This window comes from Streptomyces sp. NPDC041968 (assembly GCF_055589025.1).
Map to the genome: position 1 here is coordinate 950,147 of NZ_JBVJCB010000001.1, position 56,801 is coordinate 1,006,947.

At 72.9% G+C, this 56,801-nt stretch carries 45 protein-coding genes and 2 pseudogenes (2 of these 47 running past the window's edge); 22 read left to right on the forward strand and 25 right to left on the reverse strand.

Going from position 1 to position 56,801, the window contains the following annotated elements; translation table 11 throughout:
• The 3 genes from ACZ6EG_RS04275 to ACZ6EG_RS04285 all read right to left on the reverse strand — a co-directional run.
• Nucleotides 1-169, reverse strand: partial view of an ABC transporter permease gene (locus ACZ6EG_RS04275; protein WP_391968061.1) — the 5' end (the start) only. Its footprint begins 713 nt before the window's first position; only the first 169 of its 882 coding nucleotides appear in the window; it begins with the start codon at nucleotides 167-169; its stop codon lies off the left edge, out of view.
• Entirely contained in the window at nucleotides 166-2,823 is a 2,658-nt protein-coding gene (locus ACZ6EG_RS04280; RefSeq protein ID WP_391968062.1) for an alpha/beta fold hydrolase, read from the reverse strand. Before ACZ6EG_RS04280 ends, ACZ6EG_RS04275 begins: the two co-directional genes overlap by 4 nt.
• Before the next feature lie 125 nt (nucleotides 2,824-2,948).
• Nucleotides 2,949-4,373: an APC family permease gene (locus ACZ6EG_RS04285; protein WP_469601381.1), complete on the reverse strand. Its 1,425-nt coding sequence runs from the start codon at nucleotides 4,371-4,373 to the stop codon at nucleotides 2,949-2,951.
• Nucleotides 4,374-4,717: 344 nt separating this feature from the next.
• Here ACZ6EG_RS04285 and ACZ6EG_RS04290 point away from each other — a divergent pair, with 344 nt between their 5' ends.
• A complete protein-coding gene (locus tag ACZ6EG_RS04290; protein ID WP_469601384.1) occupies nucleotides 4,718-5,581 on the forward strand; it encodes an SCO4651 family lipoprotein in 864 nt (287 codons plus the stop codon).
• A gap of 63 nt (nucleotides 5,582-5,644) precedes the next feature.
• Here the strand turns inward: ACZ6EG_RS04290 and mmsA are convergent, their stop codons facing one another.
• From mmsA to ACZ6EG_RS04305, 3 genes and pseudogenes are all read right to left on the reverse strand, one after another.
• Nucleotides 5,645-7,147, reverse strand: a complete 1,503-nt coding sequence (gene mmsA, locus ACZ6EG_RS04295; RefSeq protein WP_391968064.1) for a CoA-acylating methylmalonate-semialdehyde dehydrogenase — start codon at nucleotides 7,145-7,147, stop codon at nucleotides 5,645-5,647.
• A 14-nt stretch (nucleotides 7,148-7,161) separates the two neighbouring features.
• Nucleotides 7,162-7,359, reverse strand: a pseudogene (locus ACZ6EG_RS04300) (hypothetical protein); the annotation flags it as partial.
• Nucleotides 7,360-7,363: 4 nt separating this feature from the next.
• Nucleotides 7,364-7,537: pseudogene (locus ACZ6EG_RS04305) on the reverse strand (5-deoxy-glucuronate isomerase); the annotation flags it as partial.
• 517 nt (nucleotides 7,538-8,054) lie between these two features.
• Here ACZ6EG_RS04305 and ACZ6EG_RS04310 point away from each other — a divergent pair.
• On the forward strand, nucleotides 8,055-8,246 hold the full coding sequence (locus tag ACZ6EG_RS04310; RefSeq protein WP_366768979.1) for a helix-turn-helix transcriptional regulator: 192 nt from the start codon (nucleotides 8,055-8,057) through the stop codon (nucleotides 8,244-8,246).
• Between the two features lie 266 nt (nucleotides 8,247-8,512).
• On the opposite strand, the gene ACZ6EG_RS04315 is transcribed toward ACZ6EG_RS04310, so the two are convergent.
• Nucleotides 8,513-9,550, reverse strand: coding sequence for a zinc-dependent alcohol dehydrogenase family protein (locus ACZ6EG_RS04315; protein ID WP_391968065.1), 1,038 nt, complete (start codon nucleotides 9,548-9,550; stop codon nucleotides 8,513-8,515).
• A 156-nt stretch (nucleotides 9,551-9,706) separates the two neighbouring features.
• On the opposite strand from ACZ6EG_RS04315, the gene ACZ6EG_RS04320 reads away from it, so the two are divergent.
• Both ACZ6EG_RS04320 and ACZ6EG_RS04325 read left to right on the forward strand, forming a co-directional pair.
• The gene (locus ACZ6EG_RS04320) at nucleotides 9,707-9,946 is read left to right on the forward strand and encodes a heavy-metal-associated domain-containing protein (RefSeq protein WP_356603573.1); all 240 of its coding nucleotides are present in this window, start codon (nucleotides 9,707-9,709) and stop codon (nucleotides 9,944-9,946) included.
• 78 nt (nucleotides 9,947-10,024) lie between these two features.
• Nucleotides 10,025-12,337, forward strand: coding sequence for a heavy metal translocating P-type ATPase (locus tag ACZ6EG_RS04325; RefSeq protein ID WP_469601389.1), 2,313 nt, complete (start codon nucleotides 10,025-10,027; stop codon nucleotides 12,335-12,337).
• A gap of 609 nt (nucleotides 12,338-12,946) precedes the next feature.
• Here ACZ6EG_RS04325 and ACZ6EG_RS04330 read toward each other — a convergent pair.
• Both ACZ6EG_RS04330 and recD2 read right to left on the reverse strand, forming a co-directional pair.
• Nucleotides 12,947-14,236 carry a citrate synthase gene (locus ACZ6EG_RS04330; protein WP_053131172.1) on the reverse strand — a complete coding sequence of 430 codons (1,290 nt, stop codon included), beginning with the start codon at nucleotides 14,234-14,236 and terminating at the stop codon, nucleotides 12,947-12,949.
• A gap of 243 nt (nucleotides 14,237-14,479) precedes the next feature.
• The gene (recD2, locus tag ACZ6EG_RS04335; protein ID WP_391968067.1) at nucleotides 14,480-16,732 is read right to left on the reverse strand and encodes an SF1B family DNA helicase RecD2; all 2,253 of its coding nucleotides are present in this window, start codon (nucleotides 16,730-16,732) and stop codon (nucleotides 14,480-14,482) included.
• Nucleotides 16,733-16,798: 66 nt separating this feature from the next.
• Here recD2 and ACZ6EG_RS04340 point away from each other — a divergent pair, with 66 nt between their 5' ends.
• A complete protein-coding gene (locus tag ACZ6EG_RS04340) occupies nucleotides 16,799-17,371 on the forward strand; it encodes a Uma2 family endonuclease (RefSeq protein ID WP_469601394.1) in 573 nt (190 codons plus the stop codon).
• Here ACZ6EG_RS04340 and ACZ6EG_RS04345 read toward each other — a convergent pair.
• Complete coding sequence (locus tag ACZ6EG_RS04345) at nucleotides 17,368-17,559, reverse strand: DUF397 domain-containing protein (RefSeq protein WP_469601397.1); 192 nt, start codon at nucleotides 17,557-17,559, stop codon at nucleotides 17,368-17,370. The genes ACZ6EG_RS04340 and ACZ6EG_RS04345 overlap by 4 nt on opposite strands.
• A 6-nt stretch (nucleotides 17,560-17,565) precedes the next feature.
• Entirely contained in the window at nucleotides 17,566-18,417 is an 852-nt protein-coding gene (locus ACZ6EG_RS04350) for a helix-turn-helix domain-containing protein (protein WP_469601400.1), read from the reverse strand.
• Nucleotides 18,418-18,629: 212 nt separating this feature from the next.
• Between ACZ6EG_RS04350 and ACZ6EG_RS04355 the strand changes: the two genes are divergently transcribed.
• Nucleotides 18,630-19,040, forward strand: coding sequence for an ATP-binding protein (locus tag ACZ6EG_RS04355; protein ID WP_391968071.1), 411 nt, complete (start codon nucleotides 18,630-18,632; stop codon nucleotides 19,038-19,040).
• A 5-nt stretch (nucleotides 19,041-19,045) separates the two neighbouring features.
• On the opposite strand, the gene ACZ6EG_RS04360 is transcribed toward ACZ6EG_RS04355, so the two are convergent.
• Nucleotides 19,046-19,666, reverse strand: a complete 621-nt coding sequence (locus ACZ6EG_RS04360; RefSeq protein WP_469601403.1) for a TOPRIM nucleotidyl transferase/hydrolase domain-containing protein — start codon at nucleotides 19,664-19,666, stop codon at nucleotides 19,046-19,048.
• 74 nt (nucleotides 19,667-19,740) lie between these two features.
• Nucleotides 19,741-20,688, reverse strand: coding sequence for an RNA polymerase sigma-70 factor (locus tag ACZ6EG_RS04365; protein WP_391968073.1), 948 nt, complete (start codon nucleotides 20,686-20,688; stop codon nucleotides 19,741-19,743).
• A gap of 186 nt (nucleotides 20,689-20,874) precedes the next feature.
• On the opposite strand from ACZ6EG_RS04365, the gene ACZ6EG_RS04370 reads away from it, so the two are divergent.
• The 6 genes from ACZ6EG_RS04370 to rbsD all read left to right on the forward strand — a co-directional run bounded on the left by ACZ6EG_RS04370 (nucleotide 20,875) and on the right by rbsD (nucleotide 27,557).
• A complete protein-coding gene (locus ACZ6EG_RS04370) occupies nucleotides 20,875-21,363 on the forward strand; it encodes a carboxymuconolactone decarboxylase family protein (RefSeq protein ID WP_391968074.1) in 489 nt (162 codons plus the stop codon).
• 203 nt (nucleotides 21,364-21,566) lie between these two features.
• Entirely contained in the window at nucleotides 21,567-22,637 is a 1,071-nt protein-coding gene (locus ACZ6EG_RS04375; protein ID WP_391968075.1) for a LacI family DNA-binding transcriptional regulator, read from the forward strand.
• Nucleotides 22,634-24,208, forward strand: coding sequence for a sugar ABC transporter ATP-binding protein (locus ACZ6EG_RS04380; RefSeq protein WP_391968076.1), 1,575 nt, complete (start codon nucleotides 22,634-22,636; stop codon nucleotides 24,206-24,208). Before ACZ6EG_RS04375 ends, ACZ6EG_RS04380 begins: the two co-directional genes overlap by 4 nt.
• Nucleotides 24,198-26,153 (forward strand): ABC transporter permease/substrate-binding protein, encoded by a 1,956-nt coding sequence (locus ACZ6EG_RS04385; protein ID WP_391968077.1) that lies wholly within the window; start codon nucleotides 24,198-24,200, stop codon nucleotides 26,151-26,153. Before ACZ6EG_RS04380 ends, ACZ6EG_RS04385 begins: the two co-directional genes overlap by 11 nt.
• 112 nt (nucleotides 26,154-26,265) lie before the next feature.
• Nucleotides 26,266-27,171 carry a ribokinase gene (locus ACZ6EG_RS04390; RefSeq protein WP_469601408.1) on the forward strand — a complete coding sequence of 302 codons (906 nt, stop codon included), beginning with the start codon at nucleotides 26,266-26,268 and terminating at the stop codon, nucleotides 27,169-27,171.
• On the forward strand, nucleotides 27,168-27,557 hold the full coding sequence (gene rbsD / locus ACZ6EG_RS04395; RefSeq protein WP_356603594.1) for a D-ribose pyranase: 390 nt from the start codon (nucleotides 27,168-27,170) through the stop codon (nucleotides 27,555-27,557). Before ACZ6EG_RS04390 ends, rbsD begins: the two co-directional genes overlap by 4 nt.
• Before the next feature lie 250 nt (nucleotides 27,558-27,807).
• Here the strand turns inward: rbsD and ACZ6EG_RS04400 are convergent, their stop codons facing one another.
• The 3 genes from ACZ6EG_RS04400 to ACZ6EG_RS04410 are packed head-to-tail and all read right to left on the reverse strand — an operon-like array spanning nucleotide 27,808 to nucleotide 30,955.
• Nucleotides 27,808-28,623 (reverse strand): sugar phosphate isomerase/epimerase family protein, encoded by an 816-nt coding sequence (locus tag ACZ6EG_RS04400; RefSeq protein ID WP_391968292.1) that lies wholly within the window; start codon nucleotides 28,621-28,623, stop codon nucleotides 27,808-27,810.
• A 32-nt stretch (nucleotides 28,624-28,655) separates the two neighbouring features.
• Entirely contained in the window at nucleotides 28,656-29,807 is a 1,152-nt protein-coding gene (locus ACZ6EG_RS04405) for a dihydrodipicolinate synthase family protein (protein ID WP_391968079.1), read from the reverse strand.
• Nucleotides 29,804-30,955: a Gfo/Idh/MocA family protein gene (locus ACZ6EG_RS04410; protein ID WP_391968080.1), complete on the reverse strand. Its 1,152-nt coding sequence runs from the start codon at nucleotides 30,953-30,955 to the stop codon at nucleotides 29,804-29,806. Before ACZ6EG_RS04410 ends, ACZ6EG_RS04405 begins: the two co-directional genes overlap by 4 nt.
• A gap of 204 nt (nucleotides 30,956-31,159) precedes the next feature.
• Between ACZ6EG_RS04410 and ACZ6EG_RS04415 the strand changes: the two genes are divergently transcribed.
• Nucleotides 31,160-32,206: a LacI family DNA-binding transcriptional regulator gene (locus ACZ6EG_RS04415; protein WP_391968081.1), complete on the forward strand. Its 1,047-nt coding sequence runs from the start codon at nucleotides 31,160-31,162 to the stop codon at nucleotides 32,204-32,206.
• A 375-nt stretch (nucleotides 32,207-32,581) separates the two neighbouring features.
• Nucleotides 32,582-33,382, forward strand: coding sequence for a sugar phosphate isomerase/epimerase family protein (locus tag ACZ6EG_RS04420; protein ID WP_391968082.1), 801 nt, complete (start codon nucleotides 32,582-32,584; stop codon nucleotides 33,380-33,382).
• Here the strand turns inward: ACZ6EG_RS04420 and ACZ6EG_RS04425 are convergent.
• Nucleotides 33,366-34,307 carry an EamA family transporter gene (locus ACZ6EG_RS04425; RefSeq protein WP_391968083.1) on the reverse strand — a complete coding sequence of 314 codons (942 nt, stop codon included), beginning with the start codon at nucleotides 34,305-34,307 and terminating at the stop codon, nucleotides 33,366-33,368. The two genes, ACZ6EG_RS04420 and ACZ6EG_RS04425, sit on opposite strands and share 17 nt — an antisense overlap.
• A gap of 125 nt (nucleotides 34,308-34,432) precedes the next feature.
• Between ACZ6EG_RS04425 and ACZ6EG_RS04430 the strand changes: the two genes are divergently transcribed.
• The 3 genes from ACZ6EG_RS04430 (at nucleotide 34,433) to ACZ6EG_RS04440 (ending at nucleotide 38,508) form a co-directional block, all read left to right on the forward strand.
• Nucleotides 34,433-35,386, forward strand: coding sequence for a LysR family transcriptional regulator (locus ACZ6EG_RS04430; protein ID WP_391968084.1), 954 nt, complete (start codon nucleotides 34,433-34,435; stop codon nucleotides 35,384-35,386).
• A gap of 488 nt (nucleotides 35,387-35,874) precedes the next feature.
• Nucleotides 35,875-37,722, forward strand: coding sequence for a glycoside hydrolase family 3 protein (locus tag ACZ6EG_RS04435; protein ID WP_391968085.1), 1,848 nt, complete (start codon nucleotides 35,875-35,877; stop codon nucleotides 37,720-37,722).
• Between the two features lie 123 nt (nucleotides 37,723-37,845).
• Complete coding sequence (locus ACZ6EG_RS04440; RefSeq protein WP_391968086.1) at nucleotides 37,846-38,508, forward strand: hypothetical protein; 663 nt, start codon at nucleotides 37,846-37,848, stop codon at nucleotides 38,506-38,508.
• Between the two features lie 43 nt (nucleotides 38,509-38,551).
• Here the strand turns inward: ACZ6EG_RS04440 and ACZ6EG_RS04445 are convergent, their stop codons facing one another.
• The 4 genes from ACZ6EG_RS04445 to ACZ6EG_RS04460 all read right to left on the reverse strand — a co-directional run bounded on the left by ACZ6EG_RS04445 (nucleotide 38,552) and on the right by ACZ6EG_RS04460 (nucleotide 45,407).
• The gene (locus ACZ6EG_RS04445; RefSeq protein WP_469601416.1) at nucleotides 38,552-39,976 is read right to left on the reverse strand and encodes a S28 family serine protease; all 1,425 of its coding nucleotides are present in this window, start codon (nucleotides 39,974-39,976) and stop codon (nucleotides 38,552-38,554) included.
• Nucleotides 39,977-40,081: 105 nt separating this feature from the next.
• Complete coding sequence (locus ACZ6EG_RS04450) at nucleotides 40,082-40,474, reverse strand: hypothetical protein (RefSeq protein ID WP_469601419.1); 393 nt, start codon at nucleotides 40,472-40,474, stop codon at nucleotides 40,082-40,084.
• An 86-nt stretch (nucleotides 40,475-40,560) separates the two neighbouring features.
• Nucleotides 40,561-44,301, reverse strand: coding sequence for an ABC transporter ATP-binding protein (locus ACZ6EG_RS04455; protein WP_391968089.1), 3,741 nt, complete (start codon nucleotides 44,299-44,301; stop codon nucleotides 40,561-40,563).
• A 113-nt stretch (nucleotides 44,302-44,414) separates the two neighbouring features.
• The gene (locus tag ACZ6EG_RS04460; protein ID WP_469601423.1) at nucleotides 44,415-45,407 is read right to left on the reverse strand and encodes an esterase-like activity of phytase family protein; all 993 of its coding nucleotides are present in this window, start codon (nucleotides 45,405-45,407) and stop codon (nucleotides 44,415-44,417) included.
• 90 nt (nucleotides 45,408-45,497) lie between these two features.
• On the opposite strand from ACZ6EG_RS04460, the gene ACZ6EG_RS04465 reads away from it, so the two are divergent.
• The 3 genes from ACZ6EG_RS04465 (at nucleotide 45,498) to ACZ6EG_RS04475 (ending at nucleotide 49,073) form a co-directional block, all read left to right on the forward strand.
• Nucleotides 45,498-45,863 (forward strand): hypothetical protein, encoded by a 366-nt coding sequence (locus tag ACZ6EG_RS04465; protein ID WP_391968091.1) that lies wholly within the window; start codon nucleotides 45,498-45,500, stop codon nucleotides 45,861-45,863.
• A gap of 78 nt (nucleotides 45,864-45,941) precedes the next feature.
• On the forward strand, nucleotides 45,942-48,092 hold the full coding sequence (locus ACZ6EG_RS04470; RefSeq protein WP_469601426.1) for an ArnT family glycosyltransferase: 2,151 nt from the start codon (nucleotides 45,942-45,944) through the stop codon (nucleotides 48,090-48,092).
• A gap of 147 nt (nucleotides 48,093-48,239) precedes the next feature.
• Nucleotides 48,240-49,073, forward strand: coding sequence for an endonuclease I family protein (locus ACZ6EG_RS04475; RefSeq protein WP_469601429.1), 834 nt, complete (start codon nucleotides 48,240-48,242; stop codon nucleotides 49,071-49,073).
• Nucleotides 49,074-49,089: 16 nt separating this feature from the next.
• Here ACZ6EG_RS04475 and ACZ6EG_RS04480 read toward each other — a convergent pair whose 3' ends face one another.
• From ACZ6EG_RS04480 to ACZ6EG_RS04490, 3 genes are read right to left on the reverse strand one after another with little or no spacing between them, the layout of a single operon-like run.
• Nucleotides 49,090-50,775 (reverse strand): thiamine pyrophosphate-binding protein, encoded by a 1,686-nt coding sequence (locus tag ACZ6EG_RS04480; RefSeq protein ID WP_469601432.1) that lies wholly within the window; start codon nucleotides 50,773-50,775, stop codon nucleotides 49,090-49,092.
• On the reverse strand, nucleotides 50,772-51,743 hold the full coding sequence (gene speB, locus ACZ6EG_RS04485; protein WP_469601435.1) for an agmatinase: 972 nt from the start codon (nucleotides 51,741-51,743) through the stop codon (nucleotides 50,772-50,774). The genes ACZ6EG_RS04480 and speB overlap by 4 nt, the downstream gene beginning before the upstream one ends.
• 52 nt (nucleotides 51,744-51,795) lie before the next feature.
• Nucleotides 51,796-53,271 carry a sodium:solute symporter family protein gene (locus tag ACZ6EG_RS04490; RefSeq protein WP_391968096.1) on the reverse strand — a complete coding sequence of 492 codons (1,476 nt, stop codon included), beginning with the start codon at nucleotides 53,269-53,271 and terminating at the stop codon, nucleotides 51,796-51,798.
• A gap of 185 nt (nucleotides 53,272-53,456) precedes the next feature.
• Here ACZ6EG_RS04490 and ACZ6EG_RS04495 point away from each other — a divergent pair, with 185 nt between their 5' ends.
• Nucleotides 53,457-55,145, forward strand: a complete 1,689-nt coding sequence (locus tag ACZ6EG_RS04495; RefSeq protein ID WP_391968097.1) for a helix-turn-helix domain-containing protein — start codon at nucleotides 53,457-53,459, stop codon at nucleotides 55,143-55,145.
• A gap of 82 nt (nucleotides 55,146-55,227) precedes the next feature.
• Nucleotides 55,228-56,016: a phosphatase gene (locus tag ACZ6EG_RS04500; protein WP_391968098.1), complete on the forward strand. Its 789-nt coding sequence runs from the start codon at nucleotides 55,228-55,230 to the stop codon at nucleotides 56,014-56,016.
• A 24-nt stretch (nucleotides 56,017-56,040) separates the two neighbouring features.
• On the opposite strand, the gene ACZ6EG_RS04505 is transcribed toward ACZ6EG_RS04500, so the two are convergent.
• Nucleotides 56,041-56,801: the 3' portion of a cation diffusion facilitator family transporter gene (locus ACZ6EG_RS04505; RefSeq protein WP_469601440.1), read on the reverse strand. Its footprint extends 220 nt past the window's final position; only the last 761 of its 981 coding nucleotides appear in the window; its start codon lies beyond the right edge, outside the window — the gene reads right to left on this strand; the stop codon is at nucleotides 56,041-56,043.

Sequence of the window (56,801 nt, forward strand, 5' to 3'; positions counted from 1 at the left end):
CGAGCAGCACGAACGGGAGGGCGAACAGGATGCCGCCCATGACGAGCGTGCGCCGCCGCTTGAGCTGCCGGACCAGCTCCACCCGCACGGGCAGGGTGCGGCCCGCGCGGTAGCCCTCGGCGACCTCCCGGGGGCCGGCGGGCTCGGCGCGTTCGGCCAGCGTGCTCATGCCGGGTCTCCGATCAGGGTGAGGAACGCGTCCTCGAGGCGCCGGTGGGGGCCCACCGACTCCACGGGCACGTCCAGGCGTACGAGGTCGGCGACCAGGCGGCGGGCGGCGCCGTCGGCGGCGGCGTCGAGGCGGACCAGGAGGCCTTCGTCGGTGCGGACGGCCGAGGCCACGCCCGGCAGGGCGGCGACCTTCTCGACGAGGGGCGCGTCGACGGGCGCGGTGGTGCCGACCAGCAGCGTGTCGCCGGAGCCGACGATCTCGCCGACCGGGCCGGCCTGCACCAGCCGGCCGTGGTCCATGACCACCAGGTGGGTGCAGGTCTGCTCGACCTCGGCCAGCAGGTGGCTGGAGACGATCACGGTGCGGCCGGCCGCCGCGTAGCGGATCATCACCTCGCGCATCTCGCGGATCTGCGGCGGGTCCAGGCCGTTGGTCGGCTCGTCCAGGATCAGCAGGTCCGGCAGGCCGAGCATGGCCTGGGCGATGGCGAGGCGCTGGCGCATGCCCTGGGAGTAGGTGCGCACCGCGCGGGCGAGCGCCTCGCCGAGGCCGGCGATCTCCAGGGCCTCGTCGAGGTGGGCGTCCTCGGGCGGGCGGCCGGTGGCCCGCCAGTACAGCTCCAGGTTCTCGCGGCCGGACAGGTGCGGCAGGAAGCCCGCGCCCTCGACGAAGGCGCCGACGCGGGAGAGCACCGGGGCGCCGGGCGCGATGGCGTGGCCGAAGACGCGGATCTCGCCGCCGTCGGGCGTGATGAGGCCCATCAGCATGCGCAGGGTCGTCGTCTTGCCGGCGCCGTTCGGTCCGAGCAGGCCGAGTACCTGGCCCTTCTCCACCCGGAAGGACAGGTCCCGGACCGCGTACCGGTCGGTGGACTTGGCGTACCGCTTGGTCAGGTCGGTGATCTGGAGCGGCACGCCGGCCAGCGCGGGGTCGGGCGGCGGGGCCGTGGTGCGCCGGCGGGCCGTCAGCAGCAGGGCCGCGGCCACCGCCGCTCCGGCGAGGGGCGCCCACCAGACCCAGGCGGGCAGCCCGGCCACCTGGCCGGTCCCGCCGAGCGCCGTCGGTACCTTCAGGTCGCCCTTGAGGGAGACGGTGTAGGTGGCGGGGGCGGCCGGGGAGGCGTACCCGAGGTCGGTGGAGGAGAGGACCAGGCGCAGTCGGTGGCCGTCCTCGACCTCGTGGTCGACGGCCGGCAGGGTGATCGTCACGTCCTTGCCGGCCTTGGCGTTCTCCACCCTGAGGGGCGTGACGAGCTGGGCGGGGAGGACCTGCTGGGTGCCGCCGGGCCCCACGTCGTACACCTTGGCGAAGAGCACGGCGTCGTCGCGGGTGGACTTCACGTGCACGGTCGCGGTGGGCGAGCCGGTGATCTGGAGGTCCTCCTCCAGGGGCGCCGACTCGAAGGCGGCGAACTGGCCGGGGAACTCCAGGGAGATGCCGACGCCGAGCGAGGAGAGCCGGGAGAGGCCGCCGGAGCCGCCGATGCCGGGCACGGCGGAGACGGCGGGCGGACTGGCGCCGGCCGGGTTGTCGAAGCGCTGCTCGCGTCCGCGCAGGGCGATCGCCTGCGGCTCGCTCGTGAGGCCGGGGTAGGAGTCGGCGCTCACGCCCTCCAGGCGCGGTTCTCCGTCGCCGCTGCCGGCGCCGAGGGTGCGGGTGACGCGGAAGGCGGGGCCGGTGCCGGCGGACTCGTCGTCCTTCAGATAGCGGTCGAACCACGTCCCGATGCGGTCCTGGACGCGGTCCGTCTCCATGTCGCCGCCGTCGTGCCCGCCCGAGACCCAGTCGACCTGGACGGGGGCTCCGTTGGCCCGGATCGCCTTCGCGGCGGCGTCGGACTGGCCGAGCGGGAAGAGGGAGTCGGTCTGACCCTGTATCAGCAGCGTGGGCACGTCGATGCGGTCGCCGACAGCCTGCGGACTGCGCTCCTCCAGGAGCTTCACCGCCTCGGCGTCCGGCGCCCCCTGCTCGGCGACGCGCTGGTACATCCGGCAGAGCGTGGCGTCGAGCTCCTCGCAGCCGCCGCCCAGGTTGACGAAGAGGCCGGCCCACAGCTTCTTGAGGACGCCGTTCGGGAAGAGGGCGTCCGCGAGGTTCCAGTAGGTGATGGCGGGGGCGATGGCGTCGACCCGGTCGTCGTGCCCGGCGGCCAGCAGGGCCACGGCCCCGCCGTACGAACCGCCGGCCACGCCCACGCGCGGGTCGCCCTGCCGGTCCAGCCGGACCTCCGGCCGCTTCGCCAGCCAGTCGATCAGCCGGGACACGTCGGCGACCTCGCCGTCCGGCGCGTTCAACCCGATCCTGCCGGTGGACCTGCCGAAGCCGCGCGCCGACCAGGTCAGCACCGCGTACCCGTCGCGGGCGAGGGTCTTCGCCTGCTCGCGTGCGTCGTCCTTGCTGCCGCCGAAGCCGTGCGCGAGCAGGACGGCCGGGCGCCGGCCGCCGGAACCCGCCGTGAAGTACGAGGTGTCCAGGCGCACTCCGTCGCCCACGGCCAGGGTCCGGTCGGTGCGGTGCACCGGGGGCGGGTCGTCACCGGCGACGGCCGTCCAGGTCCCGGCTCCGGCGAGTACGACGACGGCGGCCGCGGCGCAGAGAATCCGCCGCGGCCCCCGTAGCAGCCCTCGCACGCGGGGCAGTCGAAGATCCATGTGTCAACGGTACGGGCCGCCGCCGACAACCGGGGCAGTCCCGGGACCGAACCTCCGCCCCTCCCAGGGAAGTACGCGGCCGGTCCCGCGTACCGCGGGTGCGGTAGGGCGGCTTGCGGGCGGCGTCACGGCCCGGCGGGCTCCCGGACGTCGTCGGGGACGGTCACCAGCCAGCGCGTGTCGCGGCGCGGGCGCAGGTACAGGGCCCAGTACAGGGTGGCCGCGGCGGTGATGCCGCCGGTCCACAGCAGGTGGCCGGTCTCCTGCTGGGTCAGGATGTAGGCGAGGACCACGATCAGCAGGACCGGCACGACGGGCCACAGGGGCATGCGCCACGCGTGCGCGTGCCGGTGGGAGCCGCGCCGGCAGAGCAGGGCGGCGACCGCGACGAGCAGGTACATGCCGGTGACGGAGACGCCCGTGACCCCGTACAGGGTGTCCAGGTCGACGAAGCACAGCAGGGCGCCCGGCACGCCGACGGCGAGGGTGGCGACCCAAGGGGACCCGAAGCGGCCGAGCTTGGAGAAGACGCCGTTCACCGGGGCGGGCCAGGCCTTGTCGCGGGCCGAGGCGAACAGGACGCGTGAGTTCTGGATGACCATGACGATGCCCGCGTTGATGATGGCGAGGGCGACGCAGAGGCTGACGAAGGTGCCGACGGCCGAGTTGGACCAGGCGGTGACCATGGCGCCGATGTCGCCGCCGGTCAGCTCCGCGAGGTCGGAGGCGCCGAGGGTGATGGCGACGACCGGGACCAGGATGATCACGGCGGAGATGGCGAGGGTGGCGAGCACCGTGCGGGCGACGTTGCGGCGCGGGTTCTCCAACTCCTCGGAGAGGTAGACGGCGGTGGAGAAGCCCTGGGTGACGAACAGGGCGATGGCGAGCCCGGAGACGACCAGCATCGCCGTCACGGGGTCCGCGCCGCCGTCCGCGCCGGCCACCTCCAGGGAGGCGAGGCTGCCGGGACCGCGCTCCGCGTGGGCGAAGCCCAGCACCGCGACGACGGCGGCGGCGATGACCTCCAGGACCAGGAAGACGCCGGTGATCCAGGCGTTGGCCCGCAGGTCGAGGAGGCCGGCCAGGGTGGCGAGCACCATGACGCCGGCGCCCGCCGCGGACGGGTCGAGGTGCACGATCGGTGCGAGGTAGTCGGCCGTGCCCATCGCGATCACCGGCGGCACGATCATGACGACCAGCAGCGACAGCACGAAGACCAGCCAGCCCGCCAGCCGCCCGGCCAATGTCGACACCATGGCGTACTCGCCGCCCGCGCTGGGGATGAGGGTGCCCAGTTCCGAGTAGCAGAACGCCACGGCGACGCAGAGGAGGGAGCCGATGGCGATGGTCAGGGCGGTGGCGGTGCCGAGCGAGCCGAACAGGTCGGGGACCACCACGAACAGCGTGGAGGCGGGGGTCACGCACGAGAGCGTCAGGAGAGTGCCGCCGACGACCCCGATGGAACGCTTGAGCGTCCGTGACTCCGGCGGTGCCGGAAGGTCGGGGGGCGCTGCGGTTGCGGTCTCGGCGGGGTGGAGCGTGTCGGTCATGGAGCGGTTCCGATCGACTCGGGCGGCGTGGTTCGGGCGGGAGCGCTATCGCCTCCGGCGGCTTGCTCGTACGTGGTTCTCGTCCGCTCCCGACGCCAGATGGAATCCCGACGAAAACCGCCGCGTCAATGGCTGTTTACCTACGGAAACCGTTGTTCCCAGGCGCTTGGACACCGGTAAACCGCACGATGCCCCTTGAATCAGAAGACCTTTGCGGCGTGCGGGAACCGTAGGGGGCGGGGCAAAAAAAGGTGCCGTCGTCCGGTATCCGGACGCTGTCGGTGGTGCCCGGTACAGTCCTCGGCACAGGTGAATCACAGGAACACGGCACTGGGTGGGGACTCATGAAGCTGAGGTACACCGCGGCCTGGGTGGGGCTGACCGCGGCGGCGATGGTCGCGGCGACGGCGTGCGGTTCGCAGGGCGCGAAGACGGCGGCGGAGACCGCCGACAAGGCGGCCGACACGGCCGTGAGCCAGACGGACACGATCATGGCGGCGCTCTCCCGTGCCACCGACCGGACCGAGGAGCTGGGCTCCGCGGAGGTCCGGATGTCGACCGACCTGGGCCCGGGCGAGCCGATCTCCATGGACGGCACGTACTCGTGGGGCGACGGCTACGCCTTCGACGTCGAGATGGACACCGAGGCCGCGCAGATGCAGGAGCTGACGGCCTCCCCGACGGTCCGCACGCTGTTCGTGGACGGCGCCTACTACTACGACATCGACCCGCAGCCGTCCGGCCCGCTCGCGGGCAAGGAGTGGATGCGGATCGACGGCTCGGCCGTGTTCGGCGACGCGGGCGCGGACGCGCTCAGCGGGTCGGCCGGCGGCAGCCCGTCCGCGTCCATGAAGGGGCTGAAGTACGCCAGCAATGTTGAGGACCTCGGCAAGGAGACGCTCAACGGCCGCTCCGCGACCCACTACCGGGCCGTCCTGGACCGGAGCGACATGGGCAGGCTCAAGGACGCCTACGGCGACGCGGGGAACCTCTTCGGCCAGATGACCGGCGGCTCCACCACCGTCACCATGGACGTCTGGGTGGGCGGCAAGGACCTCCCGGTGCGCATGACGCAGGAGTTCGGCGCCATGAAGGTCACCATGGACTTCGACAAGTTCGGCGCCACCAAGGAGATCGTGGCCCCGCCCGCCGCGCAGACCGGCGACCTCACCCAGGAGGTGAAGGACGCCGGGACGCAACAGGGCTGAGACGACGTGACGGTGCCCGTGTCCCCGGCCGGGACACGGGCACCGCGGTGGCTCGGTGGTGGCTCAGTGGTTGCGCGGGAAGCCCAGGTCGACGCCCGCCGGGGCGTCGGACGGGTCCGGCCAGCGGGTGGTGACGACCTTGCCGCGGGTGTAGAAGTGCGTGCCGTCGTTGCCGTAGATGTGGTGATCGCCGAAGAGCGAGTCCTTCCAGCCGCCGAAGGAGTGGTAGCCCACGGGGACCGGGATCGGCACGTTCACGCCGACCATGCCGGCCTCGACCTCCAGCTGGAAGCGGCGGGCCGCGCCGCCGTCCCGGGTGAAGATCGCGGTGCCGTTGCCGAACGGCGAGGCGTTGATGAGGGCCAGACCCTCCTCGTAGGTCTCGGCGCGCAGCACGCACAGGACGGGGCCGAAGATCTCGTCCTGGTAGGCCTTGGCGGTGGTCGGCACCCGGTCCAGCAGGGAGATGCCGATCCAGTGGCCGTCCTCGTGCCCGTCGACCGTGAGTCCGGTGCCGTCCAGGACGACCTCGCAGCCCTCGGCCGCCGCGCCCTCGACGTAGGACGCCACCTTGTCGCGGTGCGCCGCGGTGATGAGGGGGCCCATCTCCGAGGCCGGGTCGTCGCCCGGACCGATCTTGATCTTCTCGGCGCGCTCGCGGATCTTCCGCACCAGCTCGTCGCCGACGGCGCCGACCGCGACGACCGCGGAGATCGCCATGCAGCGCTCGCCGGCCGAGCCGTAGGCCGCCGACACGGCCGCGTCCGCCGCCGCGTCGAGGTCGGCGTCCGGCAGCACCAGCATGTGGTTCTTGGCGCCGCCGAGGGCCTGGACGCGCTTGCCGTTCGCGGAGGCGGTGGTGTGGATGTACCGGGCGATGGGCGTCGAGCCGACGAACGAGACCGCCTTGACGTCCGGGTGCTCCAGCAACCGGTCCACAGCCACCTTGTCGCCGTGCACGACGTTGAAGACGCCGTCCGGCAGACCGGCCTCGGAGAGCAGCTCGGCGATCTTCATCGCGGCCGACGGGTCCTTCTCGCTCGGCTTGAGCACGAAGGTGTTGCCGCAGGCGATGGCGAGGGGGAACATCCACATCGGCACCATCGCCGGGAAGTTGAACGGCGTGATGCCGGCGACCACGCCGAGCGGCTGGCGGATCGAGGCCACGTCGACGCGGGTGGCGACCTGCGTCGACAGCTCGCCCTTGAGCTGCACGGTGATGCCGCAGGCCAGGTCGACGATCTCCAGGCCGCGCGCGACCTCGCCGAGCGCGTCGGAGTGCACCTTGCCGTGCTCGGCGGTGATCAGGCCGGCGATCTCGTCGCGGTGGGCGTCCAGCAGCGCCCGGAACGCGAAGAGGATCGAGGTGCGCTGCGCCAGCGAGGACTGGCCCCAGGTCAGGTAGGCGTCCTTGGCCGCGGCCACCGCGGCGTCCACCTCGTCGACCGAGGCGAAGGCCACCTTCGTGGTGACCACGCCGGTCGCCGGGTTCGTCACCGGCCCGTACGTGCCCGAGGCGCCTTCGACGGTCTTGCCGCCGATCCAGTGGTTGACGATGTTCGTCATGACCGAGAACTCCTTCACAGATGGCGGCGACGGGTCGAGACGTGCCGTTGGTCCAGCTCACGGGCCGTGACCGGCGACGATCGGTTCGCGGTCCGCGGCGATCGGGCCATGGTCTCGGCCATGGGTCCATCCCAGCAGCCGGGCGCTCCGGACGCGCCCGACACTGTGTATGCGGTTCGGGTGTCCGCGTAGACACCTGGGGCAGTGCGGGCGGTCGGCACCCCGACGGGACGCGGGAACCTCCGGCGCGGGGCCGGTGCGAGCGGGGAGTCGGCGCTCGTGCCTCGCTCCTGCCAGGGCGAAGCGGCCTTCCCGCGCCGGAGGCGTTTCGTGGGGGAACCGGCGGGGGCGGATCCCGGCCCCGGCGGCCAGGTCGTGCGCGCCATCGCGTTCCCCTTCGTGCCCTTCGTGCCCGTCGTGCCCGTCGTGCCCGTCGTGCACGTCGTACCGGTCGTAGCGGTCCTGGCGGTCCTGGCGGTCCTGGCGGTCGTGCCCGCCCATCACCCGTCCGCCCGCCCGTCCGCCCGTCCGCCGTTGCGTCTCCCCCGGTTTCTAGCCCCGTGCGTGCGCCCTGTCAATGTTTTGTCCGGACATTCGGACGACAGAGCGAGCGGCATGCTCCGGGTGGCCGCCCGCCCGAGCGCGGGGAACACCGCCGACCGCCCAAGTCAACGCGCCACGCCCGGACTCCGGCGTACGCCTTTGCGGCATCCCTGTCACAAAGGCGCCCCTCCCGTCACGAATGTCACGCGCACGCGGGTCTTCCGTCACACCCGGGAACGGCCCCTGACCGCCCCCCACCCGACGTCGTTCTCCCCGCACAGGCTTGGTGATCGCCAGCGCAGCGCCCGGCTCCCCCCTGGCGGCCGTCCCCGGTCGCCGCCGCGGTGCGCGCGGGGAGGTGCACGTGACCGACCGAAGGCTCTGGTCCTACAAGGACATCGCGGCCCACATCCGGGTACAGCCGGACACCGTGCGGTCGTACCGCAAGCACGGGCTGCTGCCCCCGCCCGACCACGTGGAGAGCGGAAAGCCCTACTGGTACGCGGACACGATCCGGGCCTGGGTGGCATCCCGGCCCCGCAACCGGAAGCGATAGGCCGGCCGCCGCACCCCGCACGGCCGGAAGGGCGTTCCGCGCTCCACCGCCCGGTGGGGCGCGGTGCCGCCCGTGGACTGCCCGGTGGGACCCGTCCCGCACGGCCGCAGGACGGCCCTGCGGCCCTGCGGGTCGGTGGAGGGGGCGGGCCCGGCGGGCGGCGGAGCGGCAAGACGGCGCGCGGGTCGACGAGCTGCTGACGGCCGCCTTCGACGCCGAGTGGGGCGCCCACCGCGGGCCCGCCCGCGAGGACCCGGGGGCCGCCGTCACGGCAGGACGACCACCACGCCCGCCCCGGGTGCCGTGTCCATGACCGAGAGGGCCGTGGGGGCCGCGTCCAGCGGGATGGTGGCCGTCGCGAGCCGCTCGGGCCGCAGCACTCCCGTACGGACCAGCTCCATCATCGGCGGGTAGGTGTGCGCGGCCATGCCGTGGCTGCCGAGGAGGGCCAGCTCCAGGGCGATGACGCGGCCCATCGGGACCGGTGTGGTGCCGGTCGGCGAGGGCAGCAGGCCGATCTGCACGTGCCGGCCGCGGCGGCGCAGGCCGTTCACGGACGCGGCGCAGGTGACCGGTGAGCCGAGGGCGTCCAGCGAGAGGTGGGCACCCCCGCCGGTCAGCTCGCGCACCGCCTCCGCGGGGTCGGGCACGGCGGTCGCGTCCACGCACGCGGCCGCGCCGAACTCGCGCGCCCGCTCCAGCGCCCGGGCCGACACGTCCACGGCGACGACCCGCGCGCCCGAGGCGGCGGCGATCATCACCGCGGACAGGCCCACGCCGCCGCAGCCGTGCACCGCGACCCACTCCCCCGCCGCGACCCGCCCCTGCTGGACCACGGCCCGGAACGCCGTGGCGAACCGGCAGCCGAGCGAGGCCGCCGTCGCGAAGGACATGTCCTCGGGTACGGCGACGAGGTTGACGTCGGCGTGGTCGAGCGCCACGTACTCGGCGAAGGACCCCCAGTGGGTGAAGCCCGGCTGGGTCTGCCGCTCGCACACCTGGTGGTCGCCCGCCGCGCAGGCACCGCAGCTTCCGCAGGCACAGACGAAGGGCACCGTCACCCGGTCACCGGGCCGCCATCCCGTCACCCGGTCGCCCACCGCCTCGACGACACCGGCGAGTTCGTGCCCGGGTACGTGCGGCAGGGCGATGTCCGGGTCGTGGCCCTGCCATCCGTGCCAGTCGCTGCGGCACAGCCCGGTGGCCCCGACGCGGACCACGACGCCGTGCGCGGCGGGCTCCGGGTCGGGCACCTCACGCACCTCGGCCGGCTCCCCGAACCGCTCGAACACCACCGCGCGCATCCGCCACCCTCACTCCCGTACCGGCACTCCCGCTTCCCGTCCCCCATCACACGGCAGGCCCAGCGACGCCCATACCCCCTAGGGGTACAGTGGGGATACGTGGTCCACGCCGGATCACGGGTACCCGCCCGGCACGCCCCGACGAGGAGTAACGACATGACCGCCCAGACCGACACCCAGGGCTCCGTCACCACCGTCTACAAGGTGAGCGGAATGAGCTGCGGACACTGCGAGGGCGCCGTCTCCGGCGAGATCTCCGAGATCCCGGGCGTCGGCTCGGTGCAGGCCGTCGCCTCGACCGGCGAGGTCACCGTCGTCTCCGAGGCCGCCCTCGACGACGAGGCGGTACGCGCCGCCGTGGACGAGGCGGGCTTCGAACTCGTCGGCAGGGCCTGAGCGGCACCGCCGCACCCCGCAGCACCCACAGCCCCTCCGGCCGGGCCGCGGTCCGGCCGGCCGTCAGGAGCCTGGACCATGACCAGCACCACCGCGTCCGACACCACCGCGTCCGAAACCACCGCCCGCGGTGCCACCGCGGAGGCGTCCCCGGGCGGCCCGGCCGCCGCGCCGGACCTCGCCGAGGTCGAACTGCTCATCGGCGGGATGACCTGCGCCTCCTGCGCGGCACGCGTCGAGAAGAAGCTCAACCGCATGGACGGCGTCACCGCCACGGTGAACTACGCGACGGAGAAGGCCCGGATCACGTACCCGGCGACCACCGGGGTCGCCGACCTGATCGCGACCGTCGTCCGGACCGGGTACACCGCCGAGGAGCCCGCGCCGCCCCCGGAGCCGGCCGACGCGGCGGGCGACCCGGACGGCGGCGCCGGCGACGACCCCGGGCTGACCGCCCTCCGCGGGCGCCTCGTGGTCTGCGCCCTGCTGGCGGCGCCCGTCGTGCTGCTGGCCATGGTCCCGGCGCTCCAGTTCGACAACTGGCAGTGGCTCTCGCTCACCCTCGCCGCGCCCGTCGTCGTGTGGGGCGGGCTGCCCTTCCACCGCGCCGCGTGGAAGAACCTCCGGCACGGTGCGGCCACCATGGACACCCTCGTCTCGCTCGGCACGCTCGCGGCGTTCGGCTGGTCCCTGTGGGCGCTGTTCCTCGGGGACGCGGGCATGCCGGGCATGCGGCACGGCTTCGACCTCACCGTCTCCCGCACGGACGGCGCCTCCGCGATCTACCTGGAGGCCGCCGCCGGTGTCACCGCCTTCCTGCTGCTCGGCCGCTGGCTGGAGGCCCGCTCCAAGCGCCGCGCCGGAGCCGCGCTGCGGGCGCTGATGGAGCTGGGCGCGAAGGACGTCGCGGTCCTGCGGGACGGGCGCGAGGTACGCGTCCCGGTGGCCCGGCTCGCGGTCGGCGACCGGTTCGTCGTACGGCCCGGGGAGAAGATCGCCACCGACGGCACGGTGGTCGAGGGTGCCTCGGCCGTGGACGCCTCGATGCTGACCGGCGAGTCGGTGCCGGTGGACGTGGCGGTCGGCGACACCGTCACTGGCGCGACGGTCAACGCCGCGGGCCGGCTGTTGGTCGAGGCGACCCGGGTGGGCGCGGACACGCGGCTGGCGCGGATGGCGAAGCTGGTCGAGGACGCGCAGACCGGCAAGGCCGAGGTGCAGCGGCTCGCCGACCGGATCTCCGGGATCTTCGTGCCCGTCGTGCTGCTGATCGCGTGCGCCACCTTCGGCGGGTGGCTGGGCGCCACCGGCGACACGGTCGCCGCGTTCACCGCCGCCGTCGCCGTGCTGATCATCGCCTGCCCGTGCGCGCTGGGCCTGGCCACGCCGACGGCCCTGATGGTCGGCACGGGCCGCGGCGCCCAGCTGGGCATCCTCATCAAGGGCCCCGAGGTCCTGGAGTCGACGCGGCGGGTGGACACGGTCGTACTGGACAAGACCGGCACCGTCACCACGGGCCGCATGACCCTGCACGAGGTGTACGCCGCCGAGGGCAACGACGAGGAGCGGGTGCTGCGCCTGGCGGGCGCCGTCGAGCACGCCTCCGAGCACCCCGTGGCCCGCGCGGTCGCGGCCGGCGCCGAGGAGCGCCTCGGCCCGCTCCCGGGGGTCGAGGACTTCACGAACGTCCCCGGTCGCGGCGTACGCGGGCGCGTGGACGGCCTCCAGGTGGCCGTGGGGCGCCTCTACGACGTCCTGCCGCCCGAGGTCGCCCGGGCCAGGGACGAGGCCGAGAGGCGGGGCCGTACGGCCGTCGTGGTCGGCTGGGACGGCGCGGCGCGCGGGGTCGTCGCCGTGGCGGACACGGTCAGGGAGACCAGCGCGGAGGCGGTGGCCGAGCTGCGCCGGCTGGGGCTCACCCCGGTCCTGCTGACCGGCGACAACCGGCGCGTGGCCGAGTCGGTCGCCCGGGCCGTCGGCGTCGACGAGGTGATCTCCGAGGTGCTGCCCGAGGAGAAGGTCGCCGTGGTGGAGAGGCTGCGCGCCGAGGGCCGTACGGTCGCGATGGTCGGGGACGGCGTCAACGACGCGGCCGCGCTCGCCACCGCCGATCTGGGACTGGCGATGGGCACGGGAACGGACGCGGCGATCGAGGCGGGCGACCTGACGCTGGTGCGCGGGGACCTGCGGGCGGCCGCGGACGCGATCCGGCTCTCCCGGCGGACCCTGTCGACGATCAAGGGCAATCTCGTGTGGGCCTTCGGTTACAACGTGGCCGCGCTGCCGCTGGCCGCCGCCGGACTGCTGAACCCGATGATCGCGGGGGCGGCGATGGCGTTCTCCTCGGTCTTCGTCGTCACCAACAGCCTCCGGCTGCGGGCGTTTCGCTGAGGTCTCGATGCCCGGATCCCTCTGGAGTCCTGCGCGAGCCTCACATAAGCTCTTCACAAGGCTCGCGCATCTTCCTTACGCTTGGGTACCGTTCGACGTATCGGGGCCCTTGCGCACCTAACGGACATATGCAAGAGACGCAGATCACAGTGATGCGAACGTAACCATCTAAGGGGTTCGAAGGTCTAAGTTGGCGATGTCAGGCAGCGTCTTGGGGGGCGCCACCTGACATCTGGGGACGTCTTGGGGGACATTCCCAGAGCTGCGTTGCCGGGACACGTACACCGGGAAGCTTTGAGCGGCCCTCCCGGTCGTGCGCTGTCCCGGCAGACCGCACGAGACACTCGACAGACACACGACAGGCGGGCGGGTTCGCCCGCCTGCTCAGTACAGCGATTCAGGCGCTGTCCTCACAGACGCCCGGCCGGATCCCGTGGGGGGAATCCGCACCGGGACATGGGAAGGCGCCCTGGTTCGTCGGCCCGTGGGGGGACCGGCGCCGGGGCGCCTTTCGCTGTTCCCGGCCGGGCCCGAACCACGGGAAAAGAACGGGCCCCGTACCCGACCGGGGGGGTCGGGTACGGGGCCCACAAGCCTCGGGGAGGACGCTCAGCGCTCCTCGACCGGCACGAAGTCGCGCTCCACGACGCCCGTGTAGATCTGGCGCGGGCGGCCGATGCGGGAACCCGGCTCCTTGATCATCTCGTGCCACTGGGCGATCCAGCCCGGCAGCCGGCCGAGGGCGAACAGGACCGTGAACATCTCGGTCGGGAAGCCCATGGCCCGGTAGATCAGGCCGGTGTAGAAGTCGACGTTCGGGTAGAGGCTGCGCGAGACGAAGTAGTCGTCGGAGAGCGCGTGCTCCTCCAGCTTCAGCGCGATGTCCAGCAGCTCGTCGGACTTGCCGAGGGCGGAGAGGACGTCGTGCGCGGCGGCCTTGATGATCTTGGCGCGCGGGTCGAAGTTCTTGTAGACCCGGTGGCCGAAGCCCATCAGGCGGACGCCGTCCTCCTTGTTCTTCACCTTGCGGATGAAGGTGTCGACGTCGCCACCGTTGTCGCGGATGCCCTCGAGCATCTCCAGCACCGACTGGTTGGCGCCGCCGTGCAGCGGGCCCCACAGGGCGTTGATGCCCGCGGAGATCGACGCGAACATGTTGGCCTGCGAGGAGCCGACCAGGCGGACCGTGGAGGTCGAGCAGTTCTGCTCGTGGTCCGCGTGCAGGATCAGCAGCTTGTCCAGGGCGGAGACGACCGTCGGGTCGAGCTCGTACTCCTGCGCCGGCACCGAGAACGTCATGCGCAGGAAGTTCTCGACGTAGCCGAGGTCGTTGCGCGGGTAGACGAACGGGTGGCCGATCGACTTCTTGTACGCGTACGCCGCGATCGTCGGAAGCTTGGCGAGCAGCCGGATCGTGGAGAGGTTGCGCTGACGCTCGTCGAACGGGTTGTGGCTGTCCTGGTAGAACGTCGACAGCGCCGAGACGACCGACGACAGCATGGCCATCGGGTGGGCGTCGCGCGGGAAGCCCTTGTAGAAGTTCTTGACGTCCTCGTGCAGCAGGGTGTGCTGCGTGATCTCGTTCTTGAACGCGGTGAGCTCGTCGACCGTGGGCAGCTCGCCGTTGATCAGCAGGTAGGCGACCTCCACGAAGGAGGAGCGCTCGGCCAGCTGCTCGATCGGGTAGCCGCGGTAGCGGAGGATGCCCGCCTCGCCGTCCAGATACGTGATGGCGGATTTATAGGCGGCGGTGTTGCCGTAACCGCTGTCCAGCGTCACCAGACCGGTCTGGGCGCGGAGCTTCCCGATGTCGAAGCCCTTGTCGCCGACGGTGCTGTCGATCACCGGGTAGGTGTACTCGCCGTCGCCGTACCGCAGTACTACAGAGTTGTCGCTCACGTCTTCCCTCACCGACGTAGTGCCTCATCTTCGAGGTGCCCTGACTGTCTCTACCATCCCCCACTTGGCTCAGGAGAGTGCACTCGGGGTCGACCATCGGGCCTATCGGCGGCACTCAGTGCCGCCAACTTGCTCATCCTGCCCCCTCTCCCTTCCTTCCGGAAGTGCTCTGTGACCTTTACGACTCGTTTGATCGATCATTTTTTTCACAGGGGCCGGGCGGGTCACGGGAGGGTCTGTGGATCAGGAGCCCGTCAGCCGGAAGTCGAGCGCCGTGCAGCGCCGGCCGGCCGACACCGTGCGCACCGCCTGTCCGATCGCCTTGCGGGAGCCGACGAGGACGACCAGCTTCTTGGCCCGGGTGACCGCCGTGTACAGCAGGTTCCGCTGGAGCATCATCCAGGCGCCGGTCGTCACGGGGATCACCACCGCCGGATACTCGCTGCCCTGGGAGCGGTGGATGGTCACCGCGTAGGCGTGGGCCAGCTCGTCCAGTTCGTCGAAGTCGTACGGAACCTCCTCGTCCTCGTCCGTCAGCACGGTGAGGCGCTGGTCCACCGGGTCGAGCGAGGTGACCACGCCGACGGTGCCGTTGAAGACGCCGTTCTCACCCTTCTCGTAATTGTTGCGAATCTGGGTGACCTTGTCGCCGACCCGGAAGACCCGACCGCCGAACCGCTTCTCCGGCACGTCCGGCCGCCCCGGGGTGACGGCCTGCTGGAGCAGCCCGTTCAGCGCGCCGGCCCCGGCGGGACCCCGGTGCATGGGCGCGAGGACCTGCACGTCGCGGCGCGGGTCGAGGCCGAACCTGGCGGGGATGCGGCGGGCGGCGACGTCCACGGTGAGCCGCCCCGCCTCCTCGGTGTCGTCCTCGACGAAGAGGAAGAAGTCCTTCATGCCGTCGGTGAGCGGGTGCTGCCCCGCGTTGATCCGGTGGGCGTTGGTCACGACCCCCGACTGCTGGGCCTGGCGGAACACCCGGGTGAGCCGCACGGCCGGTACGGGGCTGCCGGGGGCCAGCAGGTCCCGCAGCACCTCGCCCGCACCGACGCTGGGCAGCTGGTCCACGTCCCCGACGAAGAGCAGGTGGGCGCCCGGGGGAACGGCCTTGACCAGCTTGTTGGCCAGCAGGAGGTCGAGCATGGACGCCTCGTCGACCACGACGAGGTCGGCGTCGAGCGGGCGGTCCCGGTCGTAGGCCGCGTCGCCGCCCGGCTTGAGCTCCAGCAGGCGGTGGACCGTGGAGGCCTCGGCGCCGGTCAGCTCGGCCAGGCGCTTGGCGGCCCGGCCGGTGGGCGCGGCGAGCACCACCTTCGCCTTCTTGGCGCGGGCCAGCTCGACGATGGACCGGACGGTGAACGACTTGCCGCAGCCCGGCCCGCCGGTGAGGACGGCGACCTTCTCGGTGAGCGCCAGCTTGACGGCGGCCTCCTGCTCGGGGGCGAGGTCGGCGCCGGTACGTTGCCTGAGCCATCCGAGCGCCTTGTCCCAGGCCACGTCCCCGAATCCCGGCATCCGGTCCTCGCCGGCGCGCAGCAGGCGCAGGAGCTGGGCGGAGAGGGCCAGCTCGGCGCGGTGGAAGGGGACGAGGTAGACGGCGGTGACGGGGTCGCCGCCCTCGGGGTCGGGGACCTTCTCGCGGACGACGCCGGGGTCCTCGCCGTCCGCCGGGTCGGCGGCCAGCTCGGCGAGGCACTCGATGACGAGCCCGGTGTCCACCTGGAGCAGCTTCACCGCGTCGGCGATGAGCTTCTCCTCGGGGAGGTAGCAGTGTCCTTGGTCGGTGGCCTGCGACAGGGCGTACTGCAGGCCCGCCTTCACGCGGTCCGGGCTGTCGTGCGGGATGCCGACGGACTGGGCGATCCGGTCGGCGGTGAGGAAGCCGATGCCCCAGACGTCGGAGGCGAGGCGGTAGGGCTGGTTCTTCACGACGGAGATCGACGCGTCGCCGTACTTCTTGTAGATCCGGACCGCGATCGACGTGGACACCTCGACGGTCTGGAGGAAGAGCATGACCTCCTTGATCGCCTTCTGCTCCTCCCACGCGTCGGCGATCTTCTTGGTCCGCTTGGGGCCGAGGCCCGGGACCTCGATGAGCCGCTTGGGCTCCTCCTCGATGATCTGGAGCGTGTCCACGCCGAAGTGCTGCGTGATCCGGTCGGCGAAGACGGGGCCGATGCCCTTGACCAGGCCCGAGCCGAGGTAGCGCCGGATGCCCTGGATGGTGGCGGGCAGGACGGTCGTGTAGTTCTCGACGTGGAACTGCTTGCCGTACTGCGGGTGGGACCCCCAGCGGCCCTCCATCCGCAGGGACTCGCCGGCCTGGGCGCCGAGGAGCGCGCCGACGACCGTGAGGAGGTCACCGGCGCCTCTGCCGGTGTCGACGCGGGCGACCGTGTAGCCGTTCTCCTCGTTGGCGTACGTGATGCGTTCCAGGACGCCTTCGAGGATGGCGAGCCGCCGTTCGCCGGGGGTGGCATCGGACTGGTTGGGCATGGATCGACCGTACCGGTGGGGTGTGACAGGGACAGGCGGGGTGAGGCCTTTCAGTACGCTCCGGACGTGGACTGCGCGAGGATGCGCGCCATCGCCGAAGGCCTGGGGACCTTCGCGGAACGGTTCGAAGGGACCTGGCGCGTCGAGATCGGACCGGCCGGTCCGGTGCGGGTCAGGGTGTGTCCCTCCAAGCGCCGTGAGGGAGCCGTCCGCCGCAGCCGCAACCAGCTCAACGAGCAACTCCCCGCCACCCGTCCCGCCTACGTCTGCGAGAACGGCCCCGAGATCGAACACCCGGCGATCGGCCGCATGCGTCGCCCCGATGCCGTCGTCGTCCCGGAAGCCGCCCTCGACGAAGAGGGCCTCGCTGTCGACGCGACGCAGGTCCTGGCTGCCGTCGAGATCGTCCCACCGTCCGGCCCGAGCAACGACTACGACGAGAAGCCGGCCGACTACCCGGCCGTGGACATCCCGCACTACATGATCGTCGACCCGCGCACCGGCACGATCCAGGTGCACTCCGACCCGTGCAAGGGCCGCTACCGCCGTGAGGAGCCGTACATCTTCGGCGACTCGGTGCCGTTCGGGCCCTGGACGGTGGAGACGTCGGAGTTCCGACGGTACGGCAGGGACGGCTAGCGGCGGGGCGCCTTGAGGGCTTCGAGGAACGGGGCGAAGGCCTCGGCCGGGAAGGTGAGGGTGGCTCGGGCGGGGGCCTTGCTGTCACGGACGGCTACGTGGATCGACCGGGTGGCGATCTCCACGCAGTTGTTGCCGTCGCCGCCGCCGGAGTACGAGGACTTTCGCCAGTGGTCAGGGGTGGTCACGGAGCCTCACAGTTCCTTGGCCAGTCGCCGGATGAAGTCACGCGACCGGCTCGGGTCGAGTGATACACCCTCCATCTTACGGAAGACCGTTCGAAAGACGCCGAGTTGGGCCTCGGAATCGATGAAACCGGTGCCGTGAGGTGCGTCGCGGACAGCCGTGTCCAGCCGGGGCACGGCTCCACCCGCCAGCATCATGGGGCTCCAAGCGCCACCGAAGCCGTCCAGGTCGAAGGGGATGACACGCAGGGTGACGTGGTCCGCTTCGGAGAGTTCCAGAGCACGTCCGAGTTGGGCTCGCGCGGTGGCGCGATTGCCCACCCTGATGCGCAGCGCTGCTTCGTGGACGACGGCCTTGTACGGCGCGGGAGAGGGCCGGTCGAAGATCGCCTTGCGTTGCATCCGGTGGTCGACGCGCAGCTCCAGTTCCTCGGAAGGGAGTTCGGGAATTCTTGACGAGAAGGCGGCTCGAGCGTAGTCCGCCGTCTGAAGCAGGCCGGGAATGAAAAGGAACTCCACATCGCATCGAAAGGTGGAGTGGTGCTCCAGTTCCGCGAGATCGAGGAACGCCGTGGGTAGACGCTCTCGGTACTCCTCCCACCAGCCGCGCGTCCGGTCGGCCGCCATGACAACGAGGGCGTCGACGAACGCCTCGTCCGTGCATGAATAGTGAGCCGCGAGACGACGCAGCCGCTCCTCGCTCACTCCGGCGATCCCGGACTCGATGTGACTCACCTGGACCCGACTTGTACCCAGCAGGGCCGCCGCCTCGACCGCGGTGAGCCCCGCAGCGTCGCGGAGCCTGCGCAGTTCGGCCGCCAGACGCAATTGCCGCGCTGTCGGTTCGCGTCTCAAGACCATGGGCGACTCCTCGGTTCAACGCGTCCGCCAGCACGACCCGTTCGAGGTCACATTAGGCGATCCGCTTGCTCCGTATGACATGTTAGACCTACCGTCAGTGACGCAGCATTTACCGTGCGCACCGGAAGTGCACCGCTCCGTCCTGCCGGGACGACTGCGGCGATGACACCGGGCCCGTAGTTCCCCTCTGCCTTTCCGAAACGGAGTTCCGCATGCCCGAAACCGAACCCTGGGAGTACTCCCTCCACCTCCCCAACGACCTCCGCGCCGTCACCGTCAGTCGCCGCACCCTCCGGCTGATCCTCACCATGCACGGGCTGATCCGTCTCGTCGACGTCGCCGAACTGCTAGCGACCGAGCTGGTCTCCAACGCCGTGCGGCACACCAAGGGCCCCGCCGCCCTCCGGGTCCGCTGGTCGCCGCCGGGCACCCTGCGGATCGGGGCGTGGGACGCCGACCCCGAACCGCCGCAGCCGCCGGCCGCGTTCGGGCGGGTGGAGGACCTGGAGCAGGGGCGCGGGCTGGCGCTGGTGCGGGCCTGCGCCGACGTGTGGGGGTGGCACCCGCTGGCGAGACACGGCAACCGGGGCAAGTACGTCTGGTGCGAACTGGCCGCCGCCTGAACCGCTCAGAGCGCCGCGAACAGGCCCGCGAGGGGCGCGGGGACACGTGCGGGGTCGTCCAGCGCCTCGACAAGAACGCGGCCGTAATGGATCTTGCGGCCCTTCTTGGTACCGAAGAAGCGGCGGAGCTGCTGCTGGGCCGTGCGGTCCTGCTGCGCGGGCTGACGGAGGAAGGTCTGGAGGGGGCGCAGGTCGCCCTCGGCCTCGACCAGCTCCTTCACCCGCGCCACCCCCAGCGCGCGGATCAGCTCGTCCTCCAGGTCGGCCGCGCAGACGAAGAGACCGCCCGGCGCCGCCTCCGCACGGTCGAGGGCACGGACGTAGAAGCCCTGCTCCCGCTCGTCGCACAGGCCCGTCAGCCGCAGGTCCAGGCCGGACGGTCCGAGGAGGGTGGCGAAGCGGCCCACGCTCATCGCACCGCCCATCGGCAGGACGCAGACGCCCTCCGCCGCGAGGTCCCGGCCGCGGGTCGCGGCCAGCGCGTCCACCGCCGCCGAGTCGCTCGGTCCTTCGAGCAGGACGGCGGTACGGACCGACAGACTCGTCGCCAACTCGCGCGCGGGGCCGCCGGGGCCACCGGCCGCCCACGCGGTGACCGCATCCCGGAACGCCCCCATGTCCGCCATGGCACGAGTCTCCGTCCTGAACGTCCCGGGCGGAAGTGAATATCGCGCTTCCGGCGGGTGAGGAGGGCGCGGGTTCAGCGGCCCAGTGCGGTCGCCTCACGCATGTGCGAGAGCTTCTCCGGGTTGCGCACCGCGTAGAGGCCCGAGATGAGGCCGTCGTCGAAGCGCATCGCCAGCACCGTGTCCAGCTCGCCGTCGAGGTGGAGGATCAGTGCCGGGAAGCCGTTGACCTCGGCGGGCTCCAGCGAGACCGCGGCCCCCTGCTTGACCAGTCCGCCGATCATCAGGCGGGCCACCTTCCCGGCCCCCGTGACGGGGCGCAGCACGGCCTGCTTGATGCCGCCGCCGTCGCCCACGAGGACCACGTCCGGCGCGAGGACGTCGAGCAGGCCCTGCACGTCCCCCGTCGTCACGGCCCGCCGGAACGCGGAGAACGCGTCCCGGGTCTGGGTCGGGGTGACGGTCCCGCGCGGGCGGCGGGCCGCCACGTGGGCGCGTGCCCGGTGGGCGGTCTGCCGGACCGCGTCCTGGCTCTTGCCCACGGCGTCGGCGATCTCGTCGTAACCGAACTCGAACACCTCGCGCAGCACGAACACCGCCCGCTCGGTCGGCGCGAGCGTCTCCAGGACCAGCATCATCGCCATCGAGACGCTGTCGGCCAGCTCCACGTCCTCGGCCACGTCGGGCGAGGTGAGGAGCGGCTCGGGCAGCCAGGCGCCGACGTAGGACTCCTTGCGGCGGCCGAGCGTACGCAGCCGGCCCAGCGCCTGCCGGGTGGTGACGCGCACCAGGTACGCGCGCCGGTCGCGGACCGTTTCGAGGTCCACGCCCGACCAGCGCAGCCAGGTCTCCTGGAGGACGTCCTCCGCGTCGGCGGCCGAACCGAGCATCTCGTAGGCGACCGTGAAGAGCAGGTTGCGGTGGGCGACGAAGGCCTCCGTGGCGGGGTCCGCGCGTCCGTCCCCGCCTGCTCCGTGCCTGTCGTTCTCGGCGTTCCCGGTGTGCCCGTCGTGCTCGCTCATCTTCGGCTGCTTCCGCTCGTCCGCTTCCCACGGTGTCACGCGCACAGGACGCCGGCCACCGCCGTTCTGTGACACCCGGCGGCGGTGGCTCTCGTCACAGCGGTGCCCCGTCACAGAGGGCGGGCGGTCGGCATCTTGTGGTCGTCAGCACGGCTTGAGCACGGCTTCCCGAGTGAGGACGAGATCATGGAATCCCGAATCAACCTGTTCGAGAACGAGATCGGCAACAAGTTCGCCAAGCGGTTCGCGGGCACCGCCGTGGTGCTCCAGCAGGCGTCACTGCCGCACGCCACGCAGGAGCTGATGTCGCTGCGCGCCAGCCAGATCAACGGCTGCGGCCACTGCATCGACATGCACACCAAGGAGGCCGAGGCCGCCGGCGAGAGCCCGGTGCGGCTCCACCTGGTCGCCGCCTGGCGCGAGTCCACGGTGTTCACCGAGGCCGAGCAGGCCGCGCTGGCGCTCACCGAGGAGGGCACCCGGCTCGCCGACGCCCACCAGGGCGTCTCCGACGAGACGTGGACCCAGGTACGCAAGCACTACGACGACGACCAGATCGTCGCGCTGGTCTGCCTGGTCGCCCTGATCAACGCGGCCAACCGCATGGCCGTCATCACGCACCAGAAGGGCGGCTCCTACGAGGCGGGCATGTTCAAGGCCGCCCTCGAGCACTGAGCCGAGCCGACCGGCGCCCCCTCCGGCCCGGTCCCGGGCCTTCGCCCCGGGGCCGGGCCGGCCGCGGCATGGGCGGCGCCGCGGTGACGTGACGCCCCCCGGTCACGATTGAGTTTCGTCACATCCTCCCCCTCTTGCCAACCACTCGTGTAATCGATTCCAATCCCTCGTGTAATCGATTCCACGAGGAGGTGGAACCGGCGATGGCGAGCATCAAGGATGTCGCCGCCGAGGCGGGTGTGTCCGCCGCGACGGTCTCGCGGGCGCTCAACGGCCATCCGTCCGTCAGCGCGGACGCACGTACGCGTGTACTGGCCGCCGTCGAGGCGCTGGGCTACCGGCCGAACGCCGTCGCCCGGTCGCTGCGCACCGACCAGACCCGCACGCTCGGCCTGGTCATCAGCGACGTCATGAACCCGTACTTCACCGAGCTGGCCCGCTCCGTCGAGGAGGAGGCCCGCGCCCTCGGCTACAGCGTCATCATCGGCAACGCCGACGAGCGTCCCGACCTCCAGGACCACCACGTCACGACGTTGCTGGACCGCCGTATCGACGGGCTGCTCGTCTCCCCCACCGACGGCGGCTCCCCGCGGATGCTGGACGCCGCGCGGGCCGGGACGCCGATGGTCTTCGTCGACCGGTGGATCCCGGGCGTGGACGTGCCCGTCGTCCGGTCGGACGGGCGCGCGGCCGTACGGGACCTCGTGGCGCACCTGCACGGCCTCGGGCACCGGCGGCTCGCCATCATCGCCGGGCCCGCGGCCACCACCACCGGACGCGAGCGCGTCGACGCCTTCCGCGAGGCGCTCGGCGCGTACGGACTCCCGCTCCCCGACGCCTACATCGGGCAGGGCGACTTCCAGGCCGACAGCGGACGCCGGGTCACCGAGGGCTTCCTCGACCTGCCCGAGCCGCCCGAGGTCGTCTTCGCCGCCGACAACCTGATGGCGCTCGGCGCGCTGGACGCCGTACGGGCGCGCGGCCTGCGGGTGCCCGAGGACATCGCGCTCGCCGCGTTCGACGACATCCGCTGGTTCGTGCACACCGATCCGCCCGTCACGGCGATCGCCCAGCCCACACGGGATCTCGGACGGGCCGCCGTACGCGCGCTGGTCGACCGGATCGAGGGGCGGACCGGTGAGTCCGTCACCCTCCCCGCGCGGCTGGTGATCCGCCGCTCCTGCGGCGAGACGCCCCACCGAGAACCTCCGGGCCAGTCCCCGGCCCCGGCCCCGACACAGTCCCCGTCCCCCGTACGAAGGAGTACGCCGTGAGCAGCCGCAGTCCGGACGAGTTGCTGCGCATCGAGGGCATCCGCAAGACCTTCCCCGGCGTGGTCGCGCTCGACAGCGTCGACTTCGACCTGCGCCGGGGCGAGGTCCATGTGCTGCTCGGTGAGAACGGCGCGGGCAAGAGCACCCTCATCAAGATGCTCTCCGGCGCCTACACCCCCGACGCCGGGCGCATCCTGGCCGACGGCGAGGAGGTGCGCATCCACGGTGCGCAGGACTCCGAGCGGCTCGGGATCGCGACCATCTACCAGGAGTTCAACCTGGTGCCCGACCTGTCGGTCGCCGAGAACATCTTCCTCGGGCGGCAGCCGCGCCGCCTCGGGATGATCGACCGGAAGAAGATGGACGCGGACGCCGAGGTGCTGCTGAAGCGGGTCGGTGTGAACGTGTCCCCGCGGGCGCGGGTGCGTGAACTGGGTATCGCGCGGCTCCAGATGGTCGAGATCGCCAAGGCGCTCAGCCTGGACGCGCGGGTGCTCATCATGGACGAGCCGACCGCCGTGCTCACCTCCGACGAGGTCGAGAAGCTGTTCACGATCGTGCGGCGGCTGCGCGAGGACGGGGTCGGCATCGTCTTCATCACGCACCACCTGGAGGAGATCGCCGCCCTCGGCGACCGGGTCACCGTGATCCGGGACGGCCGCAGCGTCGGCCAGGTGCCCGCCTCGACGCCCGAGGACGAGCTGGTGCGGCTCATGGTCGGGCGGTCGATCGAACAGCAGTACCCGCGCGAGCGCCCCGGCGCCGGCGAGGCCCTGCTCAAGGTCGAGGGGCTGACCCGCGACGGTGTCTTCCACGACGTCGGCTTCGAGGTGCGCGCCGGTGAGGTGGTCGGCATCGCCGGCCTCGTCGGCGCCGGGCGCACGGAGGTCGTGCGGGCGGTGTTCGGCGCCGACCCCTACGACTCCGGGACGGTGCACGTCTCGGGCGCCCGGCTCCGGGGGCACGACGTGAACGCCGCGATGGCGGCCGGCATCGGTCTCGTCCCCGAGGACCGCAAGGGCCAGGGGCTGGTGCTGGACGCCTCCGTCGAGGAGAACCTCGGGCTGGTCACCCTCCGGTCGACCTCCCGCGCGGGACTCGTCGACCTCAAGGGCCAGCACGAGTCGGCGGAGCGCATCGCCCGGCAGCTCGGGGTGCGGATGGCCGGGCTCGGCCAGCACGTGCGCACCCTGTCCGGCGGCAACCAGCAGAAGGTCGTCATCGGCAAGTGGCTGCTGGCGAACACCAAGGTGCTGATCCTCGACGAGCCGACGCGCGGGATCGACGTCGGCGCCAAGGTCGAGATCTACCAGCTCATCAACGAGCTGACGGCCGCCGGTGCCGCCGTGCTCATGATCTCCAGCGACCTGCCCGAGGTGCTCGGCATGAGCGACCGGGTGGTGGTCATGGCGCAGGGCCGCGTCGCCGGTGAACTCCCCGCCGATCAGGCGACCCAGGACGCCGTGATGGCGCTCGCCGTCAGCACGCCCCAGGGCACCACCGCCCAAGGCGACACCTCCCACGACAACACCCCCCACAGCGACGGAACGGAGGCCTCCGGTGGCCACTGACACGCTCAAGAGCAAGCCGGGCGCGCAGGGCGCCCCGGGCGGTGTGCGCCGCCTGCTGCTGGAGAACGGCGCGCTGACCGCGCTGATCGTCCTCGTCATCGCCATGTCGGCGCTGTCCGGGGACTTCCTGACCGCCGACAACCTGCTGAACGTCGGTGTCCAGGCGGCCGTGACGGCGATCCTCGCCTTCGGCGTCACCTTCGTCATCGTCTCGGCGGGCATCGACCTGTCGGTCGGCTCGGTCGCCGCGCTGTCGGCCACCGTGCTGGCCTGGAGTGCCACCGAGGCCGGGGTGCCGGTCTTCCTGGCCGTGCTGCTGGCGGTCGCGACGGGCATCGCGTGCGGCCTGGTGAACGGTTTCCTCATCTCGTACGGGAAGCTGCCGCCGTTCATCGCGACGCTCGCCATGCTGTCGGTCGGGCGCGGTCTGTCGCTGGTCATCTCGCAGGGTTCGCCGATCGCCTTCCCGGACTCGGTCTCCCACCTCGGTGACACGCTCGGCGGCTGGCTGCCGGTGCCGGTCCTCGTGATGATCGTGATGGGTCTGATCACGGCCTTCGTCCTCGGCCGCACCTACATCGGCCGCTCCATGTACGCCATCGGCGGCAACGAGGAGGCCGCGCGGCTGTCCGGGCTGCGGGTGAAGCGGCAGAAGCTCGCCATCTACGCCTTCTCCGGCCTGTTCGCGGCCGCCGCGGGCATCGTGCTCGCCTCCCGGCTCTCCTCCGCGCAGCCGCAGGCCGCGCAGGGCTACGAACTGGACGCCATCGCCGCCGTCGTCATCGGCGGTGCCTCGCTCGCGGGCGGCACCGGCAAGGCGTCGGGCACGCTGATCGGCGCGCTGATCCTCGCGGTGCTGCGCAACGGCCTCAACCTGCTGTCCGTCTCCGCGTTCTGGCAGCAGGTCGTCATCGGTGTCGTCATCGCGCTCGCGGTGCTGCTGGACACCCTGCGCCGCAAGGCGGGGGCGACCACTCCGGCGGCCGGTGCGTCCGGCGGGGGCAACCGGGGCAAACAGGCTCTCACCTACGTCATCGCGGCCGTCGTCGCCGTCGCCGTGGTCGGCGCGACCTCGCTGCTGCACGGCGGGTCCTCGGACGGGAAGACGCAGAAGGTCGGTCTGTCGCTGTCGACGCTCAACAACCCGTTCTTCGTGCAGATCCGGGCGGGCGCCGAGGAGCAGGCGAAGAAGCTGGGCGTGGACCTGACGGTCACGGACGCGCAGAACGACGCGTCCCAGCAGGCGAACCAGTTGCAGAACTTCACCAGCGAGGGCCTGTCCTCGATCATCGTCAACCCGGTGGACTCCGACGCCGCGGGCCCCTCGGTGCGCGCGGCGAACAAGGACGACATCCCCGTCATCGCCGTGGACCGTGGCGTCAACAAGGCGGACACGTCGGCGCTGGTCGCCTCCGACAACGTCGAGGGCGGTGAGCTGGGCGCCAAGGCGCTCGCCGAGAAGCTCGGCGGCAAGGGCACCATCGTCATCCTCCAGGGCCAGGCCGGCACCTCCGCCAGCCGGGAGCGCGGGGCGGGCTTCGCGGCCGGTCTGAAGCAGTACCCGGGCATCAAGGTCGTCGCCAAGCAGCCCGCGGACTTCGACCGCACCAAGGGCCTGGACGTGATGACGAACCTGCTCCAGGCGCACCCCGACGTCGACGGCGTCTTCGCCGAGAACGACGAGATGGCGCTCGGCGCGATCAAGGCGCTGGGCTCCAAGGCCGGCAAGTCCGTGCAGGTCGTCGGCTTCGACGGCACGCCGGACGGGCTGAAGGCGGTGCGGGACGGCTCGCTGTACGCGTCCGTGGCGCAGCAGCCCAGGGAACTGGGCAGGATCGCCGTGGAGAACGCGTTGCGCGCCGCCGACGACGAGAAGGTGGAGAAGATGGTGAAGGTGCCGGTGAAGGTGGTCACCGAGGAGAACGTGGCCGGCTTCGAGGGCTGACGCGGGCGGACGGGCGCGCGGGAGTGCGCGCGGGCGGGTGGCCCCGGTGGCCGCCCGCCCGCCTCACTCGAATGCAGGTGCACGGGGTTTCACTCGGATCGGAGAGCGATTCATGTACGACTACGACCTCCTGGTGGTGGGGTCGGCCAACGCCGACCTCGTGATCGGCGTCGAGCGGCGGCCGGCCGCCGGTGAGACGGTGCTCGGCTCCGACCTGGCCGTCCATCCGGGCGGCAAGGGCGCGAACCAGGCGGTCGCCGCCGCCCGGCTCGGTGCCCGTACGGCCCTGCTGGCCAGGGTCGGCGACGACGACCACGGGCGGCTGCTGCTGGACTCGCAGCGGACGGCCGGTGTCGACACGGTCGGCGTGCTGGTGGGCGGGGCGCCGACCGGCGTCGCGCTGATCACCGTCGACCCGTCCGGGGACAACAGCATCGTGGTCTCGCTGGGCGCGAACGGCCGCCTGGCCCCCGGTGACGTGCGCGCCGCCGCGAGCCTCTTCCACGCCTCCCGGGTGGTCTCCGTCCAGTTGGAGATCCCGCTGGAGACGGTCGTGGAGGTGGTCCGGAGTCTGGCGCCGGGCACCCGGTTCGTGCTGAACCCGTCGCCGCCGCGCCCGCTGCCGCAGGAGGTGCTGGACGCCTGCGACCCGCTGATCGTCAACGAGCACGAGGCGAAGGTGATCCTGGGCGACGCGCGCGTCGGCGACCGCCCCGAGGACTGGGCGCGTGTCCTGCTGGCCAAGGGCCCGCGTTCGGTGGTCGTGACCCTCGGTGCCGAGGGCGCGCTGGTGGCGTCGGCGGCCGAGGGCGTCTCCCGCATCGACGCGGTGAAGGTGGACGCCGTGGACACGACGGGCGCGGGCGACGCGTTCACCGCGGCGCTGGCCTGGCGGCTCGGCACGGGTGAGTCGCTCGCACAGGCGGCGGCGTACGCGGCCCGGGTCGGCGCGGCGGCCGTCACGAAGGCCGGGGCGCAGGCGTCCTACCCGACGGCGGCGGAGGCCGAGGCACTGTGAAGAAGGCCGGGATACTCAACCGTCATCTCTCCGGTGCCCTGGCCGCCCTGGGCCACGGGGACGAGGTCCTGGTGTGCGACGCGGGCATGCCGATCCCGGACGGCCCGCGCGTCGTGGACCTGGCCTTCCGCGCCGGGGTGCCGTCCTTCGCCGAGGTCCTGCACGGGCTGCTCGACGAGCTGGTGGTGGAGGGCGCGACGGCGGCGACGGAGATCCGCGGAGCCAACCCGGAGGCGGCCGCGCTGCTGGACGCCGGCCTGCCCGCCCTCACGCTGGTCCCGCACGAGAGGCTGAAGGAACTGTCGGCGCGGGCACGGCTGGTGGTGCGCACCGGGGAGGCCCGGCCGTACGCGAACGTGCTGCTGCGCTGCGGGGTCTTCTTCTGACCCCTCCCCGCGACTCCTCCTCCCCCGCCCCCGTGCCCCCTCTCCCCGTGCCCCCTCTCCCCGTGGCGCCTCCCCCGCAGCCGCGGACGGCGGCCCGGGGAACTTCGAGGGGGCACGGTCGCGACGACCGTGCCCCCTCGGGTTTCCCCACCCCTTCGGAACCCCGTGATCCCCCCCGGGTCCCCCGACAAGGGTTCCGATGCCCGGTACGACCCGCGGGGCGGCCCAACGGTTGCACGGTCCGCCGGAATTATTTTCCGGACCCCGCGGCCCCCGTGTGCGCGGCGAACCGTGCCGCCGTCTCGGCCAGCACCTCGCGGCCGTCCCGGGCCCACAGCCCCTCGTTGAAGAGCTCGACCTCGATGGCGCCGGTGTAGCCGGCCGCGTCCACGTACCCCTTCCACTCCCGCATGTCGATCGCTCCGTCGCCGATCTGGCCGCGGCCGTTGAGCACGCCCTCGGGCAGCGGGGTCGTCCAGTCGGCGAGCTGGAAGGTGTGGATGCGGCCGCCCGCGCCCGCCCTGGCGATCTCCCGCGGCGCCCGGTCGTCCCACCAGAGGTGGTACGTGTCGACGGTGACGCCGACCTGGTGGGCCGGGAAGCGTTCGGCGAGGTCCAGCGCCTGGGTGAGCGTCGAGACCACGCAGCGGTCGGCGGCGTACATGGGGTGCAGGGGCTCGATGGCGAGCCGGACGCCGTGCCGTTCGGCGTAGGGGGCCAGCTCCGACAGGGCGTCGGCGATGCGTTCGCGGGCGCCGTGCAGGTCCTTGTCGCCGGCCGGCAGGCCGCCCGAGACGAGGACGAGGGTGTCGGTGCCGAGGACGGCGGCCTCGTCGACGGCGCGGCGGTTGTCGGCCAGGGCCCGCGCGCGCTCGCCGGCGTCGGTGGCCGTGAGGAAGCCCCCGCGGCACAGGGTGGTGACGGTGAGCCCCGCGTCGCGGACCAGTTTCGCCGCCGCCTCGACGCCGTACGCCTGGACGGGTTCGCGCCACAGGCCCACGTTGCCGATGCCCAGGTCGCGGCAGGCGGTGGTCAGTTCGGGCAGCGGGAGCTGCCTGACCGTCATCTGGTTGATGCTGAAGCGCGCGAGGTCGGCGGTCACGGGGTCACTCCGTACAGGTGCAGCAGGGTCCTCATGCGTTCCTCCGCGAGCTTGGGGTCGGGGAACAGGCCGAGGCCGTCGGCTAGCTCGTAGGCGCGGGCGAAGTGCGGCAGGGAGCGCGCCGACTGGAGGCCGCCGACCATCGTGAAGTGGGACTGGTGGCCGGCCAGCCAGGCGAGGAAGACCACGCCCGTCTTGTAGAAGCGGGTGGGGGCCTGGAAGAGGTGGCGGGAGAGGGCGACGGTGGGGTCGAGGAGGGCGCGGAAGCCCTCGGTGTCCCCCGTGTCCAGGACCCGGACCGCCTCGGCCGCCAGCGGGCCCAGCGGGTCGAAGATGCCGAGCAGGGCGTGGCTGAAGCCCTGCTCGTCGCCGGCGATCAGCTCGGGGTAGTGGAAGTCGTCGCCGGTGTAGCAGCGCACGCCCCGCGGGAGGCGGCGGCGCAGGTCGACCTCGCGCCGGGCGTCGAGCAGGGAGACCTTGATCCCGTCGACCTTGTCGGGGTGGGCGGCGATGACCTCCAGGAAGGTGTCCGTGGCCGCGTCGAGGTCGGACGAGCCCCAGTAGCCCCCCAGGGCCGGGTCGAACATCGGGCCGAGCCAGTGCAGGATCACCGGCTCGGCGGCCTGGCGGAGGAGGTGGCCGTAGACCTCCAGGTAGTCGTCCGGGCTCGTCGCCGTCGCGGCCAGGGCGCGGGACGCCATCAGGATGGCCTGCGCCCCGGACTCCTCGACGACCGCGAGCTGTTCCTCGTAGGCCGCCCGGACCTCGGCGAGGGTGCCGGCGGTGATCTGGTCGGTGCCGACGCCGCAGGCGATCAGGCCGCCGACCGCCTTCGCCTCCGCGGCGGACCGGCGGATCAGCTCCGCCGCGCCCGCCCAGTCCAGGCCCATGCCGCGCTGGGCGGTGTCCATCGCCTCGGCGACGCCCAGGCCGTGGGACCACAGGTGGCGGCGGAAGGCGAGGGTGGCGTCCCAGTCGACGGCGGCGGGCCCGTCGGGCGTGGTGTCCGCGTACGGGTCGGCGACGACGTGCGCCGCCGAGAAGACCGTGCGGGAGGAGAAGGCGCCTCCGCCGGTCGGGGCGAAGGGCTCGGTGCGGGGCTCGTGGGCGCGCAGGGTGCCGTCGGCGCCGGGCAGGTGCAGGGTCACAGGGCGATCTCCGGTACGTCGAGGCGGCGGCCCTCCGCCGAGGAGCGCAGGCCCAGCTCGGCGAGCTGCACGCCGCGGGCGCCGGCCAGCAGGTCCCAGTGGTAGGGGGCGTCGGCGTAGACGTGCTTGAGGAACAGCTCCCACTGGGCCTTGAAGCCGTTGTCGAAGTCGCCGTTGTCCGGGACCTCCTGCCACTGGTCGCGGAAGACCTCGGTGGCGGGGATGTCCGGGTTCCACACCGGCTTGGGGGTGGCGGAACGGTGCTGGACCCGGCAGTCGCGCAGACCGGCGACGGCGGAGCCCTCGGTGCCGTCGACCTGGAACTCGACGAGTTCGTCGCGGTGGACGCGGACCGCCCAGGAGGAGTTGATCTGGGCGACCGTGCCGCCGTCCAGCTCGAAGACGCCGTAGGCGGCGTCGTCGGCGGTGGCGTCGTAGGGCTTGCCGTTCTCGTCCCAGCGCTGCGGGATGTGGGTGGCGGTGAGCGCCTGGACGGACTTCACCCGGCCGAACAGCTCGTGCAGCACGTACTCCCAGTGCGGGAACATGTCGACGACGATGCCGCCGCCGTCCTCGGCGCGGTAGTTCCACGAGGGGCGCTGGGCGTCCTGCCAGTCGCCCTCGAACACCCAGTAGCCGAACTCGCCGCGCACCGACAGGATGCGGCCGAAGAAGCCGCCGTCGATGAGGCGCTTGAGCTTCAGCAGGCCCGGCAGGAAGAGCTTGTCCTGCACGACGCCGTGCTTGATGCCGGCGGCGTTCGCCAGCCGGGCCAGCTCCAGGGCGCCGTCGAGGCCGGTGGCCGTCGGCTTCTCCGTGTAGACGTGCTTGCCCGCGGCGATCGCCTTGCGGATCGCCTCCTCGCGGGCGGAGGTGACCTGGGCGTCGAAGTAGACGTCCACCGACGGGTCGGCGAGGACCGCGTCGACGTCGGTCGACACGTGTTCCAGGCCGTGCCGTTCGGCCAGCGCCCGCAGCGCGTGCTCGCGGCGGCCCAGCAGGATCGGCTCGGGCCACAGCACGGTGCCGTCGCCGAGGTCGAGGCCGCCCTGTTCGCGGAGGGCCAGGATGGAGCGGACGAGGTGCTGGCGATAGCCCATGCGCCCGGTCACACCGTTCATGGCGATACGCACCGTCTTGCGTGTCACGTCATTCCCTTCGAAGCGAGCAATGCGGGGAGTACAGCAAGCGCTTTCTATGCGGTACGAAGCTAGCCTGTGGACGGTGGTCTGGACAAGACCGTCGTCCGGGCGAGTTGTTCGACGGGGCGAACAGCGGCGGGCGGCGGTCGTAAGGTCGCCCGGGACGGCCGAGACGGCGTACGGCACACGCGTGAGGCGGAGGACGAGGACATGACGGTGACCCTGGCGGACGTGGCGGCCCGAGCGCAGGTCTCCCCCGCGACGGTGTCGCGCGTGCTGAACGGGAACTACCCCGTGGCCGCCTCCACCCGCGAACGCGTGCTGAAGGCGGTCGACGAGCTGGACTACGTGCTCAACGGGCCGGCGAGCGCGCTGGCGGCGGCCACGTCCGACCTGGTGGGCATCCTGGTCAACGACATCGCGGACCCCTTCTTCGGCATCATGGCCGGTGCGATCCAGTCCGAGATCGGGGGCCCCGGCGGCAGGGCGGGCGGCGAGAGACTCGCGGTGGTCTGCAACACGGGCGGCTCCCCGGAGCGCGAACTGACCTACCTCACGCTGCTGCAACGGCAGCGGGCGGCGGCCGTCGTGCTGACCGGCGGCGCGATGGAGGACGCCGCGCACCAGGCGGCCGTGGCGGCGAAGCTGGGCAGGCTGACGGAGGCGGGGACGCGGGTGGTGCTGTGCGGGCGTCCGCCGGCGCCCCGGACCGGGGCGATCGCGCTGACCTTCGACAACCGCGGGGGCGGCCGGGAACTGACCGAGCACCTGATCGGGCTCGGGCACCGGCGGCTCGGCTACATCGCGGGACCCGAGGAGCGGACCACGACCCGGCACCGGCTGGAGGGCCACCGTGCCGCGCTCGCCGCGCACGGCATCGAGGAGGACCCCCGCTGGACGGTCCACGGCCGCTACGACCGGCGGTCCGGCTACGACGCGACGCTCGAACTCCTGCGCAGGGACCCGTCCCTGACGGCGGTGGTCGCCGCGAACGACTCCGTCGCGCTGGGGGCGTGCGCGGCGCTGCGCGAGTCCGGGCTGCGGATTCCGGAGGACGTGTCGGTGGCCGGCTTCGACGACCTGCCGTTCAGCATCGACGCGGTGCCCGCGCTGACCACGGTCCGGCTGCCGCTCGCGGAGGCGGGGGCCCGGGCGGGGCGCATCGCGATGGGGCGCGAGGAGGCGCCGGGCGGGGGGATCGCGACGGTGCGGGGGGAGCTGACGGTGCGGGGGTCCTCCGGACGGCCACGGGAATAGGCGCCGTCGGTTTCGCGGTGGCCCGGGTGGGGTGCCGGGGGCTGGCGCGCGCCCCTGGTCCGCCCCGTTCGGACCGCCGCTCGGGTGTGAGGGGCCACGCCTGCCGCGCCGGGCGGGGAGCGGACAGGGGCCGGACGAGGGTCGGTCGAGGGCCGGATGCGGACCGGACAGGGGCCGGATCAGGGCCAGACGGGGACCGGTACAAGGGCCGGAAGCGGACCGGGCCCGGACCGGACGGGTGGGGCTCGCGTGCGGAGGTGCGGCCGGGCTGGGGTGAGGTCGGGCGGGGGGGTGCGGGCGGGGCTCGTGGGGTGGGTGGCGACACCGGGCGGTGAGGAGGAGTGGGCGCGGCGCTGCCGGGTACGCTCCGTGGTCATGAAGCTGGCGTTCTCCACCCTCGGTGTCCCCGGCCTGCCCCTGACCGACGTGCTGGGGCTCGCCACCGCGCACGGCTACCACGGTGTCGAATTGCGCGTCCACCCCGAAGAACCGGTGCACCCGGGCCTGGCCCCCGACGAACGGGCCGCGGTGGCCGCCCGGTTCAAGGCGTCCGGTGTCGAACTGCTGGGCCTCGCGGGCTACACGCGCGTCGCCGCTCCCGGTGACGACGACGCCGTCCTCGCCGAGCTGCGCGGACTGCTGGAGCTCGCCCGCGACCTGGGCGCCCCGTACGTCCGGGTCTTCCCCGGCGGCGGCACCGACCAGAGCCCCGAGGAGGCCGACGCCACGGCCGCCCGGCGCCTGGGCACGGCCGCCGAGTACGCCACCGACCTCGGCGTACGCATCCTGCTGGAGACGCACGACACGCACCGCACCGGCGCCGACGCGATGCGCGTCCTCGGTCTGGTCGGGCACCGCCAGGTCGGTGCGCTGTGGGACGTGATGCACACCTGGCTCGGTGGCGAGCAGCCCGCGGAGAGCTATCTGGCCCTCGCCCCGCACCTCGGGTACGTCCAGGTCAAGGACATCGCCTCCGTCGAGGACACCACCCCGCTCCCGCTGGGCACCGGCGTCCTGCCGCTCACGGAGGTGGTGGACGTCCTCTCCCGCCACGGTTGGGACGGGTGGCTGTGCTGGGAGTACGAGAAGCGCTGGCACGAGTCGGCGGCCCCGCTGCCCGAGCTGTTGGACGGGGGCCGCGAGCACCTCGCCCGGCTCCTCAGCGACGCGGCGTGAGGACCGGCGCGGCCGGTTCCGGCGCGGCGGCCCCGGGCCTGTCCGGCACGGGGACGCGGGCCCGCCGGGAGGCGCCCGGGGTGAGGGTCGTCAGGGCCACTCCGCCCACCAGCAGTGCCGCCGCGCACCAGCGCAGCGGGGTCACCGACTCGCCGAGGAACAGGGCCGCCGAGGACATGCCGAACACCGGGACCAGGAGGGAGAACGGCGCGACCGTCGAGGCCGGATGACGGTGCAGCAGCCACCCCCAGGCGCCGAAGCCGAAGACGGTCGAGATCCACGCGACGAACAGGATCGTGCCCGCGCCCTGCCAGTCCAGACCGCGCAGGGCCGCCAGGTCCCGTGACGGCCCCTCGGTCAGGAGGGAGAGGGCCAGCAGCGGGAGCACCGGGACGGTGGACACCCACACCATGAAGTTCAGCGCGTCGGGCGGCGAGGCCCTGCGGGTGAGGACGTTGGACAGGCCCCACGCGGCGGCGGCGCCGACGACCATCAGGAAGGCGCCCAGCGGTCCGGAGGCCCCCTCGTCGACGGCGGCCACACCGATGCCCGCGACGGCCACGACCATGCCCAGGGCCCGTACACCGGTGGGCCGTTCGCCGAGGACCGCCGCCGCGATCACCGCCGTGAACACCGCCTGGATCTGCAGGACGAGGGACGACAGCCCGGCCGGCATGCCCGCGTCCATGCCCTGGAAGACCAGGCCGAACTTCGCGACCCCCAGCACCAGTCCCACCGCCACGATCCACTTCCACGCCACCTTCGGGCGGCCCACGAGGAAGACCGCGGGCAGGGCCGCCGCCAGGAAGCGCAGGGCGGAGAAGAGCAGTGGCGGGAAGTGGTCGAGGCCGATCTCGATGACCGTGAAGTTGACGCCCCAGGTGGCGGCGACGAGCACGGCGAGGAGGAGGTGGGAAGGTCGCATGGATCGAGGATCGCCGCCCGGACCATGTAGCACCAGCGATGATTGCTGCACGGTCGGATGAAGCAGCGCTAACCTGTTGCGCGTTCGCCGCTCGCTCTGTCCGTCCGAGGCCGGGAGCCCACCTCATGCTCGATCTCCAGCGGTTGCGTGCGCTGCACGCCGTCTCCGTGCACGGCACCGTCGGCGCGGCCGCCACCGCGCTGGGCTTCACGCCCTCCGCCGTGTCCCAGCAGATCGCCAAGCTGGAACGGGAGACCCGGACGGTGCTGCTGGAGCGGGAGGGGCGTGGGGTGCGGCTCACCGACGAGGCGTGGCAGCTGGCCGCCACCGCGCGGGAGTTGCTGGCGCTCGTCGAGCGGGCGGAGACCCGGCTGGAGGAGCGGCGGGGGGTTCCGGCGGGGCGGCTGACCGTGGCCGCGTTCGCGTCGGCGGCGCGTGGTCTGCTGCCGTCCGTACTGGCGGATCTGGCGGCGCGCCACCCCGCGCTCGACGCGCGGCTGACGGAGGTCGATCCGCATCTGTCCGTGGACCTGGTGGCGAAGGGCGCCGTCGACCTGGTCGTCGCGCACGACTGGGACATCGCCCCGCTGCCCGCCCCGGCCGGGGTGGAGCAGGCGGCCATCGGGGAGGACCTGTGCGATCTGCTCGTGCCCGAGGGGCACCGGTTCGCGGGCCGGGCGGGCGTACGGCGTGCGGAACTGGGCGGGGAGCGGTGGATCTGCCAGCCGCCCGGGCGGGTCTGCCACGACTGGCTGCTGCGGACCCTGCGGGGCGCGGGCCACGAGCCGGACGTCGTCCACCAGGCCGAGGAGAACCCGACGCTGGTGGCGCTGGTCGCGGCCGGACTGGGCATCGCCCTGATCCCCCGGCTGGGGCGCGGCCCGCTGCCCGCGGGGGTGGTGGAGGTGCCGCTGGACCCGATGCCCGTACGCCGGCTGTACGCGCTGTGGCGCGCGGGCGCGGCCCGCCGGCCGGCGATCGCCGAGACGGTGCGCACGCTACGGGCCCACTGGCCGGACGCCTCGGCCCGCACGACCACGGCGACACCCCGCACGACGGCGTCCGTCCAAACCGACTGACCCGGCCCGCACCACCGCACCCCGCTCCGCCCCTCCGCCCCCGACTCGCCGTCCGCCGGACTCGCCGGCCGCGCGTCGCGGGTTCAGCCGCTTCCCGGAGGGTGGGTGGCTCGTGTGTCTCACCCGGCCCTCGCGCACCGACTCGGGAAACGGCGCCCGAACCGGGAACCCCGCCCCCGCCCCGCTCGTCCCATCCGCGACGCTGCCGGACGAGTCCTCGCGGTGCGGTGTCGGCCTCACCGCCGGCCGCGGTCGCCGACCACCCTCTCCGCCGTACCGCGACCGGCAGCCCGCCGCCGTCGGCGTCCCCCCTCCCTGACGCCGGCGGCGGCCCCTCCGGGACGTTCCCGGCGAGCCGTCACCGCTTCGGGTGACTCCTGTGCGCTCCCTTGACTGGCAGAAACTTCCCGGATATTGGTGACTCCTTGGAAGTTTCCTTCAGCAGCTCTCCAGCGATTCCCCAGCGGATCACTCCGGAAGGAGCGCACGTGCACCACAGCAGCACGGCCGGCAAGGGAAGCAGCGCACAGCCCTCCAGACGCACCGTCCTCACCGCCACCGCGGTCGTCACCGCGTCCCTGGCGGCCGGCGGCGGCACCGCCCACGCCGACCCCCGCAGGCCCGACGACGACAAGCTCCGCGCCCTCGTCTCCCGGATGACGCTGGAGGAGAAGGTCGGCCAGCTCTTCGTCATGCGGGTGTACGGGCACTCCGCCACCGCCCCCGACCAGGCCGACATCGACGCCAACCTCAAGGAGATCGGCGTCCGCACGGCCGCCGAACTGGTCGCCCGGTACCGGGTCGGCGGCGTCATCTACTTCGCCTGGGCGCACAACACCCGCGACCCGCACCAGATCGCCGACCTGTCCAACGGCATCCAGAAGGCGTCCCTGGAGCTGCCGCGCGGCCTGCCGGTGCTGATCTCCACCGACCAGGAGCACGGCATAGTGGCCCGGGTGGGTGAGCCGGCGACGCTCTTCCCCGGCGCGATGGCCATCGGCGCCGGCGGCTCGCGCTCCGACGCCCGCACGCTCGGCCGGATCGCGGGCGCCGAGCTGCGCGCGATGGGCATCCGCCAGGACTACGCCCCCGACGCCGACGTGAACGTCAACCCGGCCAACCCCGTGATCGGCGTACGCTCCTTCGGCGCCGACCCGGAGGCGGTGGCCGAGCTGGTGGCCGCCGAGGTGACGGGGTACCAGCGTTCGGGCGTCGCCGCCTGCGCCAAGCACTTCCCCGGGCACGGCGACACCGCCACCGACAGCCACACCGGGCTCCCGGTCATCACGCACAGCCGCGAGCAGTGGGAGGAGCTGGACGCGCCGCCCTTCCGGGCCGCGATCGAGGCGGGCATCGACGCGATCATGACCGCCCACCTGGTGGTCCCGGCGCTCGACGACTCCGGCGACCCGGCCACCCTCTCCCGCCCCATCCTCACCGGCATCCTGCGCGAGGAACTCGGCTACGACGGGGTCGTGGTCACCGACTCCCTCGGCATGGAGGGCGTGCGGACCAAGTACGGCGACGAACGGGTGCCCGTGCTGGCGCTGAAGGCGGGCGTCGACCAGCTCCTCAACCCGCCGAACCTGGACCTCGCCTGGAACGCGGTGCTGACCGCCGTACGCGAGGGGGAACTCACCGAGGCCCGGCTCGACGAATCGATCCTGCGCGTGCTGCGGCTGAAGGCGAAGCTGGGGCTGTTCCGGGACGCTTACACCAGCCGGCGGGACGTGGACCGCACCGTCGGCACCCGGGGACACCTGGCGGCGGCCGACCGGGTCGCCGAGCGGACCACCACGCTGCTGGTCAACGAGGGGCGGCTGCTGCCGCTGTCGCGCCGGGAGCACCCCAGGCTGCTCGTCGTGGGCGCCGACCCCGCCTCCCCGTCGGGCACCACCGGGCCGCCCACCGGCGTCCTCGCGGGCGCGCTGACGGAACTCGGCTTCACCGCCACCGCCCTGTCCACCGGCACCGCCCCCTCCGCCGCCGTCATCGACCGCGCGGTCGCGGCGGCCGGGGACGCCGACGCGGTGGTGGTCGCCACGTACAACGTCACGGCGGCCGGCAGCCAGCGCACGCTGGTCACCCGGCTGCTGGCGACGGGCAGGCCGGTCGTCGCGGTCGCGATCCGCAACCCCTACGACGTGGCGCACCTCCCGGACGTCCGTGCCTGCCTCGCCGCCTACTCCTGGACCGACGTCGAGGTACGGGCGGCGGCCCGGGTGATCGCGGGCCGGGTGCGGCCGCGCGGAAAGCTGCCGGTGCCGGTGGTGCGGGCGGACGATCCGGCGACGGTGCTGTACCCCCTCGGGCACGGGCTGACCTACCGGTCGTAGGCGTAGCGCGGCCTACGACACGCGCCGGGGGCGCCCCCGTCCGCCGGTCGCGAAGCCCCCCGCGCCTCTGGCGTGCGCCCGCTGCCGCGGGTCACGCTGGACCGGGGATCCGGGGGGACGGCGATGCGTGGAAGACGGGCCGCGGGGGTGCTCTGCGCCCTGTCGGCGCTGTGTGCCGTACTGCTGGCGGGGTGCCAGAGCCCGTCCGGCCCGGCGGGCGCCGGCTCCCCGGGTGCGGGCGGGGGCGGGCGGTCCGGCGCGGGGACGGCGGCGGGCCCGGTGGCCGTGCGGCCGTCCGGGTACGGGACGGTGTTCCTCGCGGTCGACGAGTGCAGTTCGTTCGGCACGGTCGGCTTCACCGAGGTGCCGTGCGGCAGCGAACGGGCGGCGGCGCGGGTCGTGGCCCGCGAGGACGGCCGCGCGAGTGACGGGCCGCCGTGCCCCGCCACCACCGACTTCGTCCTGCACATCAGCGAGCAGCGCCCCTCCGCCGACGAGGACGGCGACGGTGCCGTGCCGCAGGGCTACGCCTGCATGCGCAAGCTCCTGCCGCCGCACCCCGGTGATCCCGGCGGCGGTGGCGGTCCGCGCACCGTCGTCGGCGACTGCGTCCACGACGCCGGGGACGGCAAGGTCCGCGAGACCGCGTGCGACGGCAAGGGCCGCAGGACACCGCAGTTCAAGGTGGTCGACGCGGTCACCGACCGGGCGGACTGCCCCGCCTCGACCGGTCTCTACGTCCGTCTGGGCGGCGAACGCCCGGTGGGCTGCGCCCGGCCGCTGTGAGTCCCTGGGGCCTCTCAGCGGCGGCCGGGCGCAGCCGTCCGTCCTACGGGCGCAGCGCGGGCTCGCGCTGCACGTCCCGCTTGTCCAGCCTGGCGTCGAACGTCGCCAGCGGCGCGGCCGCCGACGGGTCGGTCCGCACCTCGGCGGAGGCGACGCCGGCCCAGTCCAGGATGCGGGCCGTGGCGAGGGCCTTCTCCTCGGGCACCAGGCCCGCGACGTTGGCGCCGTGGTTCATGCCGGGCGCGGTGAGCACGTAGGAGTCACGCGCGCCGTGTCCGAGGCGGAAGGGCTCGGCGCCCCAGGGGTCGTTCTCGCCGTAGACGAAGAGCATCCGGCGGGCGTTGTGCTTCACCCAGGTGTCGACGTCCCGCATCGCCCACGGTTCGAACTCCATCGGGATCGACCGGGGCACGAAGTTGCGCGGCGGCTGGTAACCGTAGCGGATGTACTTCTTCTCGATGTGCGGGAAGTGGATCGTCGGCGCGCCCAGCTGGGTGCCCGCCTGGTAGTAGTACGGCGTGTACGGGGCCAGGCCCTGGTCCGTGTAGAAGGAGAAGCCGGAGATCGTGTCGACGGAGGTCCAGATCTCGTGGTCGCTGGCGTTCTTCGCGTCGGCCGGGATGTCGGCGCAGTCCTTCAGGGTGCTGTACTGCCAGAAGCCCCACACGTAGTCGAGGACGACGGCCTCGTAGGCGCGGTCCAGGCTGCCGATGGTGTCGAAGGTGTAGCCGTTCTCGGCCGCGTACGCCTCGTACTTCTCCTTGAGCGGCGTCCTGCGTACCAGTGCCTCGCGCTGCACGCCGTTCAGCCGGTCGCGGCACTCCTCGGTGCCGACCCGGGCGAAGAAGCGGTCGTAGGCCCTGTCCTCGCGGTTCACCACGTCGTTGGGGGCGACGTAGGCGACGACGCCGTCCATGTCGCGCGGGTAGAAGCGCTCGTAGTAGGTGGCGGTCATGCCGCCCTTGGAGCCACCGGTGGAGAGCCAGTTCTTCGAGTAGAGCGGCTTGAGCGCCTTGAAGATGCGGTGCTGGTCGCTGGCCGCCTGCCAGATGTCCAGCTTGGACCAGTCGGCCGGCTCGGGCCGGGACGGGGTGAAGTAGCGGTACTCCATGGAGACCTGGTTGCCGTCCACGATCTGGGTCGGCTCGCGGCGGCTGGGCGTCGTGGAGACGCTGTAGCCGCCGGTGTAGAAGACCGTGGGGCGGCTCACGTCCTTGTGCAGCACGGTGATCCGCTGCTGGAACGTGCCCTTGGACGGCCGCCGGTGGTCGACCGGCTGCGTGTAGTTGAGGACGAAGAAGCGGTAGCCGGTGTACGGCTTCTCCTCGATCAGGCTCATGCCCGGTATGGACAGCAGCCGGTCCTTGATGTCGACGGCCTTCGGCTCGGCGGCGGTGGCCGCGCTCGCCGTGCTGACGGTACCTATGAGCACCACGAGCGCCAGCAGCCATCTGAGCGCCTTGCGCATGCACCCTCCCTGTGAAACAGATGTGCGCCGGAAGCTATCGGAGCAAGTCACCCGCGCACCAGGGGAGATGAGGAAATGGCCGCCACGGACCGGGGCAGCGCCGGGTCAGCAGAGGATCCAGCCGGAGCTGACCGACCCCCTCGCCACCGCGCCCCTCACCCACACGCAGCGCTTCCCGGCGTGCACGGTGACCGGTCCGGCCCGGTAGGCGTACCGCCCCGAGTCGACGACCGGTCGGCCGCCGCGTGCCTGCACGCTGACGGACATCTGCCGCTTCTTGCCCGGCTTCGCGGGGACGGTGACGGCACAGACGTAGCCGCCGCGTTTGTAGACGAGGACCGATCCGGTGGAGAACGGCAGGGTGCGCACCTTGCGGCCCGGGCACGCCGCGGCGGCCTCCGCCTTCCCGGGCGCCCCGACGGCGAGCAGCCCGGCCGCGGTCAGCACGGCCGTCCCCAGTGCCAGCCGCCGGCGCAGGGCGGCACCCCTCTGGCCCACTGCGGAACCCTCCGTCCCCGCCGTACGGCGATCACTGACGTACGGGTGTACGGACGCTCGCCGCCTGTCGAATGGTTGCGCGGGTGTCAGCGCCGCGCGCCGACCGGCTCCTCGGGTTCGGCCGCTCCGACGAAGGTCCGCCACAGTCGCGCGTACCGTCCGCCGAGCGCCAGCAGTTCGTCGTGGGTGCCGTCCTCGGCGACCCGCCCGGCGTCCATGACGACGACCCGGTCCGCGCGGGCGGCCGTGGTCAGCCGGTGGGCGACGACGAGCGTCGTACGCCGGCCCGCGATGCGGTCGGTGGCCTGGTTGACCTGTGCCTCCGTGGCCAGGTCCAGGGCGGCCGTCGCCTCGTCGAGGAGCAGGACGTCGGGATCGACCAGTTCGGCGCGGGCCAGCGCGATCAGCTGCCGCTGCCCGGCGGAGAGGTTGCGGCCCCGCTCGGCGACCTCGTGGAGGTATCCGCCCTGGAGCCCGGCGATCATCTCGTGCGCGCCCACCGCCCGCGCCGCGGCCTCCACCTCGGCGTCGGTGGCGTCCTGGCGGCCGTAGGCGATGGCGTCCCGCACGGTGCCGGGGAAGAGGTACGCCTCCTGCGGGACGACGCCGAGCCGGTGCCGGTAGGCGGTGAGGTCGAGGTCGCGCAGGTCCCGGCCGTCGACGGTGACCCGCCCGCCCGTGGGGTCGTAGAACCGGGCCACCAGCTTGACCAGCGTCGACTTGCCCGCGCCGGTCTCGCCGACGAACGCGACGGTCTGTCCGGCGGGGATGCGCAGGTCGACGCCGGTGAGCGCCGCCTCGGCCCCGTCGGCACCGCCGTACGAGAAGTGCACGTCCTCGAAGGCGATCTCCCCGCGCAGCGACGTGACGTCCGACGGCTTCTCGGGCGCCCGGGTGGAGGTCGGCTCCCGCAGCAGTTCCTGGATGCGGCCGAGGGAGACGGACGCCTGCTGGTAGCCGTCGAAGACCTGGGAGAGCTGCTGGACGGGGGCGAAGAACAGGTCGATGTACAGCAGGTACGCCACCAGCGCACCGGTCGACAGCGTCGCCGTGTCGATCCGTCCGCCGCCGACGACCAGCACGGCGACGACGGCGGCCGAGGACAGCAGCTGCACGAACGGGAAGTAGATCGAGATCAGCCACTGGCCCCTGATGCGGGCCTGCCGGTAGCTGTCGCTGCGCTCGGCGAAGCGTCGTCCGCCGTCGTGCTCGCGCCGGAAGGCCTGCACGATCCGCAGCCCCGCCACCGACTCCTGGAGGTCGGCGTTGACCGTGGACACCCGCTCGCGGGCCAGCTCGTACGCCTTCACGCTGGCCTTGCGGAAGAAGTAGGTGGCGATGATCAGGGGCGGCAGCGTCGCGAACACGACGAACGCCAGCTGCACGTCGATCACCAGCAGGGCGACCATGATGCCGAAGAAGGTGACGATCGAGACGAAGGCGGTGACGAGTCCCGTCTGCAGGAACGTCGACAGCGCGTCGACGTCCGTGGTCATGCGGGTCATGATCCGCCCGGTCAGCTCCCGTTCGTAGTAGTCGAGGCCGAGCCGCTGGAGCTGGGCGAAGATCTTCAGCCGGAGCGAGTACAGGATCCGCTCCCCCGTCCGGCCGGTCATCCTGATCTCGCCGGTCTGCGCGGTCCACTGGGCGAACACGGCGAGCAGCCCCAGCAGCGAGACCGCCCAGACCGCGCCGAGGGCGGCCTGCGTGACGCCCTCGTCGATGCCGTGCCGGATCAGCACCGGCAGCAGCAGCCCCATGCCGGCGTCCACGGCGACCAGGGCGAGGCTGATCAGCAGCGGGGTGCGGAAACCGCGCAGCAGGCGGCGCAGGCCGTACGACTCCTCCGGCTGCACGGCCCGCGCCTCGTCGATGTCGGGAGTGCCGTCGGCCGGGGGCAGCGCGTCGACCTGGGCGAGCAGCTCCGGGGTGGCCGGGGTGCCCGCGAGGGCGGTGTCCTTCGGCGTGCGGTCGCCGGTCCACAGCCGTGGGGTGACCCCGCGCTCGGCGTCGAACTCGGCGTCCAGCTCCTCCCGTACCGACGTGTCCTCGGCGGGTGCCGCGGGCCGGGCGTGCCCCGGCGACACCCCGCCCAGCTCGTCGGGGTCGGTCAGCAGGCGCCGGTAGAGGGCGGAGCGCTCCTGGAGTTCCTCGTGGGTGCCGAGGTCGGCGAGACGGCCGCGGTCGAGGACGGCGATGCGGTCGGCGAGGCCGAGAGTGGAGCGGCGGTGGGCGATGAGGAGCGTGGTGCGGCCCCGCATGACCTCCTTGAGCGCCTCGTGGATCTCGTGCTCGACGCGGGCGTCCACAGCGGAGGTGGCGTCGTCGAGGACCAGCAGCCGGGGGTCGGTGAGGATCGCGCGGGCGAGCGCGACGCGCTGGCGCTGGCCGCCCGAGAGGGTCAGGCCGTGTTCGCCGACGGTGGTGCCGTAGCCGTCGGGCAGGTCGGTGATGAATCCGTGGGCCTGCGCGGCCCGGGCGGCGGCCTCGATCTCCTCGTCGGTGGCGTCCGGGCGGCCGTACGCGATGTTGGCGCGCACGGTGTCCGAGAAGAGGAAGGAGTCCTCGGGCACGAGCCCGATGGCGGCCCGCAGCGAGTCGAGGGTCAGCTCGCGCACGTCGTGCCCGCCGACGAGGACGGCGCCGCGGCTCACGTCGTAGAAGCGTGGCAGGAGCAGGGAGACCGTGGACTTGCCGGAACCGGAGGAGCCGACGACGGCGAGCGTCTCACCGGGCCGGATCTCGAAGGAGAGGCCGTCGAGGACGGGGGTGTCCTCCCCGGTGGCCGCCGCGTAGCCGAAGGACACGTCGTCGAACTCGACGGTCGCCGGCGCGTCGGCGGGCAGGTCCCGGGTGCCGTCCTCGATCGAGGGCTCGGTGTCGATCAGCTCCAGGACGCGTTCGGTGCCGGCGCGGGCCTGCTGGCCGACGGTGAGGACCATGGCCAGCATGCGGACCGGGCCGACGAGCTGGGCGAGGTAGGTGGAGAAGGCGACGAAGGTGCCGAGTGTGATGTGTCCGCGGACGGCCAGCCAGCCGCCGAGGGCGAGCATGGCGACCTGCCCGAGGGCGGGGACGGCCTGCAGGGCGGGGGTGTAGGTGGCGTTCAGCCGGATCGTCCGCAGCCGCCCCGCGAAGAGTCTGCGTCCGACCTCCCTGATCTTTCCGGTCTCCTGTTCCTCCTGCCCGAAGCCCTTCACCACGCGGACGCCGCTGACCGAACCGTCGACCACGCCCGCGACCGCGGCGGCCTGCGCCTGGGCGTACCAGGTGGCGGGGTGCAGGCGGGTGCGGCTGCGGCGGGCGATGAACCACAGCGCCGGGGCCACGGCGAGGGCGACGAGCGTGAGCGGCGGGGACAGCCACGCCATGATGACCAGGGAGATCAGGAAGAGCAGGACGTTCCCGATGGTCATCGGGAGCATGAACAGCAGGCTCTGGATCAGCTGGAGGTCGCTGGTCGCCCGCCCGACCACCTGCCCCGTGGACAGTTCGTCCTGCCGCCGCCCGTCCAGCCGGGTGATCGTCCCGTACATGTCGGTGCGCAGGTCGTGCTGGACGTCGAGGGCGAGCCGGCCGCCGTAGTAGCGGCGGATGTAGGTGAGGACGTAGACGACGACCGCGGCGCCGATCAGGAGACCCGCCCAGAGGGCCATGTCCCTGGACTTGTCGCCGATCACGTCGTCGATGATCACCTTGGTGATCAGGGGCACCAGGGCCATGACGGCCATGCCGCCCAGCGAGGCGCCGAGGGCGAGGACGACGTCCTTGGGATAGCGCCAGGCGTACGCCGCCAGTCGTCGTGCCCATCCCCGTTGCGCGTCCACGCCGTGCCCTCCGGTCGGTCGTCCTGCTCACCTGATCTACCGGAAGGCACCAACGCGGGCGAGCGGGGATTTCATCCCGCCGCGACAGAGGGGATTGCATCCCGCCGCACCATTCAGACCCGGACCCGGAGCCTGAGGAAGCGGGTGGTCTGTGCGGCGCTCTGGTTGTCGTCGCTGACGATCAGGACGTCCAGGCGGCTCCCCGTCCGACCGGTGACGGTCATCCCCTCGAAGTTGTCGAGGAGCGGGTTGGGCTGGGGCTGCCGGGCGGTGGCGCCGAGGGACGGGCAGTGGACCAGGTCGGCGAGGAGGGTCTTGCCGAGGGTCGTGCCGCGCGGCTCGGCCAGGTAGAGGCGGACGGTGTTGCCGACGCCGGCGGTGAAGCCGCGTTCGAGGACGAGCAGGCGCCCGTCCGGGGTCGCGGTGGTCTCGGAGACGCCGAGGCCGGTGTCGGTGCGGTACGTGTACGGGGCGCCGAGCCGGAAGTCGCCGCGCCCCGTCCGCTGCCAGGTCTGGAAGCGGACCAGGTCGGCGGGATCGCCGGCGAGCGGGTACTCCATGGAGGCGAGCAGGGTCCGTCCGCCGGGGAGGAGCGTCAGCCCTTCGAAGCTGCCGTTGGCCCGCGCGCCGCCCGCCGGGGCGGTCCGCAGGCCGTCCGGCACGGGGAGACGGCCGAGGATCTCGCCGGTGCGGGAGTGGCGCCGTACGGACGGCTCGGTCTCGGAGGAGACGAGGTAGGTGCCGTCGCGGTCGACGACGAGTCCCTCGGAGTCGAGCGCGGCCCCGTTCTCGTCGGCGAGCGGGGTCACGTCCCGCGGCTCCAGGGTGCGCGCGTCCAGCCGGAACAGGGAGGACCTGTCGGAGAGGGCGGCGACGGCACCGCGCCGGTCCCCGGCCAGGGCGGACAGGTTGCCGACGTAGGCGCCGTCGTGCGTGGTCTTGTCCAGGGTGTCCGCGTAGCCGGTGAGGGAGACGGCGGGTGAGCAGGCGTTCCCCGGCGGCCGTTCCCGCGCCGCGGTGGCCGGTGCGGCGGCGGTCAGACAGCCGGCCGCCGCGAGGCTCGCGGTGAGGGTGGCGAGGGCGGTGCGGAGGGTTCTCGGACGCATGGGCGTCACGTTAGGGCGCCGGGATGGCCGGAAGTCGGCCGATTCCTGAAGAGCAGGGTTCGAGGGAGGTGCCATGGCAAGTAATGAGCCATGGCAGAAGAGCGGGAGAGCGCACACAAGCGGGCCGGCCGGCTGTACGCGACGTTGCGGATGCTGAAGTACCTCGGCGGGGCGGAAGGCAGCAGGCCCGGCGAGGGGGACGAGTTCGGCGGGAAGGACAGCCCGCTCATGCGCGTCCGCCGGCTGAGGACCAACCCCTTCACCGACCTGCTGGCCGCCCACCACAGAGGGCGACACGCGGAGGCCGCGGGTGAGCTGTTCGCCGCCGTTCCCGGCCTGCTGCCGTCCTTCACCGCGCTCGACACCGGGATCAACGAGGAGCAGCAGGCGGAGTTCACGGACGGTCACCGCGCCCAGGTGGCCGAGATGAGGAAGTCCTTCCCCGGCCTCTTCTGAGCGTGGGACGGCGGTATCCACAGCTCACCCCCAGGCCGGCCACAGCCCGCGCCCAACGCCGGTGGACACGGTGGCGTGGTGACATCTGCCACCGCTGCCCCGCACGCGGCCCACGAGCCGCCGCCCGTACCGACCCCCGCTCGCCGCGCACCGCGCTGGTCCCTGCCGGCCCTGTCGGTGATCCTCGCCCTCGCGGCGGGGCTGTACTCCTGGAACCTGTCCGCATCCGGCCTGAACAGCTTCTACAGCGCCGCCGTGCTCAGCGGCACCGAGAGCTGGAAGGCGTGGTTCTTCGGTTCGCTGGACGCGGGGAACTTCCTGACCGTGGACAAGCCGCCCTTCGCCCTGATGGTCATGGGGCTGTCCTGCCGCCTGTTCGGGTACGGGACCTGGCAGATGATGCTGCCGCTGATCCTGGCCGCGCTGGCGACGATCTGGATCCTCCACACCTGTGTGCGGCGGGTGTGGGGCCACGGTGCGGCGGCGGTCGCCGCGCTGGTGCTGGCGCTGACCCCGATCACGGTCGCCATCAACCGGGACAACAACCCGGACACGCTGCTGGTGTTCCTGATGGTGGGCGGGGCGGCCCTCGGTCTGCGCGCGGTCCGCGGCGGACGGCTGCTGCCCCTGCTGGGCGCGGCGGCCTGCTTCGGGTTCGCGTTCCACACGAAGATGCTCCAGGGCTACATCGCGCTGCCGGCGGTCTTCGTCGTGTACCTGTACGCGACGGACCTCGGCTGGACGAAGCGGATCAGGAACCTGCTCCTCGCGGCGGTCGCCCTGGCCGTCTCCAGTTTCTGGTGGGCGGCGGCGGTGTCCCTGGTGCCCGTCTCCGAGCGGCCGTACATCGGCGGTTCGACGGACGGCACGGCCTGGGACCTGATCACGGGCTACAACGGGCTCGGCCGGATCCTCGGCGGTGACGGCAACATGGGCGGTGGAGGAGGCGGCGGAGGCGGCGGCTTCTCGGGCGCCGCGGGCATCGGACGGATGTTCAACGACGTCCTCGGCGGCCAGATCTCCTGGCTGCTCCCCTTCGCCGGTGTCGCACTCGTCGGCGGCCTGGCGCTGTGCGGCCGGGCCCCCCGCACCGACCTCACCCGCGCCGCGCTGGTGCTGTGGGGCGGCTGGACGGTTCTGCACTACCTGACCTTCGCCCTGGCCGAGGGCACCATGCACCCGTACTACACGACGGCGCTCGCACCGGGCATCGCGGCGCTGTGCGGGGGTGGCGGTGCCATGCTGCTGCGCGCCTTGCGGACCGACCGGCGGTGGGCGTGGGTCCTGCCCCTCGCCCTCGGTGTCACCGGCGTCTGGGCCGTCGTACTGCTGCGCCGCGCCTCCGGCTGGAACACCTGGCTGTGGCCGACGATCGCGGTGGTCATGGCGCTGGCGATCGCGGGGCTGCTGGTCTCCCGTTCGGGGCGCCGGCTACGGCTGCTGGCGGTGTCCGTGGCCGCGGCGGTCGTCGCCGGGGTCGCCGGCCCGGCGGCGTACGCCTGGTCGGTACCGGCCGGCTCGGGCGGCGGCATGGGCGGCACCAACCCGACCGCGGGCCCGTCGACGGGCGGCGGCACGGGCGGCGCGGGCGGAGGGGGCGGCCGTGCGGGCGCCTTCCCCGGCGGAGGCGGCGAGGGGGCGGGCGGGCAGCGGCGGGACGGCCGGAACGGCTCGGCCGACGGCTCCCTCCCGGGCAGCGGCCAGGCACCCGACGGCACCGACGCGGCCGACGCCGCACCCCCGAACGGCACACCCCCGCAGGGTGGCGCCCCGACCACCGGCGACGGCTCGGGTACGGGTGCCAACGGTCCCGGCGAAGGCGGCATGGGCGGCGGCACGGGCGGCGCGAGCGCCGAGCTGGTCGCCTACCTGAAGAAGCACCGGGACGGCGCCAAGTGGCTCCTCGCGGTGTCCGGTTCGCAGAGCGCCGCGCAGCTCATCCTCGGCAGCGGCGAGCCGGTCATCTCGATGTGGGGCTGGTCCGGCAGCGACCGGGCGATGACCCTCGACCGCCTCAAGGACCTGGTGGGGAAGGGCGAGTTGCACTACGTCCAGGTCGGCGGCCAGGGCATGGGCGGCGGTACGGGCGGCGGCTCCGGGATCAGCTCCGAAGTGACCGAGTGGGTGCAGGAGCACGGTACGGCCGTAGAGGCGAGCGAGTACGGCTCGACGTCCTCGGCCGGGAACACGTCGGGCCTCTACCGCGTGGACCCGTCGGACCTGAGCTGACGCACGCGAGAGACGCATGTCGGGCCCCGGCCGTGACGGCCGGGGCCCTCGTCACGCAATCGCCACGCACCGTCCACCCGGCCTCCAACATGTCCATGCCACGCTCGTCCCACCGCTCCACTCCACCCGCGTAGATCGGACACCCCCATGCTCGCGATACGCACACGGCGCCGGAAAGCGGTCGCCCTCGCCACGGCCGCCGTCCTCGCCGGCCTCGCCGCCCCGTCCCTGGCCGCGACCCCGGCCACGGCCTCCGCCACGAACCCGCCCGCAACCGCGGCCGCCACCGCGGACTACGACCCGGCGTACTACGAGGACGCGGCCGGCAAGACGGGCAGCGCCCTCGAGTCCGCACTCCACACCATCATCAGCGACCAGACGAAGCTCTCGTACGCGGCGGTCTGGGACGCGCTGAAGGTCACCGACCAGGACCCGGCCGACAGCGGCAAGGTGATCCTGCTCTACTCCGGCATCTCCCGCGCCAAGTCGCTGAACGGCGGCGACACCGGCGACTGGAACCGCGAGCACGTGTGGGCCAAGTCCCACGGCGACTTCGGGACCTCGACCGGCCCCGGCACCGACCTGCACCACCTGCGCCCCGAGGACGTCCGGGTCAACAGCGTGCGGGACAACAAGGACTTCGACAACGGCGGCAGCGGCTTCACGGACGCCGGCGGCAGCCTCACCGACGCCGACTCCTTCGAGCCCCGCGACGCCGTCAAGGGCGACGTGGCCCGCATGATCTTCTACATGGCGGTGCGCTACGAGGGCGGCGAGGGCTTCGCCGACCTGGAGGTCAACGGCAGCGTCGACAACGGCAGCGACCCGTACATGGGCAGGCTCGACGTGCTGAAGGAGTGGAACGACCAGGACCCGCCGGACGCCTTCGAGGAGCGCCGCAACCAGGTCATCCACGACTCCTACCAGCACAACCGCAACCCGTTCATCGACCACCCGGAGTGGGTGGAGGCGATCTGGTGAGCCCCCCGGGCCGCGCTCAGTCCAGGTGCGTCGGCGCGAACATCCGCAGCACGGCCGGGAGGACGACCACCGACGGCCCCGGTGAGGCCAGCGCCTTCGCGAGGTCCGCCTCCAGGGTCCGCGCGGACGTGCGTACGCCCGGCACGCCGAACGACTCCGCCAGGGCCACGTAGTCGGGCCGGGTCAGCTCCGTCGCCGTGGGCTGACCGAAGGCGTCGGTCATGTACTCGCGCAGGATGCCGTAGCCCCCGTCGTCGACGATCAGCCAGGTGACGTTCAGGTCGTACTGGCGGGCGGTGGCCAGTTCGGCGATGGAGTACAGGGCGCCTCCGTCGCCGGAGACCGCCAGCACCGGACGGGTGGGGTCGGCCGCGGCGGCGCCCAGTGCCGCCGGGAAGCCGTAGCCGAGGCCGCCCGCGCCCTGCGCCGAGTGCATGGTGTTGGGCGCCCCGGCGTCGAAGGCGGACCACGCCCAGTAGGCGAGGATGGTCATGTCCCAGAAGGACGGCGCGCCGGACGGCAGGGCTGCCCGGACGGCCGCCAGGACGTCCTGCTCCAGGGTGAGTTCCTGGGCGGCGATGCGTTCGCGGACCCGGTCCAGGACGTCCCTCACGCGCTCCGGGGCGACCGGGTCGGTGCGCTCCTCCACCGTCTCCAGCAGCGCCTGGAGGGCGAGGCGGGCGTCGGCGTGGATGCCGAGGGCCGGGTGGTTGGACTCCAGTTTGCCGAGGTCGGCCTCGATCTGGATCACCCGGCCGCGGGGCGTGAACGTGTGGTAGTTCGAGGAGAGTTCGCCGAGGCCCGACCCGACGACGAGCAGGACGTCCGCGTCCTCCAGGAAGTCGGTCGTGTGGCGGTCCTCCAGCCAGGACTGGAGAGACAGGGGGTGCGTCCAGGGGAAGGCGCCCTTGCCGCCGAAGGTGGTGACGACGGGGGCCTGGAGGCGTTCCGCGAGCTGCCGGAGCTTCTTCGAGGCGTCCGCCCGGACCACTCCCCCGCCCGCGATGATCGCGGGGCGCTCGGCGCGGGAGAGCAGGTCGGCCGCGACCGCCGTCAGTTCGGGGCGCGGGGGCAGTTCCTCGGGGAAGGTGTCGCCGCCGGTCACGACCGGGATCGGCGTCTCGGCCAGGAGGACGTCCTGCGGGATCTCCACCCACACCGGGCCGTGCGGGACGGTCAGCGCGGACGTCCACGCCTCCGCGATCGCCGACGGGATCTGCGACTGGGTGCGGACCGTGTGGACGGACTTCACCACGCCCCGGAAGGACGCCGACTGGTCGGGGAGCTCGTGCAGGTAGCCGTGGCGGCCCCCGCCCAGACCCGCCGTGGGGATCTGGCTGCTGATCGCCAGGACGGGCGCGGAGGCCGCCCGCGCCTCCTGGAGCGCGGCCAGCGAGGTGAGCGCGCCGGGCCCGGTGGACAGCAGCAGCGGGGCCGCCTCGCCGGTGATCCGGCCGTAGGCGTCCGCCGCGAAACCGGCGTTGTTCTCCACCCGCAGGCCGATGTAGCGCAGGTCCGAGCGGCGCAGCGCGTCGAACATGCCGAGGGCGTGCTGGCCGGGCAGGCCGAAGACGGTGGTCGCGCCGAGCCCGGCCAGGGTCTCCACGACCAGGTCTCCGCCGTTGCGGCCGCCGGGAGGATTCAGCGCGGCCTCCGTCTGGGCGGCGGTCGGACGGAGTACCAGGTCGTGGTCGTGGGTCACTGCGCTGCCTTCTCCTGGGCGATCTGGCGGGACATGATCGTGGTCAGTTCGTACGCGGTGTGCGAGGCCGCGACGGAGGTGATCTCGGCGTGGTCGTAGGCCGGGGCGACCTCGACGACGTCGGCCGACACCAGGTTGCAGGATGCCAGGCCGCGCAGGATCTCCAGCAGCTCGCGGGAGGTCATGCCGCCGGCCTCGGGGGTGCCGGTGCCGGGCGCGTGGGCGGGGTCCAGGCAGTCGATGTCGATGGAGATGTACAGCGGGCGGTCGCCGATGCGCTGGCGCAGCTGGTCGGCGACCTCGTCGGCGCCCCGGCGGTAGACGTCCGCGGAGGTGACGATGCCGAAGCCCATCTTCTCGTCGTCGGTGAGGTCCTGCTTGCCGTACAGCGGGCCGCGGGTGCCGACGTGGGAGAGGGCGGAGGTGTCGAGGATGCCCTCCTCGACGGCGCGGCGGAACGGGGTGCCGTGGGTGTACTCCGCGCCGAAGTACGTGTCCCAGGTGTCCAGGTGGGCGTCGAAGTGCAGCAGGGCGACCGGGCCGTGCTTCTTGGCGACCGAGCGGAGCAGCGGGAGGGCGATGGTGTGGTCGCCGCCGAGGGTCATCAGGCGGGCGCCGGTGCCGAGGAGGTCGTCGGCGGCGGCCTCGACGGTCTCCACGGCCTCGTTGATGTTGAACGGGTTCACGGCTATGTCGCCGCCGTCCGCGACCTGGGCGAGGGCGAAGGGGGAGGCGTCCTGCGCCGGGTTGTACGGGCGCAGCAGGCGGGAGGCCTCGCGGATGGCGTTGCCGCCGAAGCGGGCCCCGGGCCGGTACGAGACGCCCGAGTCGAACGGCACGCCCACCACGGCGACGTCGGCCGTGCCGACCTCGTCCAGCCGGGGCAGCCGGGCGAAGGTCGCGGGTCCGGCGTACCGCGGGACGCGGGAGGAGTCGACGGGGCCGCGGGGCGTCACGTTGCTGCTCATGTACTGCCTTCCTTCTTACGCTTCGTCGCGTATGTACTACCGCCGTCCGACTCTACTGGGGAGCCGGGACCGCCGGTTCGGACTGGGGTTCGGGGGCCCGGCCGGCGAGGCGTTCGCGCCAGGCGGTGAGGGTCGCCTCGTCGGTGGGCCGGGTCGCCAGGGACACGGCGACGTAGACGGCGAGGGAGGCCAGGAGGCCGTAGTAGACGGGCTCGTTGGCGAGGATGCCGTAGCCCGCCATCAGGCCGACGACGGCGAGGCCGCCGACCGCGACGGCGGCGAGGGCGCCCTGGGCGGTGCCGCGCTTCCACAGCAGACCCCCGAGGATGGGGACGAGGAGGCCGCCGACGAGGAGGTTGTAGGCGACGGTGAGTGCCTCGACGACGTCGTTGAGGGCGATCGAGATGAGGATCACCGCGACGCCCATCGCGAGGATGAAGGCGCGGTTGCCCTTCACCTCGTCGTGCGGCTCGTCCGCCTCGCCCCGCGTCCCGCGCACGACGCCGCGCAGCCGCGACCAGATGTCGTTGTTGGCGACGGTGGCGCAGGCGATGAGGGCGCCGGAGGACGTGGACATCACGGCGGCGAGGGCGGCGGCCAGGACGAGTCCGCGCACGCCCATGGGCAGCTCGTCCTTGACGATGGTGGCGAAGGCGTCGTCGGGGCTGGCGAGCTTCGGGTAGAGGACCTTGGCCGCCGTGCCGATGATCGCGCCGGCGACGGCGTAGACGAGGCAGTAGGTGCCGGCGACGGTGCCGCCCCACTTGGCGGTGCGGTCGCTGCCCGCCGTGAAGACGCGCTGCCAGATGTCCTGCCCGATGAGCATGCCGAAGGTGTAGATCAGCACGTAGGTGAAGATGGTCTCGCCGCCGATGCCCAGCGGGTCGAAGTACTCGGTCGGCAGCTGCGCCTTCATCTCGCCGAAGCCGCCGGCCTTGACGACCGCGATGGGCAGCAGCAGGAGCAGCACGCCGATGGTCTTCACCACGAACTGCACCATGTCGGTGAGCGTGATGGACCACATGCCGCCCAGCGTGGAGTACGCGACGACGATGGAGCCGCCCAGGACGATCGCCAGGGTGCGGTTCACGTCGAAGAGGACGTCGAAGATCGTGGCGTAGGCGATGGTGGAGGTGACGGCCAGCATCAGCGTGTACGCCCACATGACGACGCCGGAGATGATGCCCGCCCGGCCGCCGTAGCGCAGGTCGAGCATCTCGGAGACGGTGTAGACCTTCAGCCGGGCGATGCGGGCGGAGAAGAAGACGGACAGCGCGAGGATGCCGAGGCCGATGGTGACGACCATCCACGCGCCGGACAGGCCGTACTGGTAGCCGAGCCCGACCCCGCCGATGGTGGACGCGCCGCCGAGGACGATCGCCGCCATGGTGCCGGAGTACATGGCGGGTCCGAGGCGGCGCCCGGCCACCAGGAACTCGCTCTTCGACTTGGCGCGGCGCATGCCCCACCAGCCCATGGCCAGCATGCCGGCGAGATAGACGACGATCACGATGTAGTCGACGGCCATGAGGGGGCCTCCTTCGCGCACTCTCGGTGGCGTGTCGTGCAGTGGGACGTGTCCGGTGGCTGGTCGCGGGGACATCCGCCCGTACCCGCGGCCGCCGGTCGAGGTTGACACTAGGTGGCTGAAAAGCGACTGCGAAGTGTACGTTTCATCCACCTGCCGCCGCTGGACTGGAGGAAAGGTCCACCATGCCGGAACCGGCCGTTCCCTCCGGCCCCACCACGCCCCCCACTCCTCCCGTGCCGCTGGCCGCCCTGCTGGCCCGCGAGGACCTGGGGCTGCGCCAGGTCACCGGCGCCCCGGCGGCGGACGTGACGATCCACGGGGCGCACACCTCGGAGATGTCCGACCCCTACCCGTACCTGCTGGGCGGTGAGCTGCTGCTGACGGCGGGCGTGCACATCCCGCCGGGGGCGGGAGGCGGGCGCGACGGGGGGTCCGCGGACGGGGCGGGGGCCGGGGGCGACGCGGGGGCCGGGTACTTCGACGACTACGTGGCCCGGATCGTCGCGGCGGGCGGCGCGGCGCTCGGCTTCGGGGTGGCGCCGGTGCACGACACCGTGCCGGTGGAGCTGGTCGCGGCCTGCGAGAGGTACGGGCTGCCGCTGGTGGAGGTGCCGCCGCGGACGACGTTCTCGGGCGTGGCCCGTGCGGTGTGGCAGCTGATGGGCCGGGCCAGGACGGCCGAGCTGCGCCGGGTCTCCGAGGCCCAGCAGGCCCTGGCCGCGGCGGCCGCCCGTCCGGACCCGGTGCCGTCCGTGCTGCGCAGGCTCGCCGGCCGGCTCGACGGGCGGGCGGTGCTGTACGGGCCGGAGGGGGCGGAGATCGCGGCGGCGGGGCGGGAGCCCGCGGGGGAGGTGCGGCGGGCGCTGGCGGGGCTGGCCCGCGTGGTCACCGGGCACGCCTCCACCACCGCCACGGACACGGTCGCCGGCACCCGGCTCGCCGTCTACGCCCTCGGCGCCGGGCAGGATTTCGTCCTCGGGGTAGCGGCCCCGCAGCGGGAGCCCGGGGACCACACGATCGCGTCGGTCGCCGCCGTGCTGCTCTCCCTCCTGACCGGCGAGCAGCGGAGCGGCACGGGCGCGGCCCGTTCCTCGGCGCTGGTGCGGCTGCTGCTGGGCGCCCGCCCGGAGGAGGTCGCGCCGCTGCTGGGTACGGCGGACGGTGAGGACTGCGCCCGCTGGTACGTCGTGCACGCCCGTCCGACGACCGGCACACCCGACCCGATCTCCGCCTCCGCCCTGGGCGCGGCCCTCGGCTCGCCCCTGGTCGACCCCGCCGGGGACGTCGTACGGGTACTCGTCCCGGCCCCACCGGCACCCAGTCCCGCCCCCCGGCCCCCGGCCTCCACCTCCGACGGGGACCCTGGCGCCCCGGCCCCTCGGACGGCCCCCACCCCCCGGGCCGCCGCCGACCCGAACCCGGCCGCCACCAACCCCGGCCCCGCCCCCGCCCCGCGGCAGACTCCCGCCCCCCAGCCCGGCTGGACGCTCGGCGTCAGTGCCCCCGTCGCCCCGGGCGAGTGGCCGGCCGCGGACGCCCAGGCGGCGCGTGCGCTGGCCCGGGCGCGGGCGACGCGGGTGCCGCTGGTCCGGCACGCCGACCGGCCCGCGCTCGCCGACCTCGTGCCGGACGGCGAGGCCGAGGCGCACGCCCGGGCGCTGCTCGGGCCGATCGCGGCCGTCCCGGCGCTCACCGGGACCCTGCGCGCCTGGCTGTCGCTGCACGGCAGCTGGGACCGCACCGCCGTCGCCCTGTCCGTGCACCGCAACACCGTGCGGCAGCGCATCGCGCGCTGCGCGGCCCTGCTGGCCGCCGACCTCGACGACCCGGACGTCCGCATGGAGTTGTGGTTCGCGCTGCGCCGGACGTGACCGGCGGGGCGGGGAGGTGACCCGTGTCCCAGCGAGCGCCACGCCGGAGACTCGTGACGGTCGGCTGCCCCACAATGGAGCCATGCCGATATCCGGGACACCCAGCCGCGCCGAACTCGCCGAACACCTCGTCAGGACGCGTATCGCGGGCGATGTCGCCACGCCCCGCGAGAACAACCTCTCCCACTACCGCAAGCTGGCGAACGGCGACCGCAACTTCTGGCTCGGTCTGGAGCTGGGCGACCGCTGGACGGACGAGCAGGACGTGCTCGCGGTGATGGCGGAGCGGGTCGGTGTCAACGACGACCCGGAGCACCGCTTCGGGCAGGACACCATCGACCCCGAGCTGACGGTGGCCGCGCTGGAGCGCATGGCCGGCCGGCTGCGCAAGGCGGCGGACGGCGGGCAGCGCGTCCTGTTCGCGACCGGCCACCCGGGCGGCCTGCTCGACGTGCACCGCGCGACGGCCGACGCGCTGCGCGCCGCCGGCTGCGAGATCGTCGTGATCCCCGAGGGGCTGACGACGGAGGAGGGGTACGTCCAGCAGTTCGCGGACGTGGCGGTGCTGGAGCACGGCGCCTCGCTGTGGCACACCCACTCGGGTGAGCCGATGAGGGCGATCCTGACCGGCCTGGAGCGTGCGGGCCGCCCGCTGCCCGACCTGGTCGTCGCCGACCACGGCTGGGCGGGGTACGCCGGTCAGCACGGCGTCGACTCCGTGGGCTACGCCGACTGCAACGACCCGGCCCTCTTCCTGGCCGAGTCCGAGGGCATCCTCCAGGTGGCGGTGCCGCTGGACGACCACGTGGTCAGCCCGCGCCACTACGACCCCATGACGGCCTACCTGCTGGCGGAGGCGGGACTGAGCTGAGCCGGTGGCTCGTACGGGCCGCCGTCACGGCCAGGGGTTCAGCCCCTCGGAGCGGCGCTGCGCGAAGCCGGGCGTCGGGTCCAGGTAGACCCGGCGCACCACCGGGAACTCCTCCCGCAGCCGCTGCTCGGCCCGCTCGCACGCCCACTCGACCTGCGCCGCCGTCGACATGTCCCGGAAGTCGACCTTGGCGGCGACCAGCGCCTCCCGCGGGCCCTGGAGGAGGGTGGTCAGCTCCAGTACGGCCTCGATGTGCTCCACCGCCAGCAGTTCCGCCCGGATCCGGTCCCGGACGGTGCGGGGCAGCGGGCGGCCGATGAGGAACTCGGCGTTGGAGCGGCCCAGCACCCAGGCGACGTACAGCAGCAGGGCGCCGATGCAGAGGGAGGCGACGCCGTCCCAGACGCCGGAGCCGGTCAGCTGCCCGCCGAGCAGGCCCCCGGCGGCGAGCAGCAGCCCGGCCAGGGCGGCGGAGTCCTCCAGGACGACGGCCTTGACGGCGGTGTCCGGGGTGCGGCGCAGATAGCGGCCGAAGGGCACCTTGTGGCGGTGGGCCTCCCCGCGCGCCTGCCGGAGGCCGGTGCGCAGGGAGTAGCCCTCCAGGAGGAAGGCGACGGCGAGGACCAGGTAGGCGACCAGGGGGTCGCCGGGTTCCTCGCCGTGGGTGAGGGTGTGGACGCCGTCGTAGAGGGCGAAGACCGCACCGCCGACGAAGGTGGCGACGGCGGCGAGCAGCGCCCAGATGTAGCGCTCGGGGCCGTGGCCGAGGGGGTGGTTTTCGTCGG

What these genes read in the sequence shown, in the direction of transcription:
- ACZ6EG_RS04280 (WP_391968062.1), bottom strand. Translation starts at nt 2,823, where the DNA reads ATGGATCTTCGACTGCCCCGCGTGCGAGGGCTGCTACGGGGGCCGCGG.
- ACZ6EG_RS04285 (WP_469601381.1), bottom strand. Translation starts at nt 4,373, where the DNA reads ATGACCGACACGCTCCACCCCGCCGAGACCGCAACCGCAGCGCCCCCC.
- ACZ6EG_RS04290 (WP_469601384.1), top strand. Translation starts at nt 4,718, where the DNA reads ATGAAGCTGAGGTACACCGCGGCCTGGGTGGGGCTGACCGCGGCGGCG.
- mmsA (WP_391968064.1), bottom strand. Translation starts at nt 7,147, where the DNA reads ATGACGAACATCGTCAACCACTGGATCGGCGGCAAGACCGTCGAAGGC.
- ACZ6EG_RS04315 (WP_391968065.1), bottom strand. Translation starts at nt 9,550, where the DNA reads ATGCGCGCGGTGGTGTTCGAGCGGTTCGGGGAGCCGGCCGAGGTGCGT.
- ACZ6EG_RS04320 (WP_356603573.1), top strand. Translation starts at nt 9,707, where the DNA reads ATGACCGCCCAGACCGACACCCAGGGCTCCGTCACCACCGTCTACAAG.
- ACZ6EG_RS04325 (WP_469601389.1), top strand. Translation starts at nt 10,025, where the DNA reads ATGACCAGCACCACCGCGTCCGACACCACCGCGTCCGAAACCACCGCC.
- recD2 (WP_391968067.1), bottom strand. Translation starts at nt 16,732, where the DNA reads ATGCCCAACCAGTCCGATGCCACCCCCGGCGAACGGCGGCTCGCCATC.
- ACZ6EG_RS04350 (WP_469601400.1), bottom strand. Translation starts at nt 18,417, where the DNA reads ATGGTCTTGAGACGCGAACCGACAGCGCGGCAATTGCGTCTGGCGGCC.
- ACZ6EG_RS04355 (WP_391968071.1), top strand. Translation starts at nt 18,630, where the DNA reads ATGCCCGAAACCGAACCCTGGGAGTACTCCCTCCACCTCCCCAACGAC.
- ACZ6EG_RS04360 (WP_469601403.1), bottom strand. Translation starts at nt 19,666, where the DNA reads ATGGCGGACATGGGGGCGTTCCGGGATGCGGTCACCGCGTGGGCGGCC.
- ACZ6EG_RS04365 (WP_391968073.1), bottom strand. Translation starts at nt 20,688, where the DNA reads ATGAGCGAGCACGACGGGCACACCGGGAACGCCGAGAACGACAGGCAC.
- ACZ6EG_RS04370 (WP_391968074.1), top strand. Translation starts at nt 20,875, where the DNA reads ATGGAATCCCGAATCAACCTGTTCGAGAACGAGATCGGCAACAAGTTC.
- ACZ6EG_RS04375 (WP_391968075.1), top strand. Translation starts at nt 21,567, where the DNA reads ATGGCGAGCATCAAGGATGTCGCCGCCGAGGCGGGTGTGTCCGCCGCG.
- ACZ6EG_RS04390 (WP_469601408.1), top strand. Translation starts at nt 26,266, where the DNA reads ATGTACGACTACGACCTCCTGGTGGTGGGGTCGGCCAACGCCGACCTC.
- ACZ6EG_RS04400 (WP_391968292.1), bottom strand. Translation starts at nt 28,623, where the DNA reads ATGACGGTCAGGCAGCTCCCGCTGCCCGAACTGACCACCGCCTGCCGC.
- ACZ6EG_RS04415 (WP_391968081.1), top strand. Translation starts at nt 31,160, where the DNA reads ATGACGGTGACCCTGGCGGACGTGGCGGCCCGAGCGCAGGTCTCCCCC.
- ACZ6EG_RS04420 (WP_391968082.1), top strand. Translation starts at nt 32,582, where the DNA reads ATGAAGCTGGCGTTCTCCACCCTCGGTGTCCCCGGCCTGCCCCTGACC.
- ACZ6EG_RS04425 (WP_391968083.1), bottom strand. Translation starts at nt 34,307, where the DNA reads ATGCGACCTTCCCACCTCCTCCTCGCCGTGCTCGTCGCCGCCACCTGG.
- ACZ6EG_RS04430 (WP_391968084.1), top strand. Translation starts at nt 34,433, where the DNA reads ATGCTCGATCTCCAGCGGTTGCGTGCGCTGCACGCCGTCTCCGTGCAC.
- ACZ6EG_RS04440 (WP_391968086.1), top strand. Translation starts at nt 37,846, where the DNA reads ATGCGTGGAAGACGGGCCGCGGGGGTGCTCTGCGCCCTGTCGGCGCTG.
- ACZ6EG_RS04445 (WP_469601416.1), bottom strand. Translation starts at nt 39,976, where the DNA reads ATGCGCAAGGCGCTCAGATGGCTGCTGGCGCTCGTGGTGCTCATAGGT.
- ACZ6EG_RS04460 (WP_469601423.1), bottom strand. Translation starts at nt 45,407, where the DNA reads ATGCGTCCGAGAACCCTCCGCACCGCCCTCGCCACCCTCACCGCGAGC.
- ACZ6EG_RS04465 (WP_391968091.1), top strand. Translation starts at nt 45,498, where the DNA reads ATGGCAGAAGAGCGGGAGAGCGCACACAAGCGGGCCGGCCGGCTGTAC.
- ACZ6EG_RS04475 (WP_469601429.1), top strand. Translation starts at nt 48,240, where the DNA reads ATGCTCGCGATACGCACACGGCGCCGGAAAGCGGTCGCCCTCGCCACG.
- speB (WP_469601435.1), bottom strand. Translation starts at nt 51,743, where the DNA reads ATGAGCAGCAACGTGACGCCCCGCGGCCCCGTCGACTCCTCCCGCGTC.
- ACZ6EG_RS04490 (WP_391968096.1), bottom strand. Translation starts at nt 53,271, where the DNA reads ATGGCCGTCGACTACATCGTGATCGTCGTCTATCTCGCCGGCATGCTG.
- ACZ6EG_RS04495 (WP_391968097.1), top strand. Translation starts at nt 53,457, where the DNA reads ATGCCGGAACCGGCCGTTCCCTCCGGCCCCACCACGCCCCCCACTCCT.
- ACZ6EG_RS04500 (WP_391968098.1), top strand. Translation starts at nt 55,228, where the DNA reads ATGCCGATATCCGGGACACCCAGCCGCGCCGAACTCGCCGAACACCTC.